The organism is Bartonella refiksaydamii (assembly GCF_902652675.1).
GTDB lineage: Bacteria > Pseudomonadota > Alphaproteobacteria > Rhizobiales > Rhizobiaceae > Bartonella > Bartonella refiksaydamii.
Genome location: NZ_LR736297.1, coordinates 1 through 53,090 on the forward strand (window position 1 = coordinate 1; position 53,090 = coordinate 53,090).

At 38.3% G+C, this 53,090-nt stretch carries 40 protein-coding genes and 4 pseudogenes; 11 read left to right on the forward strand and 33 right to left on the reverse strand.

What is annotated here, in order from left to right:
• Nucleotides 1-181: 181 nt before the first annotated feature.
• The 15 genes from GQO39_RS04220 to GQO39_RS04290 form a co-directional block, all read right to left on the reverse strand.
• Nucleotides 182-1,780 carry a BID domain-containing T4SS effector gene (locus GQO39_RS04220; protein ID WP_156851078.1) on the reverse strand — a complete coding sequence of 533 codons (1,599 nt, stop codon included), beginning with the start codon at nucleotides 1,778-1,780 and terminating at the stop codon, nucleotides 182-184.
• Between the two features lie 108 nt (nucleotides 1,781-1,888).
• Entirely contained in the window at nucleotides 1,889-2,290 is a 402-nt protein-coding gene (locus GQO39_RS04225; RefSeq protein ID WP_156851079.1) for a hypothetical protein, read from the reverse strand.
• A 104-nt stretch (nucleotides 2,291-2,394) separates the two neighbouring features.
• Nucleotides 2,395-4,314, reverse strand: a complete 1,920-nt coding sequence (gene traG / locus GQO39_RS04230; RefSeq protein WP_156851080.1) for a Ti-type conjugative transfer system protein TraG — start codon at nucleotides 4,312-4,314, stop codon at nucleotides 2,395-2,397.
• Between the two features lie 161 nt (nucleotides 4,315-4,475).
• Nucleotides 4,476-6,104 (reverse strand): BID domain-containing T4SS effector, encoded by a 1,629-nt coding sequence (locus GQO39_RS04235; protein WP_156851081.1) that lies wholly within the window; start codon nucleotides 6,102-6,104, stop codon nucleotides 4,476-4,478.
• A 10-nt stretch (nucleotides 6,105-6,114) separates the two neighbouring features.
• A complete protein-coding gene (locus GQO39_RS04240; RefSeq protein WP_007553626.1) occupies nucleotides 6,115-6,321 on the reverse strand; it encodes an antitoxin VbhA family protein in 207 nt (68 codons plus the stop codon).
• A gap of 66 nt (nucleotides 6,322-6,387) precedes the next feature.
• Entirely contained in the window at nucleotides 6,388-7,458 is a 1,071-nt protein-coding gene (virB11, locus tag GQO39_RS04245) for a P-type DNA transfer ATPase VirB11 (protein ID WP_156851082.1), read from the reverse strand.
• Complete coding sequence (gene virB10 / locus GQO39_RS04250) at nucleotides 7,455-8,624, reverse strand: type IV secretion system protein VirB10 (protein ID WP_156851083.1); 1,170 nt, start codon at nucleotides 8,622-8,624, stop codon at nucleotides 7,455-7,457. The genes virB11 (GQO39_RS04245) and virB10 (GQO39_RS04250) overlap by 4 nt, the downstream gene beginning before the upstream one ends.
• Nucleotides 8,621-9,484, reverse strand: a complete 864-nt coding sequence (virB9, locus tag GQO39_RS04255; RefSeq protein WP_156851084.1) for a P-type conjugative transfer protein VirB9 — start codon at nucleotides 9,482-9,484, stop codon at nucleotides 8,621-8,623. The genes virB10 (GQO39_RS04250) and virB9 (GQO39_RS04255) overlap by 4 nt, the downstream gene beginning before the upstream one ends.
• On the reverse strand, nucleotides 9,481-10,185 hold the full coding sequence (locus tag GQO39_RS04260; RefSeq protein ID WP_198039411.1) for a VirB8 family type IV secretion system protein: 705 nt from the start codon (nucleotides 10,183-10,185) through the stop codon (nucleotides 9,481-9,483). Before GQO39_RS04260 ends, virB9 (GQO39_RS04255) begins: the two co-directional genes overlap by 4 nt.
• The gene (locus GQO39_RS04265) at nucleotides 10,139-10,453 is read right to left on the reverse strand and encodes a type IV secretion system protein VirB7 (protein WP_156851085.1); all 315 of its coding nucleotides are present in this window, start codon (nucleotides 10,451-10,453) and stop codon (nucleotides 10,139-10,141) included. The genes GQO39_RS04260 and GQO39_RS04265 overlap by 47 nt, the downstream gene beginning before the upstream one ends.
• Nucleotides 10,454-10,660: 207 nt before the next feature.
• Nucleotides 10,661-11,626, reverse strand: coding sequence for a TrbL/VirB6 family protein (locus GQO39_RS04270; protein WP_156851086.1), 966 nt, complete (start codon nucleotides 11,624-11,626; stop codon nucleotides 10,661-10,663).
• Complete coding sequence (locus GQO39_RS04275; protein ID WP_156851087.1) at nucleotides 11,613-12,050, reverse strand: TrbJ/VirB5 family protein; 438 nt, start codon at nucleotides 12,048-12,050, stop codon at nucleotides 11,613-11,615. Before GQO39_RS04275 ends, GQO39_RS04270 begins: the two co-directional genes overlap by 14 nt.
• Nucleotides 12,047-14,401, reverse strand: coding sequence for a VirB4 family type IV secretion/conjugal transfer ATPase (locus GQO39_RS04280; RefSeq protein ID WP_156851107.1), 2,355 nt, complete (start codon nucleotides 14,399-14,401; stop codon nucleotides 12,047-12,049). Before GQO39_RS04280 ends, GQO39_RS04275 begins: the two co-directional genes overlap by 4 nt.
• A gap of 5 nt (nucleotides 14,402-14,406) precedes the next feature.
• Nucleotides 14,407-14,718 (reverse strand): VirB3 family type IV secretion system protein, encoded by a 312-nt coding sequence (locus GQO39_RS04285; protein ID WP_040299062.1) that lies wholly within the window; start codon nucleotides 14,716-14,718, stop codon nucleotides 14,407-14,409.
• Nucleotides 14,719-15,045, reverse strand: a complete 327-nt coding sequence (locus GQO39_RS04290; RefSeq protein ID WP_156851088.1) for a TrbC/VirB2 family protein — start codon at nucleotides 15,043-15,045, stop codon at nucleotides 14,719-14,721. It lies immediately after the preceding gene.
• Between the two features lie 361 nt (nucleotides 15,046-15,406).
• Here GQO39_RS04290 and GQO39_RS04295 point away from each other — a divergent pair, with 361 nt between their 5' ends.
• Nucleotides 15,407-16,150, forward strand: a complete 744-nt coding sequence (locus GQO39_RS04295; RefSeq protein ID WP_156851089.1) for a thermonuclease family protein — start codon at nucleotides 15,407-15,409, stop codon at nucleotides 16,148-16,150.
• Nucleotides 16,151-17,030: 880 nt separating this feature from the next.
• Here the strand turns inward: GQO39_RS04295 and virB11 (GQO39_RS04300) are convergent.
• From virB11 (GQO39_RS04300) to GQO39_RS04345, 10 genes and pseudogenes are all read right to left on the reverse strand, one after another.
• A pseudogene (virB11, locus tag GQO39_RS04300) lies at nucleotides 17,031-18,084 on the reverse strand (P-type DNA transfer ATPase VirB11).
• Nucleotides 18,085-18,087: 3 nt separating this feature from the next.
• On the reverse strand, nucleotides 18,088-19,302 hold the full coding sequence (gene virB10 / locus GQO39_RS04305) for a type IV secretion system protein VirB10 (RefSeq protein ID WP_156851090.1): 1,215 nt from the start codon (nucleotides 19,300-19,302) through the stop codon (nucleotides 18,088-18,090).
• 28 nt (nucleotides 19,303-19,330) lie between these two features.
• Complete coding sequence (gene virB9, locus GQO39_RS04310; protein ID WP_156851091.1) at nucleotides 19,331-20,176, reverse strand: P-type conjugative transfer protein VirB9; 846 nt, start codon at nucleotides 20,174-20,176, stop codon at nucleotides 19,331-19,333.
• A gap of 2 nt (nucleotides 20,177-20,178) precedes the next feature.
• Nucleotides 20,179-20,850 carry a VirB8 family type IV secretion system protein gene (locus GQO39_RS04315; protein ID WP_156851092.1) on the reverse strand — a complete coding sequence of 224 codons (672 nt, stop codon included), beginning with the start codon at nucleotides 20,848-20,850 and terminating at the stop codon, nucleotides 20,179-20,181.
• Nucleotides 20,847-21,152: pseudogene (locus GQO39_RS09150) on the reverse strand (type IV secretion protein VblB7). The gene GQO39_RS04315 and the pseudogene GQO39_RS09150 overlap by 4 nt, the downstream one beginning before the upstream one ends.
• On the reverse strand, nucleotides 21,149-22,081 hold the full coding sequence (locus tag GQO39_RS04325) for a TrbL/VirB6 family protein (RefSeq protein WP_156851093.1): 933 nt from the start codon (nucleotides 22,079-22,081) through the stop codon (nucleotides 21,149-21,151). Before GQO39_RS04325 ends, GQO39_RS09150 begins: the two are co-directional and overlap by 4 nt.
• Nucleotides 22,082-22,145: 64 nt before the next feature.
• The gene (locus tag GQO39_RS04330; RefSeq protein WP_156851094.1) at nucleotides 22,146-22,847 is read right to left on the reverse strand and encodes a TrbJ/VirB5 family protein; all 702 of its coding nucleotides are present in this window, start codon (nucleotides 22,845-22,847) and stop codon (nucleotides 22,146-22,148) included.
• On the reverse strand, nucleotides 22,844-25,204 hold the full coding sequence (locus tag GQO39_RS04335) for a VirB4 family type IV secretion/conjugal transfer ATPase (protein WP_156851095.1): 2,361 nt from the start codon (nucleotides 25,202-25,204) through the stop codon (nucleotides 22,844-22,846). Before GQO39_RS04335 ends, GQO39_RS04330 begins: the two co-directional genes overlap by 4 nt.
• The gene (locus tag GQO39_RS04340) at nucleotides 25,201-25,527 is read right to left on the reverse strand and encodes a VirB3 family type IV secretion system protein (RefSeq protein ID WP_156851096.1); all 327 of its coding nucleotides are present in this window, start codon (nucleotides 25,525-25,527) and stop codon (nucleotides 25,201-25,203) included. The genes GQO39_RS04335 and GQO39_RS04340 overlap by 4 nt, the downstream gene beginning before the upstream one ends.
• Nucleotides 25,528-25,551: 24 nt before the next feature.
• Nucleotides 25,552-25,903: pseudogene (locus GQO39_RS04345) on the reverse strand (TrbC/VirB2 family type IV secretion system protein).
• 180 nt (nucleotides 25,904-26,083) lie between these two features.
• On the opposite strand from GQO39_RS04345, the gene GQO39_RS04350 reads away from it, so the two are divergent.
• The 3 genes from GQO39_RS04350 to GQO39_RS04360 all read left to right on the forward strand — a co-directional run bounded on the left by GQO39_RS04350 (nucleotide 26,084) and on the right by GQO39_RS04360 (nucleotide 29,469).
• Nucleotides 26,084-26,812, forward strand: coding sequence for a nuclease (locus GQO39_RS04350; protein WP_156851097.1), 729 nt, complete (start codon nucleotides 26,084-26,086; stop codon nucleotides 26,810-26,812).
• 789 nt (nucleotides 26,813-27,601) lie between these two features.
• A complete protein-coding gene (locus GQO39_RS04355; protein ID WP_156851098.1) occupies nucleotides 27,602-28,447 on the forward strand; it encodes a TIGR01459 family HAD-type hydrolase in 846 nt (281 codons plus the stop codon).
• Nucleotides 28,447-29,469: a bifunctional riboflavin kinase/FAD synthetase gene (locus tag GQO39_RS04360; protein WP_156851108.1), complete on the forward strand. Its 1,023-nt coding sequence runs from the start codon at nucleotides 28,447-28,449 to the stop codon at nucleotides 29,467-29,469. The genes GQO39_RS04355 and GQO39_RS04360 overlap by 1 nt, the downstream gene beginning before the upstream one ends.
• 221 nt (nucleotides 29,470-29,690) lie before the next feature.
• Here the strand turns inward: GQO39_RS04360 and GQO39_RS04365 are convergent, their stop codons facing one another.
• Nucleotides 29,691-30,020: a protein tyrosine phosphatase family protein gene (locus tag GQO39_RS04365; RefSeq protein WP_156851099.1), complete on the reverse strand. Its 330-nt coding sequence runs from the start codon at nucleotides 30,018-30,020 to the stop codon at nucleotides 29,691-29,693.
• Nucleotides 30,021-30,778: 758 nt separating this feature from the next.
• On the opposite strand from GQO39_RS04365, the gene parA reads away from it, so the two are divergent.
• From parA to GQO39_RS04385, 4 genes are all read left to right on the forward strand, one after another.
• Entirely contained in the window at nucleotides 30,779-31,408 is a 630-nt protein-coding gene (gene parA / locus GQO39_RS04370) for a ParA family partition ATPase (RefSeq protein WP_007553564.1), read from the forward strand.
• Entirely contained in the window at nucleotides 31,405-31,635 is a 231-nt protein-coding gene (locus GQO39_RS04375; RefSeq protein WP_156851100.1) for a hypothetical protein, read from the forward strand. Before parA ends, GQO39_RS04375 begins: the two co-directional genes overlap by 4 nt.
• A gap of 1,281 nt (nucleotides 31,636-32,916) precedes the next feature.
• Nucleotides 32,917-33,033, forward strand: a complete 117-nt coding sequence (locus GQO39_RS09155; RefSeq protein WP_246668519.1) for an EexN family lipoprotein — start codon at nucleotides 32,917-32,919, stop codon at nucleotides 33,031-33,033.
• A gap of 1,973 nt (nucleotides 33,034-35,006) precedes the next feature.
• Complete coding sequence (locus GQO39_RS04385; protein ID WP_156851101.1) at nucleotides 35,007-35,417, forward strand: flagellar protein FlgN; 411 nt, start codon at nucleotides 35,007-35,009, stop codon at nucleotides 35,415-35,417.
• A 194-nt stretch (nucleotides 35,418-35,611) separates the two neighbouring features.
• Here GQO39_RS04385 and GQO39_RS04390 read toward each other — a convergent pair whose 3' ends face one another.
• A complete protein-coding gene (locus GQO39_RS04390; RefSeq protein ID WP_246668520.1) occupies nucleotides 35,612-37,879 on the reverse strand; it encodes an autotransporter outer membrane beta-barrel domain-containing protein in 2,268 nt (755 codons plus the stop codon).
• 28 nt (nucleotides 37,880-37,907) lie between these two features.
• On the opposite strand from GQO39_RS04390, the gene GQO39_RS09160 reads away from it, so the two are divergent.
• On the forward strand, nucleotides 37,908-38,417 hold the full coding sequence (locus GQO39_RS09160) for a hypothetical protein (protein WP_246668521.1): 510 nt from the start codon (nucleotides 37,908-37,910) through the stop codon (nucleotides 38,415-38,417).
• 203 nt (nucleotides 38,418-38,620) lie between these two features.
• Here GQO39_RS09160 and GQO39_RS09165 read toward each other — a convergent pair whose 3' ends face one another.
• The 6 genes from GQO39_RS09165 to GQO39_RS04410 form a co-directional block, all read right to left on the reverse strand.
• Nucleotides 38,621-39,172: an autotransporter outer membrane beta-barrel domain-containing protein gene (locus GQO39_RS09165; protein WP_308418499.1), complete on the reverse strand. Its 552-nt coding sequence runs from the start codon at nucleotides 39,170-39,172 to the stop codon at nucleotides 38,621-38,623.
• Between the two features lie 74 nt (nucleotides 39,173-39,246).
• Nucleotides 39,247-39,453 (reverse strand): hypothetical protein, encoded by a 207-nt coding sequence (locus GQO39_RS09170; RefSeq protein ID WP_246668522.1) that lies wholly within the window; start codon nucleotides 39,451-39,453, stop codon nucleotides 39,247-39,249.
• A gap of 50 nt (nucleotides 39,454-39,503) precedes the next feature.
• Nucleotides 39,504-39,770 (reverse strand): hypothetical protein, encoded by a 267-nt coding sequence (locus tag GQO39_RS09175; protein ID WP_246668523.1) that lies wholly within the window; start codon nucleotides 39,768-39,770, stop codon nucleotides 39,504-39,506.
• Between the two features lie 235 nt (nucleotides 39,771-40,005).
• Complete coding sequence (locus tag GQO39_RS04400; protein ID WP_156851103.1) at nucleotides 40,006-42,357, reverse strand: autotransporter outer membrane beta-barrel domain-containing protein; 2,352 nt, start codon at nucleotides 42,355-42,357, stop codon at nucleotides 40,006-40,008.
• A gap of 554 nt (nucleotides 42,358-42,911) precedes the next feature.
• Nucleotides 42,912-45,398 carry an autotransporter outer membrane beta-barrel domain-containing protein gene (locus tag GQO39_RS04405; RefSeq protein ID WP_156851104.1) on the reverse strand — a complete coding sequence of 829 codons (2,487 nt, stop codon included), beginning with the start codon at nucleotides 45,396-45,398 and terminating at the stop codon, nucleotides 42,912-42,914.
• A 590-nt stretch (nucleotides 45,399-45,988) separates the two neighbouring features.
• Nucleotides 45,989-51,067, reverse strand: coding sequence for an autotransporter outer membrane beta-barrel domain-containing protein (locus tag GQO39_RS04410; protein ID WP_156851105.1), 5,079 nt, complete (start codon nucleotides 51,065-51,067; stop codon nucleotides 45,989-45,991).
• A 547-nt stretch (nucleotides 51,068-51,614) separates the two neighbouring features.
• Here GQO39_RS04410 and GQO39_RS04415 point away from each other — a divergent pair.
• Together GQO39_RS04415 and GQO39_RS04420 are read left to right on the forward strand one after the other, a co-directional pair.
• Nucleotides 51,615-52,745: a metallophosphoesterase family protein gene (locus GQO39_RS04415; RefSeq protein WP_156851106.1), complete on the forward strand. Its 1,131-nt coding sequence runs from the start codon at nucleotides 51,615-51,617 to the stop codon at nucleotides 52,743-52,745.
• 161 nt (nucleotides 52,746-52,906) lie between these two features.
• Nucleotides 52,907-53,090 (forward strand): annotated as a pseudogene (locus tag GQO39_RS04420) (hypothetical protein); the annotation flags it as partial.

Genomic DNA, 53,090 nt, shown 5'->3' on the forward strand with positions numbered 1-53,090 from the left:
TCGTAATCGATATTTATGTCTTTTATACAGTTTTTTTATGAAATTTTATCAATAAATTAAATAAAATTACGGGGGTTATTTTTATGATTTTTTTTTGACATTTCATAACAACTCTTGGCGCAATTAAAATACAATAATTGGCGCCAAGAGGTCAGATGAAAAGCTAAAATTATACCGGTCTTTAGCCGGTGAGGGAGAGCGATGAAGAACGACTAATTTTTAGAGCGCGCATTTGACAATGTGATTCTTTGGTGAGTTTCATGGTTTGAGTAATGTTTTTTGCTTTGCTTTCCGATATACCAAGCATGCAAGAAAGTCTTGTAGTATCGTTTTCTTGTATGGCTTTACACTCTTGTGATGATAAACGATTATATAATTGACGCCCGTAAACATGCAGTTCTTGTCGCAGAGCAGGGGAATGAGACAAGGCTTCTCTTTGTTGTTCCGGTGATAGAGAAAAAAGGTTTTGTAGGTTTTTCGTAGGCTTTTCGACAGATTGACTCAAGCGATTTTGTTCCCTTGTGTGTTGTTCTAGAATTTCATCCTTTATCTGTTGTACTGCTGTTGCATAATTTTTAAATGCTTCACCTAGCTGTGGAGCACTCTCTTCTGCATGTCTGCGAGACGGGCTTCTTATACCCAATATTTTCCTTCCCGCAAATTTACAGACGGATTTAGGATTTTGAGTTATTTGATCTGTAAATTGTTCGCTAAAGCTTGGATCTACATTTATTATGTCCATCTTTGTGCTTAAAGTTTGTAGATTGCCATAAACACGCTTTGACAAATGCTCAACTTTTTTTCGACATGCTGCGACAAAGGGATCATATTTAACTCTTTCGAATAGCTCTTCATTGGTGAGAGGTGCTAATGTTTCTTTTGGGATCAGCGGCTCTTTCAGGCTTTTAACATTGCTTTTCTGGAAAGATATGAGGGCGCCGTTCTGTAATGTTTTTACCTGCTCTGGTGAAAGGTCATCTTTATGGCCGACGACGAAAGTACCATCTATTTCCAGTACAAAACCTTCTGCGCTCATCCCTCTAAAGATGCCGTTGTAGGTTACACCTTCTTTTGCTGCGATAACAATACGATTGTTGATTTCATCAAGTCCAGCATTTCTCATTTGGGAGATGAATTCCTTTAAAATAAGTGCTTTTTGTGGATGTGTGATATCCTCAAACAAATCCTTCATTGGTTGTGGGTTGCCGTTTTGCATTGCTGCAATACTAGCCTTTGTCAGGCGTTCTTTTGTGATAACAGAAAAGTCGATTGGATGCCCTGCTGCTTGTCCAAGCTTTTCCATAAACATGCGTTGTGTGCGTCCATTGCCTTTTCTGAACGGATGGGCATGGTCGAGAGCTATAAATACCTCAGCGGCTTCTAGAGCAAATTCTTGCCGCGATAAACCTTGTAGATTACTCTTCGCGGTAAGTTTTTGCCCTAATTGTTTAAGTTCTCTTTGAATCTGTGAACCGACAGCAAAGGGAGCCTCATAACCTTTTGGTCGCATCGCTGGCATACGGGCTGTGGTGCCATCTGCAAATGTAAAGGATTGATCACGGGTCTGTCCGGCCCATTCAAAAGTGTTGTAGAAGAGGTTCCAGTGAATTGATTTCAGGTAGTCTGCATCAAATTTTCGTGGTAATGGTTCATGGCGAAAATTCACAGCTGCTCTAGCTGCTTCATGGGCACAGCGTTCATACAGTTTTTGTGGATTTTTGATGCCGTATTTATTTTTCAATGTTTTGCTTTTTTTATACAGATAATTTTGCTCTAACATAGGATATCTCCTTAGAGAATAGGGTGATTCATGAGAGTGTTAAACTCTTCGTTTGAAAAGTCCCCCCATCGCGTATTCTTCTGAAATTTCGAGTGTTTTAGGAGGGAGTTACATTCCCTCAAATGTGTGGGTGTTGATGGTGGTCTCAACGGCTTCGTGGTGTTTTTTAAATTCTTTTGAAGTGAGAAACGTAAAATGTTCCTTTGGGATGAGTGTCATGTACATTTCTTTTTTGAATGTGCTCTTAGTTCTTTTTGAAAATGCTGTTGGAAAGTCTTTTAGGTGTATTTTCTGCCATTGTTTAGCATTGTCACAAATGTGTGTGTTTCCTAGTGCTTTGCTTTTAACAAAGCCGTATTCAAAAGCTTTTTGATGGGTATGTAAAGTATGGTAATTGTGGTTATGGTCGCCATTAACTTTTTGGTTGTTTTGGGGTTCTTCATAAAGAGCGTCAGCATTGGTAAACACAGGCGCAAAAGCAACAATTAAGAATTTTTCTTGTTGGATCATGTGAAAATTCCTTTTTAATAGGTATTTGTAAGGTAAAATGCACGCTTTTTGCCTTTTATGCTGTTGTTGTTATTTTGTTGTTCAATCCATTAAGAGGATATTTTTTACTTTTTCTTTGCTTGTGGAGCAAAACGGTTTTTTTCAGAAGCTGCTAACATTTCTTTTCTCCTAAAATAGATCGCTCGACCACATCGTAAAGGTGGCTGTCCTTGCATAAGAATAATTTGTTCATCTTGACGCATATTTTGGATAATTTCGTGGGGTAAAATCAGGGCTCTTTGTTGATAATTGATGTTTTGAGAGCCTTTTGCTAAAGACAAACCTCTTGATTTACTTGTTCCGGTCACTTCAATGGTCATTTGACCACAACGTTCTGAAATGTCTTTGGCTGTTTGGAGGTCTTTGATGGCGGCATAACTCACAAATGAACAGCTTTCAAACCATGAGCGTGCTCCTGCTTCTCCAAAGTGATTGACCAACTGTCCAGAGGATTGATAAAAGAGCATTAAGGATGTGCCATATTTACGGCCGCGATCACGGGCTTCTTCTAAAATATTCATATAACCAAGAAGATCAACTTCATCCAAGACAAACAAAACACGTTTTTTGTAGTTCCCGTCAGCTGTGATCATTGCATTTAAAAAAGCACCAATAATGACCCGTCCAATTGCTGGATAACTATTTAAAATGCTTGCGGGAAGATTGAGAAAAACATCTGTATTCCCGTTTGTAATATCTGAGGATGCAAAATCACTCCCACAGACAAGATCAGCGTAATTGGATAAAGAAAGCCACTGGGTATCTTTTGATGCAGTTGTATAGACCCCTGAAAAGGTTTGATCCGCCATTTCTGTAAAAATACCAACCATTTCACGAATGAAAGGAGAAGGCGTTGTTTCTTGAATCATACGCAATTGATTCACGACTGCTGTTTCTGATTGAGACAAAATTCCACGCAGTGTTTTTAAATTACGTTCATGGTATTCATATTCATCAGAAAATATGACATGAGCAAGAAGAGCCGTTAAAAGGTTATGCGCTTGCGTCGAAAAATATTCTGCTGAAGAATTATCTGATTTTTTATCCGTGAGAAGCAATTTGGCAAAACCCACAATATTGGCTTCACGTTGTGTGCGTGGTACGCTGTCGTCTAAAAGCCAATCGAGCACATTAAAATTTCTTGTTAAGACCGAATTGGGATCTAGAACAATAACATTTCTGTTGCCCATCTTTTTCCGCGCAAATCTGACCATAGGTGCAACTTCGGTTGAAGGATCGAGGCAAACGATAGAGCCTGGGTATGTTAAACATGTTGGAACGACTGTACTTGTTGTTTTATATCCACCAGAACCGGCAAAAAAGATCATATGGGTTGAACCAAAATCAAGATTAAAGGTAAGCAAAGGTGCCGTCCCACCTTTACCCCATGTGGTTTTATTGCTAGGTGAAAAGGGAATATTGCACACGCTATCTTGATCAACACGGTATCTTTCACCAACAACAATTTGGCCATTAGCAGGAAAAATTTTTGCCGCTTCTTTTAAACTCATCCATGAGGCGTCACCAAAAATTCCTTTTTTTGCACGCTTGACTTTGTTGTTCCGTGGAGAGGTTGTCATGATTTGAATTGCTAAAAGAACAATGCCGATGATGACGCCAAAAACAACCATAGAATCCATGAACTTGAGAGCATAGTTCCAAGTTATTCCTTGTTGACCAACATAGGGGCTTAAGCGCTTTATTTCACCTCCAATATAGTAAAGGGCAGTGATCCCAAAAAAGACAGCTGAAACAAGCGTGATTTTTTTGCGCAGGTATAGTTTTTGCGATAGGGTATAAAGCAATGAGACAGCAACAACCAGCACCAACACTAATAAAGGTTTTGAACGAAGATACCAATAAATTTGATTGTCGTCTAATCCATTTGTGATAAACAACAACAAATGAGGAACAAGGAATATCGTTAAACTTCCTAAAACGATTGGCATTAAAATGAGCGCCAATTGTGTCTTTGTGTATTTCATTGCTTCTTACCTTCGATTTTTTCTGACTATGCCACAAAACGATGCTTTCAAAATTAGTGCTAGGATGTGAGATATCTCCCCCCCTTTTTTATGGGTGGGGGAGGGTATCAAAACTCTCCCAGCCATGGATGTTTTAATAAAGGAACAAGATTTCAAATTTTCTAGCTGGCCATAGCGAGCGCATTCGAGCGATTTAGTGTGGATGTGTAGGCTCGATTATGTGTTTCTTTGGCCTTCTGAACAGTGTTGGTAATTTTTCGTGCTTTTTGTTCTGATACACCAATACTTTTCGCGAGTGTTTCATAATCATTGTTTTTTATCGCTCTATACTCGTCTGGTGAGAGACGATGCTCTAAATTGCGTACAAACGTGCGGAGTTCTTTGTACAACAGAGGAAATTGAGACAAGACTTCTCTTTGTGTTTCTGGTGATAAGCAAAGGAGATTTTGCAAGTCTTTGCTCGGTTTCTCTATTGCTTTTCCGCGGCGTTCTTGTTCGATTTTATGTTCTTGAGTGATTACATGACGCGTATATTTTACAGCATGTGCATAATTCATCACTGCAGTACAGAGCATATCAACATGTTCTTCAGCATTTACACGCGCTTGATTTTTAAAGCAAAGGAGATTAATCCCTGTGAGACTGGAAACAGAGCTAGGTGTCCTTTCAATCTGATTGGCGAGCTGTTGCCCAAAGCTTGGATTTTTAATAATCTCCACCATCTGTTCGTTTAATGCTTTTGAGTTGCCATAAACAATTTTTGACAAAAGCTGGATTTGATCTCGACAGGCGTGGACACGAGCATCTTCTGCAATCTTTTCGGAAAGCTCACTTTTTGTCAAAGGGGCTAGTTGTTCTTTTGGGATGAGCACTTTTTCAAATTCTTCGGCTTTTGGGGCTGTAAAGGTAAATTTGTCACCAACCTTTAATGTTTTCAGTTGTTCTAGTGTGAGGTGCTCTTTATTGCCGATGATATAAGTACCTTGCGCATCGAGCACAAAGCTGTCAAAACCGGCACCTTTATAGATCCCTGTGTAGATCTCCTCTTCTTTTGCAGCCATAACAAGACGATCATTAACATCGCGCCCAAGTTCTTTCATGTTGTTCATGAATTCCTGTAAAATACATATTTTTTCTGGATTGGAGATATCTTCAAAAAGATCTCTCATCGGTTGTATGTTGCCATATTGTGCTGCTTGGGTATAGGCAGCCATCATGCGTTCTTTTGTTGCAAGCGAAAAGTCAAGCTGATGTCCTGCTGCTTTGGCGAGATTTTCAAAAAAGAATTGTTCTGTGTGTTCATTGCCATCTATGAATGGGTGTATATTTTTGAGAAAGATAAACATTCTTACTGCTTCAGAGTTAAATTCTTTGCGCGTTAAGCCTTGCAAATTGTCTTTTTCGGCAAGCGTTTTCTCTAATTTTTGTAAGTTTTCGAGAATTTCCTCATCGCTTACAAAAGCATTGTCCCATTCTGCTCTTTTCATTTCTGGCATGGCGGCAACGCTACCGTCTGCAAATGTGAAGGGAACAGTGCGGATCTTCCCAGCCCATTCAAATGTTTTCTTAAACAACTGGTGATGGATATGGCATAGATAAGCGGAATCAAAATGCTCTGGAAGAGATTCTTCACGCAGAATCTTTGTTGCCTCTGCTGTGTCATACGAACATTTTTCCAGAAAGAGTTTTAAATCTGTTTCTCCATATTTATTTTTGAGTATGTTGGTACCAGGATAGACATAATGATGGGGTGAGGGGATTCCTCTTGTTTTTGATTTTGCTTTTGGCATGATGACCTCCTTATAATATAGCGCTGTCCATGAGAGTGTTAAATTCTTCTAGTGAAATATTCCCCCTTGCGTATTCTTCTAAAATTTTGAGTGTTGTAGGATGAAGTGTTATTCCTTCAAGCGCATGGCTGCTGATGGCTGCATTAACTGCTTCGCGGCGCTTTTTTAATTCTTCTAGCGTTATTGATAAGAAATTTTCTGTCGTTTTTGTTTCCATTTATTTTTCCTTGTCTGTTTTTCAACAGTTGCATTAAATAAGCCTTTTAGTGCAGGGGAGAATTTTTTAGTTTCCCCCAAAGATGTTTCGTTGTTTGAACGGGTCATAATACATTTCTGTGACTTTGAATTTTCCTTCAACCCGTTTGCACTGGATGATGATATCAATCATTGAAATCAATAGACCCCGAATATCATCACGCTCTAAATCGCCTCCACCTTCACTTTCTTTTACTAAAAGGGTCATTTGTTCAAAGGCAGCAAGCGCTGTTGACGCATGAACTGTTGTAATCGAACCTGGGTGGCCTGAATTGACATTGCGGATATAATAAAAAGCTGTACCATCTCGAAGTTCTTGTAAAAGAATACGGTCTGGACGCATGCGTAAAGCAGATTCAAGCAATTCTTTGGGGCCAACAGAGGCTAAACCTTGTCCATCTTTTGAATAGATCATAGAAACATGATTGGGTTGTGACACAACCAGTTCTTGTGTATCTTCAATGGTAATAACACGCTCATCCTTGGGAATTTTAGCGATTAATGCTTTTGACAACGTTGTTTTACCAGAGCCGGTTTTCCCTGAAATCAAAATATTTTTTTGACACTGTACAGCTTGATTTAAGAAAGAGACAAAATCCTTATTACAGTAAGCGGTTACCAAGTCATGCTCAGTGCTTTTGAGTTCGCTAAAACGCGCTTGATAATCATTTAAGGGTGTAAATGATACTTGCTCACACAGCGAAAAAAGACCTTTGTTTGCAAGATCTTCGAGGGAGAAACTCTGCGAAGATGGTTTGCGAATTGTCATACTGATCGTGCCTTTTTCCACTGCCGGAGGAATGACAATTTGAATACGTTCATTCCCTGGCAGGGTAGCCGATAATATGGGATTTTTGTCTGATATGTTTTGCTTAGAATAGGAAGCGATAACTTTAGCAATTCCCATAAGCTCATTAAATGAGAGGGCTGGCACTTCTATTGTTTTCCATCCTTCAAGTCCTTCCGTCATCACTTGATAAGGACGATTGATAACAATTTCAAAAAGACTTTCATCTTTTAGAAAAGCACTGATCGGTTCAAGTTTTGTTAGAACAATTGCGACGGTTTCATCGTTCAGCGGATGTACGTTTTGGTTCATTTCAAAGTCACTGTAGGGTTTTTATAAAAGCTTCTTGAAAGAGCCCGATTAACAATTTGTTTTTTGTTTTCGACGATTTTCAATTTATAAACACTGGAAAAATCTAAATCGCGGGCAACAAAAACATTAACCATTTCTCCTTGGTTTTTGGACAATGTTGGAGGAATATTGGCATAATTTTCGGTGATAATATTTGCAATATTTTGTCCCGAAGAGACTGTTTCAGAGTCTTTTGTTTCAGAGTTTTTTTTGTCTGAGCTTTTTAAAAAACGCTCTCTCGCATAATTTGTTGCATCTTTGACAATGGATACAAGAAGCGCAGATCCAATTCGTTCGAACCAATGATTATCAATATCTCCATCCATACCAGAACGTCCTAAGGAATCTGTTGCTGGTGAAGCTAATGTTATGATGACGCCACTTGGTGTTTTGGCTCTATTCCATAGTACAAAAAGGCGATTTTGCCCTCTTTTTAATCCAGCGCGATATTCGCCAATAATTTGTGTGCCTTTATCAAGAAGGACAACCCGCCCATTGTCTGACAAAATATCTCTGGAGACGATACAACTGGTAAATCCTTGTTGGTCACTGTTGATTGCTGTCTCTAAGATACAGGGAATGGAAGTACCCATCGCGATAATGTAGTTTCGATTGCCAAGTGTTGAAGCGCGAACACCTTCAAGGGTTGTTGGCTTGAGAAGATGGTTAAAACGTTGTGCTGTTTCGTCGGGTTTAGTTTCTAGTTGAAGCGCAGCGATATTATTGATTGCTGTATTTGTTTTGCTTTTTTGTGTGTTTGCATAAGCTAATACGGGAGCACGTTGTGCTGCTTCCAAGAGTGAATCATCGGGCTTTGATTGATTTATTGTGGGCGTTGGTAGCTCAACTTTTGGCAACAGAGCGTTATTTTTCTCGGTTACTTCAGGGGATATAGGCTTTAGCTGTGCAGGTCGGAAAAGTTCTATTTGTTTAATAACTCCTTCTTTCGGTAGTTCAACAGATTGTTTTTTGTCTGTAACAAGCGTTGAATATGCTAAATAAAGACAGACACTGAAAAGAATAAAAAGAGCAGCCACTTTGCCTACATTGGTCTGTTGTTTTTTCCCTTGAGTGTCCTTTATCGTATCGCGATCATTGATGTTTTTTTCATCCATTGTGTCGTTCATGGCTGGTTTCCTATGTTCACTTTACGTTGTACAGAGAGTGATGTTGTTCCAGTTTCAGGATTAATTCCTTCAGGTGAGAACCTTTTATTGAAAATACACAGCACGTCATTGCCGCGGCGCAAAGTAAATTGCGCAGCTGTAGCATGCACAATAACCTTGTTGCCCTTAATCGATTTTGGAACGAGAGATTCTTGCCCATCAAGTGAGACAAGGTAAATGGCTGGGATTTCAGTATTGCCCAAAAATGTAAAGGTTGTGGTTTTACCGTTGTCATAGACAGAGCTTGGTTCAATGAGAGTTGAACCTTGCGCTTCATAAGCCCAATTGCGTGGTCCAAAATCTTCATGAGTGTTTAAAATATCATTGACAAAGTTTTCTTCGCGCTGTGCGGCTTTTTCTGCTTCGGCTAATTTTTTTCGCAAGGCTTCATCTTCTGGATAACGAAACTTAACCAGAAAATATGTATCATTGCCCGCTGAAACATCGCCTTCACGCACTTGAAGTTCAAATTGATAAGAGCGTTTTGTTCCATCTTGGCGGCTTGTTACGATTTGTAAATTGGTAATGGGTTGAATTTCGCGCGGTTTTAGAAAGACAAAGTGGCCAGCTGGGGCTACTTGCCAAGCAACGGAATTGCCAATCCCTACATAGGACACTTCTTCATCATCGGCAAATTCAATCTGGACTGAAGAACGAATAGAGCCAATCACTTGTACGACATTATAGGGGTCATAATTGACAAATCTAATGCGATTGTCTTTGCGTGCACTCACAGGGGCTGTTTCCGCAAATGATGGAACTGTACGACAGCTTATTGCTACAATAAAAGCAAAAAAGATTATTTTTAGAAATTGGATCATTTTATCACCTCTGGGTCGGATCTATATTCCGATACTTGGAAGCCAAGGGGATTGATTAAGCGGTCCGTTGTTGAAATCTGTGCATTAATGTAGGAAAAGTTTAAAATAGAAACCCAATGGGAAATGTTTTCTTTTCCATTGGGATCTCTGACCGTTTTATAGTAACGCACTTGAACAAGATTTTTGCTTAAAAAGGAGATTGATTTGATTGTAACTGTAGCAGTTGTGTTTTGATAGATATTTTGCGGACTTTCTGGATTATTTCCCGCATACCATTGTGCAAAACGGCTCTGTTCTTTTGGAGAAGATAAAAGAGAAATTAAGCGAAAATTGTTTTCTGCCTCTGATGCTTGAAATCCTTCACGCGCACGAACATATTTGCCAGAAAAATAGCGTGTTATTGCTTCATCATAGTCGTTGGGAGTTTCTTTTAGAGCACTCACCGTTTCAACAATACCTGTTGAATTATCAACACGGATAACAAAGGGTTCTACGGTTTTTAAGGGCGTTAATGCTGCTACAGCTAAAGCTAGAGCGATTGTTATTAAGCCCAAAAGCACGGTCAGTGCCATGGTAATTTTCATCCGCACGCGCATACCATGCATGCGATCAATATCGAATGAGCGTGCTTCTTTTACATATTCATCAAATGCGTCACTTTTCACGCGTGGCCTCCACAGTTTTATCAAAGAGTGTTTTATGGTTTATGGGATTTAATGGAGCTTCCTTAAGAATCACGTCCGCTGTTGCTTTTTCACTTTCCAATGTGTTGAGGATGACAGGTGTCGTAACAGGCCTTACGATTTTTTCTTGTAGGATGAAGTTTTTATTGTCCCAATCCCATTTATCTCTATTTAAAATGCGGGTATGTTTGCCATTACATCGTGGTGGTTTTTTGGGGCCATTCAGGGAGGCACAGCCGGTAAGGGCAATTGTAAGAAACACAAAAAAGGTTAATTTTCGTTTCATTTTTTGAACTCACAAATATATTATTGAATATAATGCGTGGTTTTTTTTGCTTTGAACAATTTTACAAAAGCAAACGATGAAAAATTTTAACTGATCTTGTGGAACCAAGAATATCAAATATTTCATGCAATACATGTGTGGGGCGTGCACTCTTTAGCACACGCGCCACAAAAACAAGATCTCTGTTTTTTTTAGAGGTGTCTGACATTAAAATCGACCACGACTTCGTGCTCCTGTTTTGGCAACTTTGGCTGCCGTACTTGCAGTACCAGAGAGTCTTGAAATTGTATTTTTTGCCGCATTTCCACCTGCTTTAGCGCCACCGGTAAGCATGGTGAAAATCTGTCCGCCTGAAGATACTCCTGCGTTAAAGTATGGTCCACCAGAGGACAGCGCAGAGGCAATGCCAGGAAGGGCACGGAAGAGAATAGCTCCTACCATCGAAATGACAACGACAGGGGGGAAAAGGACATAAATCGAATCATATGAACCTCTAAGAACGTATATAATAATTTTGCACATAATCGTTCCCAGCATGATCACTAGAACTTGCAAAATGGTAAAATTAGCCAATGTCGCAATCCATGCATCAGTGAATTTTCTGGTTGTATTGAATAAATAGAAGCTAATAAAGAGTGGTCCTAGACCTATAATCATTATAAGTGCAACTTGTGCAAACATTTGGACAACAAAACCAGCTATACAAAAGATGATAACAGCCAGCATCATTAGAGAGCCAAGAAGGCCAACCACGATTTTTTCAAGAAACCAAGCGTTATATAAGACTTCTTGATAACACCTATTTGCCTGTAACAAAATATAATCAAAGACATTAGATTTAGTGGGATTGCTGTTGAGCGCATTCCCAATAGCGTTCACTAAATCATTGAAAAAAACGTCTTTAACATAGATATTAAATACGCTCGCATTCGTTGCCATTGTCGTTACAACAACGATTTTAACAACATTATTGAGAAGACTATGCATGGAAAGGGCGACGCGACCAGTCATAACATTATAGCCATACAAAAAGATAAAAATGATCGAGGCAAGATTGAGTGGTTTCGCAATAGCAGAAGACAAACCACTCACAGTTGCATTCATCGCCTCATCGAGAGGTTGAAAAATATACGCAGAAATGCTTAGAAATGGAGAAAAACTAGAATTGTACATCAGACTTCGCAATTGCTTCTTTTAATTTTTCTTTAAACTCGTTGTTTTTTTTCTTTGCTTCTTCTTCATATACTTCTTCTTTTGTTTTTATATCTTTTGTTTGAATCATAGACAGAGATTGAAGTTTTAAAGCATCCGTTTGAAGATTTGCTTGAATAAGAGACAACTTTATTTGAAGATTTTGCAACTCTTCGGGTTTAAGATTTTCTTTTGATGCCAATGCATCACTTATTTCCTTGATTTTTGCTTCAGTTTTTGTTGTATTTTCGTAAATGGTTTCAGCTGCGCTTGATTGTTGGGTATCTAGTCTTTGGATGCTTGCTAACGCATTTTGATAATATTCATCTGCATTTGAGGTCGTTTGTGACGTTGCATGAGAGATAAAAGATAAAGATAACAGTGTGATTAAGCCATATTTTTTCATTGTTTTTCTCTCCTTTGATGGAATATGGGCAACCACTTTTCTGGGTCTGCTCCATATTCGTCGATAATTTGATTCATGAGTTCAATATTCTTGGTTGTGCCACTTAAGACAGCGATCTCATCGTTCATTCCGCGTAAATTAAGTTCTGCAACGACGGAATTGTTTCCCTGCTTAATGAGAAAACGTCGAGATTCTCTGCTTAATTCTGACTGTATGAGTTCAAATTCACGTTCAGTCAGTTTGAAGTCTTCAACATAATCGTGGTAATTTGCTTTTTGATTTGGAAAAAATATTTGAGTAGGGCATTGCTCAATAATCGTGTGTGCGATTGTTGAGTTTAAAGCATCCTTGGGGCTTTGTGTTGCAAATAGCATCATGCCATTTTGTTTACGGATCGTTTTGAGGCGATCTTGCGCAAAAGCTTTGAATGAATCGTCTTCAAGCGCTTTCCAGAATTCATCAACGACAATAATAATGCGCCGCCCATCAATAAGATCAAGAATGCGGTGAAACAGATACATCATCAAGGGGCGCCGAATTTCTTCATTGTCTAAGAAATCCGTCATGTCATAACCAATAAATTGGGAATCTAAATTGAGATCATCTTGATCATTATCAAAAACCCAACCTAAGTCATTGCCTTTGATCCAGCGTTGTAACCGTATAGCAATGCCTTCTTTTGATGTGTTATCAAAAAACAGTTGAAGAGCGCCAAGAGAGCGTTGCGCGTGGGGAAAGCTTTCCAAGGCATCGATAGCTTTAGCGATATCTTGTCGCTCTTGTTCTGTTACCATTTGTCCTTCAGTGGTGACAAGCTTCAAGATCCAATTGCGAAGAAAGATTTTGTTTTTTTCCGTATATTTTATGCCCTTTAAAGGCGCAATCCCTGTGGGCTTCCCATTTTTCAAAGGTTTATATTTTCCGCCTCCAGCCCGTACAAAAATCTCTGCACCCTGATCCTTGTCAAAAAAGACCATTGTTGGATTGTGTTTTTGCAATTGTGCGAGAAGGAAATTAACAATAACAGTTTTGCCAGATCCAGATGGGCCGCACACAAAGGTGTTGCCAAGATCACCGTAATGAAAATTAAAATAATAAGGTGAACAAGCTTGTGTCTTTAGCAATGCTACAGCAGTTCCCCAAACATTGCCTTCGAGTTTGCCAACGGGAAAGGAATGGAAAGGCGATAAAGCTGCAAAATTTCTGCTGGTAATAGCTCCAGAGCGCGCACGATAACTGAAGTTTCCAGGCAGTTGTGCCCACCATGCTGCCTCCAATCCTAGATCTTCTCTGGCGATAACTGCTCCACCATTGGTTAAATGGGAACGTGCTTTTGAGAGATTTTCAGCCAATATTTTTGGATGATCAGCAAAAACTGTTAGGGAGAGATGATGCTCACCTAAAACAAAACGATTTGACTCTAAATCATCCAGCGCTTCATCTAGCGCTTCAATTTGTGAGCTGGCACGATCAGCCACATTAATCATTTGATTTTGTTTGCGGCCCATAATGGCGCCGGCAGCTGCTTTACTTTTAAAGACAAAAGATTGTGTTAAAATAAATTCAAACGGTGTTGTAAGCAAACCATCTGTCATACCTGGACGTGTTTTAGAGGGATATTCTTTCCACCCAAACATGCCAGCAAAGCGCTCATTACTTTCATGACGAATTTCAATAATTTCTTTGCCAAAAATAACACGATCTGAGTAAATCGTTGAGGCAATAGTACCAAATGTGAGAGGAATGCGTTCACGTCTTCCTCCCACCAATTGGTGTAGAAATTCACTTTGTTCAGAAAATAAAATGCCATCATGTTCATAAATTGACAAGAGACGCGCTCCATATTCCTCCAAACCTTGCATGAAATCTTGGCTTAACTCTTCGAGTTTACGAATAGCTTCTATATCTGGTTCAGATTGTGTTTTCTTCGCCTTTGCTAATCGCTGGAAAAATGAGGCAAGTTGTTCCGTTTTATCGGATGCCGGATTCCAGAGAAGTGAAATGAAGAGATCGTTTCTATAAAGCTCTTGAGAAACCATCTTATTTTTGTATTTTTCATCTAATGTTGCTGCAAAAGATGAAGAAAAACGACTCTCTGGATAAATCATTTCACGTCGACGGATGATATGAGAATATAAAGCAACACGTTCATCCGCTATATTTTTCAAGAGAGTGTTTAGTTGGTTATGCAAGGAATTTAATTGATCGATATCTGCAGTGTCAAAATTTATACCCTCAACAGTCATCACAGTCATCAAGCAGCGCGAGTTTAACGCAATGACGTGTTGATTGACATGGCGTATGTAAGGAATATAATCTTCAGACTGAGCATCCCGTTTCATGACGGACATCTGATTCACTTGCTTAGCTCCTTATAAGTACGGATAAGACGCAATGGGGACACAGATGCACCTCCCCATCTGCTAAGATTTTTTTGTTTTCCTCGGGTGTTAAGCCAAGCAAATAATACGCGGAATTGGTTGTGGTCGTATTTTGTTACTTCACGCAAAACAAAGTGCATACCAACACCAAGACCAATCATTGTAAAACCGCTTGTCACAACAAAGAGAATGGTTGTTGCCATAATATTAAGCGCCATCGCTTCCATTGTGACACCGGCAAACATAGCCGGCCTTGTACAAGCAAGGAAAAGAGGATCTTCGTTCATTTATGTTGTACTACTACTCACTAATTTCCCAACGAGAGCGGGAGCCCCAAAAACAATACCAATGCCAATAATGCAGTAAGCTGCCTTGCGTAAATCAATAAAGCCATACATCCAGCCAATACCCACGGCAGCAACACATATAATCGCAATGAGCCTTGCCGTTGTCCCTGTCATCATATCAACAATATTCTTTAAAACAGCATCAATATTTCCCAGCCCATTAGCACCCACAGTAGAAGCAGCGTAAGAAGGATTTGATACAACGAGTGCAGTTAAAAGCAGCATAATAACGATAAACATGATGTTCTTCGATACAGTGTTTGTCATTTTACCTCTCTAAAAAAGAATTGTCTTTTGACATCTTCTTGTCTCTAAACAACCAAAGAACGCCCTTGCTTTAATCTTACAGCCTTAATCATCCCTCAATTGTGTTCTAAAAGCTTTGATAGTGGTCTTGCTTTCAAAATGTTCTTCTCAAGAGACAGAAGAATTTCGTTTTAAAATTGTGCCACATAAAAATGGCAATTTTAAGTTGTATCTCTTTCCTGAGATGACAATATCCACCACCGTAAAGAAATAATATTTTTCTTTACAAAATGTACTTAATGCTCAACTCATCCTGCGGAGAGTTTTCCTTTCAAGAGCAAGGAGAGTTGTTGGTAAAAATGTAAAAAATGGTAGAGAAACAATGAACTTTTTGAGAGAATGTATGAAACGAGTGCGATTTAAATTTATCGTTATTGTTTACATTATGGGGTCTATTGTGTGGGGAGTGAGCCAATATAAAGATAAAATAGATTTGGGTGTTCTCAAGACGTTTACAATGCGAGATATTCAAGACATTGTTGATATGCATTTAGAAGAGGGAAAGTTAACGCAACCTATCACTGAACAGCATTTAGCAAAATCTGATCCAGTTTTTCATTTACAGAAGAATGTTTCACTAAGTGATGCTGCTGTTTTTCAAGGTATGGCGTCGGTTACTAGTGGTGTTACATTTAAATTGGTTACTCCTGTTGCGCAATCTTGGCGTAAACATATTGTCCGTGATATTCATTTATATGGTGTGGATACTTGTGCACCGCGTCAAAAAGCGAAATTAAACGATCAAGAATGGCCCTGTGGTGCTGTTGCGACAGCTTGGCTTGTCACCAAAACACTGGGTCAAAATTTATCCTGTAAGCAGACTCTTACGCATAAGGGTGTTTATTATGCTCAATGTTTTGTTCAAGGGGTTGATTTAGCTGAAGCAGGTCTTGCAGAGGGTATGTTAGTGCTTTCAAAAGAGAGTAAAAACCCTATTCCAGTACAGTATCGTCATGCTGAAAAAACAGCACGCAGCAATAAAATTGGTCTTTGGTCAAGCGGTTTCACTGAACCTTCACAATGGCGAAGGGATAATGGATCTTATAATCCTTTTGCACCTTCGTAATTGGCTTTGACTGACATAGTTACTTGCTATTTATCTCGAGAATTTTGCAAAGCGAATTGAAATGTATCATAGGGAAAATAAAATAAGCTACGAGAATCTTTATGTATATTGTGTATAGAGGGACTGATTGGCATTATTTTTACCGATATGTCTTGTAAAAGGGGTGTAATTGTCGGTGGTAAAAGATTTTTCATCGTTTATGCTTGGAAGAAATATATATTATTATTTTATAGAATAATAGCTTGAAGGTATGGTTCAATGGACATTCCAAGAACAATATATTTCAGAATATTATCAGTGGGTAGCAAAAAGCTGGGAAATATCAAATATAATGAAGTTGAATTGATTGATTTTGATCATTTGAAAGGGGTAAAGTTTTCTGGAAATTATTTTAGATATCCTATCAGGACAACTGAAATATGAGCATCTCTAGGTTTGTGGTGTTTGATTGCATACGAATTGTTTTAACTGAAATTGTTCATGAAAAGGGCTGCTGTTTGATATCTATGTCTTTCATGCAAAGATCTTTGAAACTTTTAAGAAAGCTTACAAGGGTGAAGATATTTTTTATGCAAAAGATGTAGAGGATTTGTTTAAGCAGCTAGATATTTCATTGTGCATTCAGTTAGTACTTCTTGTGAGTCTAAAAAGGGCTTTAAAAGCGGCGGTTAGGAATATGCAGAAATTAATGGCGATTCTGTAACTTATTGATCAATAAAAAGAAATTATCGTCTGTATTAAACCAAGTGTGTATTATAGGGAAATTGGAAGCTATACTGTGATCTTCCTACAGAATCGGACTGCTGTTAATTTATGTTAGTGGTGCACATATCCATTTTTATAGAACAGAGATGTATGTGGATTTGTTGGATTATTTGCTTTAAAAAGCATCACGGCGCTTAAAGGGGTCGTAGTAAATTTCTGTGACACGGAACTTTCCTTCAAGACGTTTACATTGAATGATGACATCAATCATCGAAATTAATAAGCCACGAATATCGTCTCGTGCTAAATTGCCACCACCGTCACTTTCTTTTACAAGTAGAGTCATTTGTTCAAAGGCTGCAAGTGCTGTTGAGGCGTGGACGGTGGTAATGGAGCCGGGGTGACCAGAATTAACATTGCGGATATAAGTAAAAGGCTGGACCATCACGCAATTCTTGCAAAAGTATTCTATCGGGGCGCATGCGTAAGCTAGATTCAAGCAGTTCTTTTGCGCCTACTTTTGCTAGTCCTTGATTATCTTTTGAGTAAAAGAGTTGCACTTTGTTTGAATGGGGAGCAACAAGCTCAGGTGTGTCTTCGATGGTGAGAATCCGTTCATATTCTGGGATTTTTGCAATTAAAGCTTTAGAGAGTGTTGTTTTACCCGAACCGGTTTTTCCCGATACTAAAATATTTTGTTGTGTAATAACAGCTCTTTCTAAAAAGGTGCAAAAGTCTTTGGCCATAAACAAATCTGTTAGCTCTTTATCGGTATCAGAGAGTTCAGATAACCGTTCAGTCATTTGTTTTGTGGGTGTGAAACTGGTGTTTTGGGTGACAGAAAATAGATTGTTTTTGTGTAAACTTTCAAGAGAAAAGGTGCGTGATGAAGGTTTACGAATTGTCATACTGATCGTATTTGGTGCGACTGCTGGAGGCATAACAATTTGTATGCGTTCATTATTGGGCAGTGTTGCGGAGAGGACTGGATTTTCTATGCTAATCTTCTGTGTTGTATAAGCCGCGACAACTTTTGCAATTCCTTCTAACTCACCATATGTTAATTCTTTAAGGATATGGGTTTGCTAACCCGTGGGACCTTCAACGATAACTTCGTTAGGGCGATTGATAACAATTTCAAATAAATTGTCGTCATTGAGATATTTATCTAATATTTTTAATTTCGTTAAGACGATGGAGGCTCGTTCTGAATTTTTTGTTGTTGTCATAATTTATTTTTGCCGAATTTGAGAGTGGTGAAAGAAATTTCTTTGGATAGAGCGTGGGAAAATTTTGTTTCTTCTTTCTTTGACTGCGAGTTTGTAGACGGATGAAAAATCCAAATCTCTTGCTACAAAAATATTGACGAGTTCCCCTTGAAATTTTTCTAAGGTAGGAGGAATGTTGATTTGATTTTCAAGGGCAATACTGGCGGTATCTTTTCCTATGTTGTTTGCTTCGCCAAGATCTCCACCCCCGAAACCTCCGCCTCCAGAGTTGTTGCCGCCTGCGTTGGAGTTGCCTTTCATTTTATTTGTTAGAGCTGTTGTGGCGCCGTCAATAACGGTGAGTAAAAGGGAAGAGCCAAAGCGTTTCCACCAATGTGTGTTGATGTTGCCATCAAAACCGTCTCTGCCTAAACTATCGGTTGCTGGTGAGGCAAGGGGAATGATGACACCGTTTGGTGTTTTTGCTCTTGTCCAAAGGACAAAGAGGCGGGATTGTCCTTGTTTTATACCTCCTCGGTATTCACCAACAACTTGTGTTCCCTTATCAAGTAAAACAACGCGCCCATTGTCTGAGAGGATATCACGGTTAATCACGCAACTTGCAAAGCCAGGTTGATCACTGTTTAATGCTGTTTCTAATGTGCAGGGGATAGATGTTCCCATGGCGATGATAAAGTTTCTATTGCCTATGAAACTTGCTTTTGTCTCTTCTGTTTTTGTGGGTTTTAAAAGAGCAGTAAAGTTTTGTGTGTTTTGAAGAGCAGGAAAATTTTGCGTATTGGCAAGATTTTCAAGTGCATTAAATTTGTCAAGTGCGTTAGTAAAACCATTGTTTACGAGGTCTTTTAGCTGAGATTGAGAGTCTTTAGCAAAAGCTAAAACTGGTGCACGTCTTGCAGCATCAAGTAAGGGATCATTTTTAGGAGCTTCTACGATAGGGGGTGGTGGCGGTAAAAGAATTTTACCAATTTTTGCGTGAGGGTTAGAGGGTGCTAATTCTAAAGGTGCGAGTGAGTTGTTAAAGCTTTTTGTTTGTTTTTTATGAGGTTTTGCCGTTTCTTTTGTTGTTGTAGGGGTTGCGAGGATATTCCAGAGTACATAAGCGCAAAATCCTATACAGGCGATAATGACAAATATTTTTGTTCCAAGTGTTTTTGCTACGTTATTGCTGCCATCTCCAATAGCACCGCGGTCTTCTGTAACTGTTTTATCACTCATATGTGAATCCCCCTTCATTCCCGCTTATTTAAAGATCTGATGCGATTTTGCGCTCAACAGATGGTGAGGTTGTTCCCGTGTTTGGATTTATGCCTTGTTGTTGATAGGCTTCATTGAAAATGCATAAAACATTTCTTCCATGTCTTAGAGTGAATTTCGAGCTAATGGCATGGACAATGACCATATTGCCCTTTGTGGTTTTCGGAACCAGCGATTCTGTACCGTCACTGCTTACAATGTAAATGGCTGGAATTTCTTGATTATTAGGAAAAGTAAATGTTGCTGTTTTTCCATTGTCATACACGGATGATGGTTCAAGAGTTACAGAATCTTGAGCGGTATAAGCCCAATTGCGTGGTCCGTAGGTTTCATAAGTATCAAAGACACCATCAATACGTTGTGCTTGTTTTTTTGTTTGCCTTAGGAGTGCTTCAAGCCTTCTTTGTTCTGCTTCGTCTTGTGGATAGCGAAATTTCACAAGGAAATATGTTTCTTGTCCCGTTGAGATGTCTCCATCTTTCACTGTTAGTTCGAATTGATAAGAGCGCTTTGAGCCATCACGGCGCGTGGTGACAATTTGGAGATTGGTAACAGGTTGAACTTCTCGTGCTTTGAGGAAAAGAATATTGCCCGCAGGAGCAACTTCCCATGCTACGCTGTTTCCAATGGCAACGCGGGCAATTTCTTCATTGGCAGAAAATTCTATTTGTACTGATGAACGTATTGAGCCAATAATTTTTGTGACATTATAAGCATCATAATTGACAAAGCGAGTGCGGCTATCACTGGGAGCGCGGGTGGGAAAAACACTCGCATAACTCAAAGGCGCTGAAGAAAAGGCGATAGCACTCAGAAAAAGAAAAATTTTTCTCATGATCAGTTGACCACTTCTGGATCTGTTCTATACTCACTAACAATAAACCAAAGAGGATTTACCAAACGATTTTGTACAGAGATGGGGGCGTTGATATATTCAAAGGTAAGTGTTGAGACCCAGTGTGTGATAAATTCTTTGTTATTATCGTTGTCACGAACGGTTCTGTAGTAACGTACCTGTGCTACATCTTGATTGATAAAGGAGATTGATTTTATCGTGACCGTAACAGTGGCGTTTTTGTATAAAATTTGTGGGCTTTGCGGATTTCGCGCTCCATACCAGCTTGCAAATCTCTCTTGCTCTTCAGAAGAGGAGAGAAGAGAGGCAGTTTGGAAATTATTTTGTATTTCTTCGGCTTCAAAGCCTTCACGGGAGCGGACGTATTTCGCGGCAAAGTAGTGGGTGATTGCTTCGTCGACATTTGTCGGACCTTCTTTTAAGGCTTCGACAACTTCGACAATGCCTGTTGAATTGTCAGCGCGGATGACAAAAGGTTCAACGGTTTTAAGCGGGGTGAGCGTTATGACAGCTAAGGATGAGAGGATAGCCTCTGTGACGGCTGTGCCAGCGATGACCAGAGAAGCGCGGGTGATGCGGCGTGAGGCTATCATGCGGTCTTGATCAAACAGACGCGCTTCAGCGATGTATTGTTCTACGTCTTTTTCTTTCATGCTTTTTGCCCGCAATCTTTGTAGGATTTCATTTCTTCATCAGTTAATTTTTGCGCGAGAAGCGTTTCGAATTTTCCTTCTTTGACTGATGCTTTTATGTCTTTATTGTTACTGATAATGATGGGAGTGGGAGAGGGCGTTTTCCCTTCCCAATTCTACATTGATTTGTTTAATGGTCGCTTAGAATATCCATTGCATTTTGGTAATGACTTCAAGGTGTTTGGTGAAGACATACAACCACTCAAGAGGATAAGCGATAAAATTATCCCAATTTTTTTTAACACTCTCCTATTTCCTTTCATTTTAGTAGAGATAATATTGCTAGAGCTTTCTGTTCCATCTTTTCTCTACGCTCTTCCGCACGCTGTTTTGCCTTTTGATATGCTTTGAAAGGAGCTTTGACTGCATCAACACCTACTTTGGTTGAGCCTGTGAGGGAAGCTCCACCAGAAGCTAAAGCCGATGCTATTTCAGGTAGTTTGAGGAAAACCAAAATGCCGCAACTGGCAATAGAGAAGAATTGGACTAAGGCAATTATCATATCAAGAACGCTTTTTGAAAGGATGGTCGTTGAAAGATTAACATATAGACCACCAAGTATGACTACTGATACCTGCAAAATGATGAAGTTTGCTGTTTGATTTAACCATGCTTCTGTGAAACGCCTTGTTGATGAAAACATATAAAGGCTTATAAAGAGGGGACCCACTGGTATAACGAGAAATAAACCAATTTTAGCAAATATTGAGACAAAAAAAACAACAGCACAAAAGAAAGCAGAAATTACTAAGCAGATAAGGCCAGCAAGCCAATAGACAGCAAATGTAAATGCATGTTCTTTGTTTGCTGCGTCAAAAACATGTCCAGCAGCACTTTGCAACAAATTATCCCATACATTTTTATCTGAGTGTGCTCCTTGTGTGATATTTGAAATAGCATTCGGCAGATCATTGAAAAATATATCTTTAACCCAAGTATTATAGTGGGCGGAGTTTGTGGCGAGTGCAACAATGATGCCAAGTTTGAAAGTTATCGCTATAAATTCCCATAAGGGCATGGAAGAACGCCCATAAATGATATTGTAACCCATAAATATAATGTAAATTGTACAAGATGCTTTAAGCGGAGCAGCTAAAGCCGATGAGAGGTTTGTAATTGTGTCATCCATTATCCTTGTAAGGGGATCCATCAATCCTGTGTCTATCTTGGTAAATATATCATACGCTGCCATTGTCTCTCCTCCGCTCCTTATCATATGGGTTTCGTGTTCCATACGAAGTCAAATTTTTAACAATTTAATTACTGTCCTCTTTCTTTTCAGATTGTTCTTTAGCTTTGTCTTCTGCTTGTTGGATCATCGCGGCGGCTTGTAATTGTAGTATTTTTGTTTGAAGGTCTGCTTGTACCGCTGCTAATTGTGCTTGAATGCCTTGAATTTCACCAGCATCTTCAGTACTTCCAAGTTTTTCAATGAGCTTGTTAATGTTTTTTTGTGTTTCACTCGCTTCTTCGTAAACGTTTTGGCCTTTTGCCGCTTGTCCTACTATGCGCTGTTCTGCTTTTTTGACTTCCTGTTCGTAAAAAGCATCAACGGCAGCTTTTGAACCTGCTCCGCCTGAGGGCTCTTTGTATACGAGCTCTTCTCGCCATTTTTGCGTGTTTTTGCTGCCGCCACCGCCGCCACCACCCATCGATTGTTGAAAATGGTTAAAATCAGAGGGGAGGGCGCCATTGCTCCCTTGCTTGTTAAACATTTCTTTCAATCCTGAGATGTCAGGCTTGACATTTAAAGAGTTATAAAGATTCTTTATTTGATCAAGCTGACCTTTTAATTGATTGAGTTGCTCTGCACCTTGTTGGAATTGTTTTAATGCTTGTTGATATTGCTGGGTCAATTTTGCAGCAGCTGTAGGATCAAATACCACAATGGCGAAGGTATTTGTTGTTAAGCCAAAAGAAATTGCGCAAAGGGCTGTTGCCAATAAAAGTTTTTTCATTGTTTTGACCTTTCTTGAAAAAGAGGAAGCCATTTTTCTGGAGATTCACCAACTTCATCCATAATGGTCTCTAAAAGTTCAATATTCTTGGTGGTGCCGCTTAAAATGGCTATTTCATCATCAAAACCACGTAGGTTCAGTTCTGCTACAACAGAACTTTGACCTTGTTTGACAAGAAAACGCCGTGACTCTCGGCTTAATTCTGTTTGTATCAGGTTAAATTCTCTGTCTGATAATTTAAAACCCTCTACATAATCCCCATGATTGCCCTTTTGATTGGGAAAATAAATCTGTGTTGGGCATTGTTCTATAATGGTGTGGGCAATTGTCGAGTTGATCGCATCTTTGGGGCTTTGCGTAGCAAAGAGCATCAAACCATTTTGTTTACGAATTGTTTTCAGCCTATCTTGTGCAAAGGCTTTAAAGGAATCGTCTTCTAAGGCTTTCCAGAATTCATCAATGACAATGATAATGCGACGCCCGTCAATGAGAGAAAGAATTCTATGAAAGAGATACATCATTAAGGGGGGACGAATTTCGTCATTGTCCAAAAAGTCCGTCATATCATAACCGATAAATTTTGCATCAATGCCAATATCATCATCAGGATTGTCAAAAACCCACCCCAAAGCATTGCCTTTACACCATCTCTCTAAACGCCCAGAGATGCCTTCTCTATGGGTGGTATCAAAAAACATTTGCAAGGCAGAAATTGTCCGTTGTTCCTTGGGTAATAAGGCAAGTTGGTCAACTGCCGCAGCAATATCTTGCCTTTCTGATTCACTAATTTTTTGTCCTTCAGCAGAAACAAGTTTGGTAATCCATTGCCATAAAAACACTCTATCTGCTGGATTGTTATAGTCTAAGCCTTTTAGCGGTGCTATCCCTGTCGGCTTACCATTCTTTAGCGGCATATAGGTGCCACCGCCCGCTCTGACAAAAAGTTCTGCCCCCCGATCTTTGTCAAAAAAGACCATATTGGGATCATGTTTTTGAAGTTGTGCTAAGAGAAAATTGACAATAACCGTTTTTCCAGAACCCGACGGTCCACAAACAAAAGTATTGCCTAAATCACCAAAGTGAAAGTTAAAATAAAAGGGTGAGCCGGCAGAGGTTTTCATCAAGGCTACCGCTGGTCCCCACACATTGCCATCTATTTTCCCAACCGGAAAAGAACGAAAAGGAAAAAGGGCTGCGTAGTTGCGGCTTGTAATGGCATCAGAGCGTATGCGATAAGCATAATTTCCAGGCAGCTGTGCCCACCAAGCAGCGGCAAGACCTAGATCTTCCCGTGCAATAACTGCACCACCATTTGTAAGACGAGAACGGGCTTTGGCAAGATTATCAGCAAGCTCTTGCGGCGTATCGGCAAAGACCGCCAATGATAAGTGATGTTCACCTAAAACAAAACGATTGGATTCAAGATCATCGAGCGCATCATCCAGTTCCATAATTTGTGAGCCTGCACGGTCTCCAGCATTGACCATTTGGTTTTGTTTGCGCCCCATAATCTGCTTGGCAATGTTTTTACTTTTGAAAATAAAAGATTGCGTGAAAATAAATTCAAAGGGGAGGGTGAGCAGACCATCTGTCATGCCTGTTTTGGTTTTTGCTGGATATTCTTTCCAGCCAAACATTCCAGCAAACCGCCGTCCCGACTCATAGCGTATTTCTATGATTTCTTTCCCGAAAATAAGACGGTCTGAATAAACAGAAGATGCTATCGTGCCCCAAGTGAGAGGAACACGTTCACGACGCCCTCCCACCAATTGGTGAATAAATTCACTTTGTTGCGAAAAAATATTGCCTTCATGTTCATAAAGTCCAAGCCTTTTTGCACCATAGCGCTCTAAATTTTGAATAATGTCTGTGGTGATATCTTCAAGCTTGCGAATGGACTCTGCATCAACTTCTGTTTTTGTTTCCTTAGCTTTTCCCAGACGCTTAAAAAAATCAACCAATTTATCCGTTTGATCAACATGGGGATTCCACAAGATGGAAAGATAAAGATCATTGCGATAAAGCTCCTGTGAAACCATCCGTTCACGGTATTTGTCATCCAACTGCTTGGCAAATTCTGACCTAAAAGTCCCATCCGGATAAACAGTTTCACGCTTTCTGATAATATGGCTATAAAGCGCTATCCGTTCATCCGCAATGTTTTTAAACAGATTGTTGAGCTGTTCGTGAAGAACATTCAGATCAATAATATCCGCTGTCTCAAAGTTAATACCTTCAAGTTTGATAACCATCATGAGCGCGCGGGAATCCAGTGCGATGACATGTTTGTTGACATGGCGCACATAGGGAATAATAGATTCCGGCTGCTTCTCACGCTTGCGCTCTAGTGTTTTCATTTCAATTCCTCATAATTACGAATTAATCGTAATGGAGAAAGACTGCCCCCACCCCATAAACTAGAATTGCGGGCAAAAATATATGTTTTTTGCCATGTCAGAAGAATACGGAATTTGTTATGGTCATGCTTTAGGATTTCCTTGAATATGAAATGCCCAATAACACCAAAGGTTATGAGAAAAATATTGCCTGTCATAATAAACAATATCAGCGTTCCCATCGCATTTAACCCCATAGCTTCCACTGTCACTCCCGCAATCATTGCAGGGCGTGTACAAGCGAGAAACAACGTATCTTCCTTCAGCCTATCATGCTCTTTCATGACTTTTAAAATGCTGGAGTCAAATCAATTAGAAAGCATTGTAACAATTTGCGATGCACCCATAACAATGCCGATGCCAACACAAACGAAGAAAGCTTTGCGCATTTCGACACAACCAGCAATCCACGCAAGCTCAATACCAGCAACAGCAATAGTTGCAATTGATTTTGCAATGGGGCCTGTTAAAGCGCTGATTAATTTATTTAAGAGCCCCTTCAATTTTTCCGAAGTCACCTGCTGCAAATGCTGGCTCACTAAGTGTTATGAAGGCAATGAATAACATAAGTATTGTTGTTAACCATTTCTTTTGTGTAGTTGAAAAGGTTAATTTTTGTAAAGTACGACTGTTGTTAAATTGATTGTTTATTTTTAGCATGGAAATGTCCCCGCGTTTAATCAAATAAAAATACTTCCCGATATCTTCTATTTATTTATGAAATAAATAAATAGAAGATAAAGATGGTACATAACTCAAAAAAATAACAAGCAGTACTGTTTAATTTATAGTATTTTATTTATATTAGTGAAATAAACAAAAATATTTATAATATTCAAAATGATACTTTTTAAAAAATCTCTTCGATCATCATTTAAATATTTGATTTTCATTTATATTATTATTGCTTGTATTTTTTATTTTAGTCAAAATTCTGAAAATTTTATCCAAAATTCTTTTGTGCAAAAAGTAAAAAAGACAGTGGAAAAACAGTTTCAAGAACTGGATTTAAAATTGACGGATCAAGCTAACCAAGGTGAAGTGCCTTCGCATTCAGAATCATTATCTACGCAATTTTATGAAGAAAACGTGCCAGTTTATTCAGGTGCTATACAGGTGACAAGCGGTGTCACTTTTAAAATGATCACGCCCATAGATGAGGGGTGGAGAAAAAGAATTATTCGCAATATCCGATTATATGGTGTTGAAACCTGTGAAACACGGCAATTTGCTTCACGAAATGGAATCAAGTGGCCATGCGGTGCTTTTGTTACGGCATGGCTTGTGACAAAAACAATCGATAAAAATGTTACTTGTCGGCAAGCGCGTGTGATAAAACAAGTCCATTATGCTCAGTGTTTTGTTGATGGGGTTGATCTGGCGCGCGCGGGGCTTGCAGAGGGTGTAATGGTTTTGACAAAAGATCAGCATCATTTTCCTTCACCAGCAGATTACAAAAATTTACAATTTGCAGCGCAAAAAGCACAAATGGGATTGTGGTCTAGCGAATTTGAACAACCAGAAGAATGGAGAAGAGATAATGGCAGTTATAATCCCATTGATCCTTAAAAAATTTTATAAAAACTGAAAAAGTAAGTAAAGCATCAATGTAGTTAAACAGTTTTCTAGCTTTTTAGCTTTGCTTTACACAAACTCTGTAGTGATAGTGTGCTTTCTTGTGTAACATTAATCAAAGTGTAAGCTTAATATCAGGTGGTATGAGATGCAATAAGAGTATGTCAATCAATTAATCGAGATATGTGCTGCTAAAAGTCATAATAACTGCAAAGTTTGCGGTTGATACTCCAGCTTCTTCTTTTAGTGGTTTTCCCATTTTCTTTTTCTTCATCAGAAGATTCGAGAAGAGAAATAGCGCTTACAATCTAATGGCTGATTGTTAAGATTTAAAGCCAATGCATTGTATAGACAATGACGTATACTGTGTGTTCTGTATATTTTTCGTTTGCATTTAAGCTAATTTTCTCTCAGAAAAGTGAGACTTTTTCTTTTGAATTGTCTTTATTAAAAGATTTATTTTCGTGTGTTTTCAAAATAAGAACTTGAGTATTTCAGGTAAGAAACTGTATCAATACAGTAGTGTTTAAAATTAAAATTTTTATGGGGTGAAGGAACATTGTAGAATTGTAAACTTTTGATATGAGGCGTTTCAGAATTTTGCACCCCTTAACGATAGCTTTTTGTTTTATCATTTCTCATGATCTCTATACGTGATGCAAAGCGATTAAGGAGAGGAAACATAGGGTTGGGAAAGCAGATGACAGAAAAAGACTCTTTCGATTAAGTAATTTTGAAGTAAAGACAGTTTTATAAAATGGCAAAGATATAAACAGGTGCAACATGAATGAACTTACCCATATTGATACTGTTATAGCGCATTATGATGCTGTTTTTTGCGATGTTTGGGGTGTTGTGCACAACGGTGTGCATGCATTTGAACCCGCATTGAATGTTTTGCACAAAATTCGACAGATGGGAAAAAATGTCATTTTTTTGACCAATTCACCTCGACCACGTGAAGATGTCATTGTTCAATTACAAAGTATGAATGTTCATAGCGATTATTATGATGCACTTATTACTTCAGGGGATGTGACGCGCGATCTTATTCGCGCTGCTTCGCGTAAAGTTTTTTTCATTGGCCCGCAACGTGATTTGATATTGTTTGAAGGGTTAGATTGTGAACTGGTTGAAGAATGGGAAGCCTCTGTCGTGGTTTGTAGTGGTTTTCTTGAAGATCTTGATGAAAAACCATCTGCTTATGAGGAAATGTTCCTTCGTATGCGAGCGCGCAATTTGCCTTTTATTTGTGCTAATCCCGATGTGACTGTACATTATGGAAATCAAGAGTTTTGGTGCGCGGGTGCATTGGCTCGATTTTACCAACAATTGGGAGGTGAGGTGCGCATTGCCGGAAAACCTCATGCACCCATTTATGAGTGTGCCTTTGAAAAACTTCAAAAAATTCGTGGGAAAGTGGAAAAAAGTCAAGTTTTAGCTATTGGTGACGGTCTTTTGACAGATATCAAAGGTGCATCTCATTTTGGACTTGATGCGCTTTATATCATGGGGGGCATTCATCGTTATGATTATATGCAAAATGGTGTGGTGGATAAGCAAGCGTTGCACTCTTTTCTTGAACGTCATGGCTATAAGCCACAAGCGGTAATGTGGGCTCTGCAGTGATGTCTGATTTTTTGCGTCTTCAGGGGACAGATATGCTTCCTTTGGCTTGGCGGGGAGCGGTGTTGGCACTTGGAAACTTTGATGGTGTTCATTGCGGGCATCAAGCGGTGCTCCAAAAAGCACTTGATTTAGCGCGCATAAAAAATAAGCCAGCTATTGTTTTAACCTTTGAACCCCATCCAAGGAGTTTTTTTTGCTCCTCAGTCCCTGTTGATCGCTTGACAGAAGCAGCTGAAAAAGCAGAAATTTTTAAAATTCTCGGGTTTAATGGGGTGATTGAACAGCCGTTTGATGTGCATTTTGCGGCTCTTTCAGCGGATGAATTTATCCACGTGATTTTAAAACAAACTTTTGATGTTTCCGTTGTGGTAACAGGTGAAAATTTTCAATTTGGTCATCAGAGAAGTGGAAATCTACACCTTCTTTGTCAAAGGGGACAAGAGTATGGATTTGAGGTTGTGCAAGTTCCTTGCGTCTCTAATACACAAAATCTCCAGCCATTGGTCATTTCCTCTAGTTCCATTCGTAAGTTTCTTTCACAAGGTCGGGTGGGAACAGCGGCTCATTTATTGGGGTATCATTATCGGGTTCGCTCAAATGTTATCCAAGGCGAAAAACTCGGCCGCCTTTTAGGGTTTCCTACTGCTAATCAGATATTATCTCCTCAAGCTAGTTTGGCGCATGGGGTTTATGCAGTACGATTGCGTCGTGCTAACGGTGTTTTGCATGATGGAGTTGCAAGTTTTGGTTGTCGTCCAACGGTTGTTAAAGATGGCGCCCCGCTTCTGGAAACTTATTTGTTTAATTTTAACGATGACCTTTATGGAGAAAGTTGCACCGTTTCTTTCTTACAGTTTTTACGAGGGCAAGAAAAATTTGATGGTCTTGAGCCTTTGATTGCACAAATGCAACGCGATGAAGAAGCAGCAAAAGCAATTTTGGACGCAGTACAGCCATTGTCGCAGTTAGATCGACTGCTTACTTTTAAAAATATGCCTTCAATTGATCTGAAAAAGATATAAGAGCGGCAATAATAGCACTTAAACTGATTATAATCACGAAAATATACTCTAAGACATCATGGAAGATGTGTGTTTTTCTTTGTTTTGAGGGGGAAACAAATGTCTGGAGATCTGATTTAAGCATGATCTTTATCTTTTTCAGAAACTTATGGAATTCTGTGGCTTTTATTATAGTTTTAAAATTTACCCTTTATTGCTTTCTGATCGGTTAAGATAAGTGATTAAAGACAGGCTAAACGATAAAGATGCATTGAACGTGTTCCATGGTGACAATAAGCAAGAAGAGGTACAGATGCTGCTTTTAAAATTGTTTTCATGGTTTCAATATCTGATTTTTTTATGGTAGGTGGTACGATAGGAATATGATGTGCTTTTATGCCATATTCGTGTGCTGCTGCTTTAATGGTGGAAAAATCAGGTTGGTGAGGATCTTCTTGATCAGGGCGGTTACAGATAATCGTTTTAAAGCCAGCTTGTGCTAATGTTTTGATATTTTCGAGGTTGATTTGGGCGCTGATAAAAATATCATGGTCAATTTGTTGTAAGTTCATCTTTATTTATCCCTGTAGCTATAGCTGCATGATGCTTTCTGCTATGCTATATTATGAAGGTGAAACCCCTTGATGATAACAAAAATGTTCTATTTGTCGAGAAAAATAGATCTCATTGAGGAAAAATGAACTACAGTTATTAAGATATTTTATCTCCCTTATATCAATAAAAAACTCTTTACTTGCTACGTAAAAAAGAGATGTGTACGTGAACAAAAACCATTTTAAAAGCATTCCATATGCTTCTTGGTGAATTGTTTTAATGCAAAGGAGGTACAACATGCAGGGTAGCTAATATAAAGATGCTTTTTCGTATCTGGTTATGTTGGCATTATTTTTTGTACTGTGTGGTGGTATTTCTGCCGGAGATTGTTAGGGAAGGATTGATTTTTTTGATGAGGATGCTGAAACAAAAGAGATTGTTCGGCTCTAAACGATTTTTCTCAATTTTTACGGTGTGTCATGTAGCTGCAGATTTTTTAACAAAAGTGTTTTGCGCAGGATGCACAATTGTGGATTTAAATTCACAAAATCCGGTTAATGTACTCGTGCCTAAAAAATGTGATTTTTCTTAATTGTATAAGCTGTGTGCGAAGGGGAAGGGTGCTTCAAGCATTCCATGGATGCTGTATTATAGTACGTGGTTGTAGCTTTTCTCGTGAAAAAAGAGTGGTGATTATTTTGCGTGTGTTAGATGCTTGCCTCCTTTGATATTTTCTGTATTATCGTAAAAACGATAAAACTGAAAGGCGTAATTAATGATAATTGGAGTCCTGAATCAAAAGGGTGGTGTAGGGAAAACTACGTTGAGCGTGAATCTTGCCGCTAGCTTCGCACGTACCGGAGCACGTGTGTTGCTTATTGATGTTGATCCGCAGGGGAGTGCATTGGATTGGGCAGCTGCTCGTAAAGATGCTCCTTTGTTTTCAGTTGTTGGTTTGCCGCGTGCAACGGTTCACAGAGAGATTACACAGATTGGTCATAATTATGATCATATTGTTATTGATGGCCCTCCACGCGTGACGGATCTTGCTCGTAGTGCTCTTATGGCTTCGGATTTGGTGCTTATTCCTGTGCAGCCTAGCCCATACGATATTTGGGCAGCTGATGGGATTGTAAAGCTTATTGCTGAAGCGCGTGTTTATAAAGAAAATCTAAAATCTGCTTTTGTTATTAATCGTAAAATAGTCAATACAGCGATAGGGCGTGATGTGGGCGAGGCTCTTGGAGTATATCCAGTACATGTTCTTTCTGCCAGCGTTGCGCAGCGCGTGATTTTTGCGGAAGCTGTAGCACAAGGAAAGGCTGTTTATGAAGTTGATAAGCAAGGACCAGCAGCAGCAGAGATTGAAGCTGTTGCAGCGGAAATTAAGGAGTTAGAACTATGAATAAAAAAATTAAGATTGGTACGAAGCCAACCAATAAATCAATTCCTTTAACAGCTGATGCATGGGTAGGAAGCCGCAAAGGAAGCATGGATGGAGCTATGAAGCGGCTCACCATTGATGTACCGGAAAGTTTGCATCGTTTAATTAAGATGAGTTGCGCAAGTCGTGGAACAAAAATAGCAGATGAAGTGCGCGAATTGCTTTCACAGAAATACGGAAAAGTGTAAAAAATGATATACGATAATAAGTTTTCATTGATTTGGCCTCCTCCTAGAGAGCAGATATCATAAATATAAAATTCTGGTAGGATATATTATGACCATGCATTGTGCCGAATTTTCTCTGTTTATTTGCATCTTTTCAAAAAGTTGAGTTCAGTAAATCTAGTGTTGGCTAGTCATTTTTAGGTTGGATAAGAACTATCATATAATCCTATTGTTGTGAGAGGATAAATAGTGAGTGGTGTAAATGAACGTAGATATTGTTGTATGATATATTTTCGTAAAAATGAAAAAGAAAGGGGCAGTAAGTGGGACATACTTGAGAGAAATCAATCTGATTACAAATTGGGGAGGGGAAGAATTTTCTTCTTATGGAGCGAGGAGAGGACAAAATATCTGCTATCGTATTTCTGCTGGTGAGGAAAAGGGGTGTTGACTTTTTGCCAAGATTATTATGCTTTCTGCAAGTTTCAAGTGTACAAGATGAATTTCATCAACAAAACATTGCGTATAATTAAAGTACTTTCATGATATGTATTTGCCTAAAAGTAATATCGATTGTTATTTGTATAGAGCTGGGTTTTATTTTATTAAATTATACTCATGTTGAAAGGGGGGAGCTAAAAATAAATCGCGCGCTTACTGATATTGGTGCTTTATAAAATTTACTCTTTTGCAAGTGAGTAGAAGGAATCCTTTATTATTCCATTGATATTGCTTCTTTCTTTTGTGCTGTTTTATGCTCTCACATTATTTGATGTAATTGTGGTCATTCTTAAGAGGGCTGTCCCCATTTTTTTTGCTGGGATGTGAAGAGTTGTTTTTTGAGTATTTCTATCGGCATTGTTTTAAGTGTACGGCAAATTATATCAAAGTTTTTTTCATTTTTCTGGTGATTTAAGAATGATGAGAGTGCAATTCGTTCATTGAATGTGTGTTGTTTTTGTTTGCTGGCAAATTGCAATGATTACAGGCATTACAAGTGCTTATAATTACATATACGTGTTGCTTCATATCTCATTACGAAGTGGTTTATGAAAGAAATGAAGTGCTTAAAAAGCTCTTTGAAAAGTGCCAAAATGTCAAAATTGTTGCTGAATTTCAAGAACTTCAAACACAATGAGCAGCTGTGTAGGCAATGTTACAAACGCAAGTTACTATCATGCTTCAACATGTTTGTGTTGAAGCTGTAAATATTCGTCAAAAGAAAATGTTTCAAGCGTAATATAGAGATCACGTGACACACATTATTATTACTAAATTGAAAGACAGAAGGGGAGTTTAATCATGAATAAAGTCATTATAACAGCATTGCTTCTTTGTACTGGACTTGTCGTTGTTTGTTGTGAAAAAACCTATAGCGTGGCAGAGTTTAAGAAAGATGAAAAGTTATTCGAAGAATAGGCAAAAAAATGTGACAAGGAAGATTCACCTATAAAGTCATCTCAAAATTGTAAAAACGTTCGGCAAGCTTATATGGAACTTTTTATGGGGCGCTAAAAAACAGTGTTTAAAATCTTCTGAATCTGAAAAAGTGTAGTATAGCAGTGAAGTTATAAACAAAAGTAATCATGACCATATTGTTTTTTGTTCTCTTTCAAGAAGAAGAAACCGTGAATTTTATCTTGCACATCAAAGATATAGACTTCAGTAAATGAGAAATCTCCTATTTTGGGAGGTTTTCTTTTTTTTAGATGCAAGGAGCTCTCCTTATGAAAACAATAGCCTTGCGTTTAAAATAGTATAAGCACAAGCTGTACTACATTCATCTATTTCATTAAAAGCCAATGAGGGTTAGGCTTTGTTGTTTTCTGTTTTTCAATAGAAGGAGGATGAAAAAATCATTCTGAGGAATATTATGATTCAAGGTATGAATAAAAATATTAAGCCTGATTGTTAAAAGTATATATAAAAATCAAAGATTAAAACGAAAATAGTTGGAAGTAACAGTTGCAACTGGCACGTGATTTATCGGCAGCCTTGAAATCTTTCTTTGATTTTATAAAAGTTTGAAGATTTTATAAGAATTTTTGGCGCTCATTTGCAAAGATCACGAAAAAGCTGGGAGAGTATATCTAATATGTCTCTATTATGAGAGCTAAGGTAACGATAAAAGCATAGATGATGACAATCAATGTGGAATAAAACAGAGCGGTTTTTATTATATCAGCCATAAGAACCTCTTTCTGTTCTTTGTGGTATCAATTTTGTGAATAATAATATGTTACAGTTTGTAATATACGCTGATACAATATACGCAGCAAGCATAAAGTCTTTCTTTTTTCTTATGGAGAGTTGAGGTGTTTTAGTATTGTCGGGCAGGGGAAAAAGTGAAGCTTTTTTTGTATAGGTTTTCTGATTGATTTTATCCATAACGAGATCGACTAAAGCTGTTTATGAAAAAATATCAAATATGATCCTTGAAAGAAAAGAGCAACAGTACAGCTTCTTCCAGAAGGTTTGGTATAAAAATGACATTTACAACAAAAGTTTTCTTTGTGAAGAAGAAATTATTGTTTCTATAATTTTTCTTTTACGTATGAAATGAGTGTACAGATAGAGTGATATTAATAGTGGACTAACGGTGCGTTATTTAATGAAATGATCTGTGAGAAGATTATGTTGTACAGAAAAGGTTGAAAACATCAGTGGGGATAGCTTTAAAGGCGTATGATCTTGAAAGATTATAGGATTGTATGTTTTGGGGATAACTCTTGAAAGGATTTTAAAAATCCTATATAGTCTCTCATTGCAAAGAAAAGCGAATGATAATTAAAAAAGGAGATCTATAGCCTTTTTAAGTTGTCTTTTGAATATTATAGCATGGCTATATTCAGAAAATGTTCTTCTTGTTTTGTGTGCAGAAGGTAGCATGTGAAAAGAGGGGTTTTTTGAAGTGGTGCGGGTTGATCCTGTGTAGTGCCAAATGTCATGCAAAATTCAGGCGCGTAAAAAGCCAAATGCTATGGAGGATAACATGCTGAAATCTTTAAAGAATTTGAATCTTTATATGTTACGAGTTTTTGTTGGCATATGTTATTGTCAATACATTATGGTTTCTGGTCGAAGATAGGCAAAACAAATTTGGAAATTTTGATATTTGCTCTGTATTATTCCATTGCGCATTAGCTTGAGAGTTTGCGGTGTTTTGGCGAATTGGAATTGGTATTATGCCAATGGTGATTTTGGAGCAAAAAAATCTTCCATATAATGTGTTGAAAGTGAACAGGTATACGCTTTTAAGTATTGTCGTGCTGTTGTCGGAGCAATATTCGCACAATAAGCTCAATTGAGTGTATCAGCATTGAAGAGAAGCTGTTTAATCTCCCTTATTTGATTTGAGAGCAAGATTGAACAATACCGTTGAAGGGGAAAAAATGTCTGTAGTGTCATATGGTGATGATAGTTTTGCATCAAAAGCAAAAATTCTTGATAACAATCTTATTGATCGTGATTGGGCGATGACGAAGTTTGTAGCTGCTGTTAAAGGGTTGGCGCAGGTAGTTGATTATGAAAGCAATATGCTAGAAAGCAGTAGTATTCCAGATTATGAAGAAATCAATTTATGTAAAATACGTGGCTTACGTGACCTTAATAAATCTGTGAGCGACGTAAAGCGCTACATGAATGAAGATATTGAAAATGAGGTTGAAAGCTTATTATCAGATTTACAAAAAAAATTACAGCGTAATAGTGAATTGCTTCAAACGCATTTAAGTGCAGTAAATGATCTTTCGCAAGCTGTTCAAATTGCTGAGCGGACAAAAGAAACAGAGGGAAATTGGTGATGTAATTTCAGTCCACATTGGACGTCTAAGTGATTAAACAATTATCCTAGTATAGTGTTTTTTTAGCGAGGGTGCGCGTTTTCACCTCTTCTGGGTGTTGTAACATTTTGTGTGGTAATTTTTTGAAAATAGAGATTTAATTAATAAAGGCAGCATTTTAGGCTGCCTTTATTAAAATCGACACTGCTTCTATTTTAAAAATGATAACGTATTCCACCAGAAAAATTGGTTCCTGATATACCGGCTCTTTGAAGTTTTTTCTGATAGCTAATATCGCCATGGAGTGCGATATTCTGAGAGAGATAAGCATTAACACCAATGCCGCCCTCAATTGAAGATCCGGTAGGATCAAGATAAAATGTGTCACCAATTTTTATTGTTCCGCCATCACCAAAAGTTTTGAGTACATTTAGTTTACCGTAAAAGGAAACAACATTGTTTTCTTCCGTGGTGGTGAAAGTTTGTGTCAAACGTCCACCAATACGCATTAGCCATTGATGTGGATTGCCCATATCAACTTCCAAATTATTAGCATCTGAGAAAACATTGAATAAGAGATTTTGATAAATCAATTGCGCTTGTGGTTCAAACATTAGCCCCTTAGAACTGGTTACTACTTTTTGACCAATGGTAGCAGATACACTTAGTGTCTCAGTACCATCCAGTTTTGCAACATCTCCAATGAGGGCTGTGGTGATATCTCCCTTCAGTTGTCCGTAGGAAAGAAGTGTGTTTACGTATAGACCACTGCTATGTTGAATGCCGCTATAAGCTGTGAGTGACCATTTATCAAGTGTTGTCTTTTCAGCATCTTCCATATCCTTTGGAGTAAAAGCAAGCTTTCCGTAGGTTCCTAAAAGACCAAAATGTGTGCTGATATCTTTATTTTCTAGAGACGCTAATATCACACCTAGTTGCAAAGCAGTATAGTTCACATCAGCACCATAGCCGTAATGCAGCGGGTCACGGTTGGAAAATAAAGTGGCTTTTTCACCATAGGAAGAGAAGAAAATACCTTTCTTTTTATTACTCTGTGTTCCAAACACTGTCGCACTCATATTGTCTAACAGTACGTTTTGATTGTTCACATCAGAAAAGCCAGCAGATAACAAAGCATTGGGCATGACTAAATAATTTGCTACCTGTGGTAAAAGGGCTCTGATCTTCTTATTTCTATCAACGTAGGCATTTTGCAACCGGAAGTCCCAGAAATTTTTATCATTCTTACCAAAGAGATTTTGGCTAGCATGGGATGTCCCTGGTGCATAAGCCGTGAGTACATACTTATAAGGCAAACCACCCATTGTCATATACTTGCCTGCTAAGTTGAAGGAGTTTTCGTTAGCTTTCCCAGAAACTTGAATGATTGAAATTCCATGTGTCTCTGAAGGGCGTGAAGCCATGTGCTCTCCCCAACCAGAACTGTTATCGGTTATTTTTTGATCTTTTTCTAAGAGATTGATGTGGACAACGGTGTTCCCTGATACATCGCCATCGATTACGACACGATCGGTTTCTTGTTTCTTCACCGGAGAATGACTGCTCCATTTAGTGTTTAAATGAATCTCCGCTGTACCTGTTGCACTATAAGTCACATATGCATTGGAATCTTCAACTCTTTGCTGCGGTTTAGATCCTACAAACAAAGTTTGATAATGTCCCTCTGTGGGTTTTTCAAACACTACAATACTGTCTGTGAGGCTCAGTGCAGAAAGGTTAGAGTATGATTTTTCATCGACACCAAGCCGCGCATTATCAGACAGATCTTTATCATTATTAGCTACGTTTTTATTGGTTTTTAAAAACCATTTTGTGTTATTTTTCAGATCAAGAGCTGTTCTATTTTCTCCTAATGTTCTTACCCGTCCTTCTAGTAGAGAATGCTCTGTCGTCAATGTAAGATTGTGGGAAAGAACTTCCTCATTCTTTAATAAAAGATCGGCGTGGATTTCTGAATCTTTGAGAACAACTTCAGCGTTCGCAGATCCTCCATAAACACCAATACCAACACCACGTTCAACAAAAAGTTTTGTATCAGTTAACACCACATTATTGGGAACAGCTTTTAGAGAGGCAAAATTACTTCTTTCTTCGGCATTGCGTGCATTTCGATTCATGGCGATGTTGTGCATAGGTGTACTGAGGGTGTTTCGGAAAACGATACCATGCGTTTGACTCCCACCCGCGACATTTACAGTCGAATTTTTAAGGTTAATTGTACCACCATCTGTGCCCAGTAAGCCAACCGATGATGCTGTTACAGTTATATCTGTGCCATTAACAATTCCACCTTTCGACGCACTTAAAGCAATGAATTCTGATGAAACTGTTCCTCCTATTATCTTTATTATCGAGTTTTTTCCTTGCGCATCTACAGTAACAAACTTGTCGTAAACTTTAACATTATGTTGCGTTACAGTATCGCCGTTCTCAACTTCTATTGCAGAGTGTAGATCTTCCATTTGTACTGGTTTTGAAGATAATGGCTGTGTGGATATTGGTTTTACAGGCTCTGATTGTATCTTCATTGATGGTGTTTGTGGTGCTGGTTTTGCAGGTATTGATGGCGCTGATACAGCAAAATTAGGTAGATTTTCTTTGTTTAAAGGGGTTGTCGAAGAGGATTTTTCTGTACCTTGTCTTCTTCTCGATTTGCCTCTTGTTTCTGTCGCTGTAGGTTCTATATCTGCTCGAGTAAATTGCAGCGATTCTCCAGAGGAAGAAAGCATATCTATAGTTGCATTTTCGTCAGGCTTTGAAGCACTAGAATTTTCTTGCTTAGATGTAGAACTTTCAGAAGTTTGCTTTGTAAGAACTGCAGGTTTTGCAGGTGTTTTAGATTTAGGGGTTACAGTTGGAGGGGGTACAGTTGGAGAAGGGCTTGTCGGATTGCTTAGCTCTGTAGTTGTTGCGATTGTAGATGCAGGATTCGCAGGTCTAGATTGTGGAGATGAAGAGTTTACAGCTGTTGGTAGAGTAGTCGCTGCATCATGGGCATAAGACAGGCTGGAATAAGAGCACAATAGAACTCCAGAAACTGTACATAATAATAAACTTTTTTTCATATAGATATATTCCTAAACACTTATTCTCGCTCTTTAATAAAAAAATTATATACTTTTAATGCAGTACGTACTTTTTATAAAATGCAAAACGAAATATATATAGCGCTGGTTGCATTTCAAGATGTGAATCAAAGTTTTTTAAAAGCGGTAGCGTATTCCGCCGGAAGCATGCATTCTAAGTATGTCGGTTTTTTTGAGTTTATGTTGGTAGCTGATATCGCCATGAAGCGCGATATTTTGTGATAAATGCGCGTTAACACCAAAACCACCTTCGACAGAGGTTCTCATAGAAGCAAGCTTAAAATTTTGACCAATCTGTATAGTTTTCTTTTTATCAAAAGTTTTGATAAAGTTCAGTTTGCCATAGAAAGAAACAGCATGCCCTTTATTTTGTGTAAAACGTCTGCCAATACGGAGCAACCATTGGTAAGAATTGCCTAGGTTCACTTTAAAATTATTGCTATCCGAGAGAGTGCCAAGCGGCAGGCATTGATAAACAAGTTGTGCTTGGGGTTCAAGTGTTATGCCTTCAACACCCGTTGGCAATTTCTGGCCGATGGCAGCAAAATCCCCTAATGTTTTTATATTATTTACTTTTTTAGTGTTTTTGATAAGAGCGGTTGTGAGATTTCCTTTGAAAATTCCGTAAGAGAGGAATGTACTTGCGTAGATACCACTGTCATGCTGAATGTTTCTGTATGCGGTGAGTAACTATTTATCAAGCATATTCTTTTCAGCGCCTTCTATGTTCTTTGGGGTGAAAGCTAATTTCCCATATGTCCCCAAAAGACGAAATCTGTGCTGACATTCTGATCTTCTAGTGCTATTAATGTAAGGTCTGTTTGCAATGCAGCATAGCGAATATCTGCATTAGCACCATCTTGTGATGGTTTAGAGCTGGAAAATAGTAGGCATCTGTTGCCATAAGTAGAAAAAATCCCCCTTTCTTTATTATTTTTTGGTTCAAACATTGTTATTTGTACGTTGTCTAACAATGCATTTTGATTGCTATATCAGCAAGTCAAATGGTGAACATTGCAGGAAATATTGCCAAATAGCTTGTTACTTGTAGCGTGAGAGTTTTGGTTTTTGCTTTAAGCTCAAGAGAGGCATGAGATAAAGTTGCAATCTCTTTATCATCTACAAGCTTAGATGGTTTCTCAGTATCTGCAGCAGGTTTGGCGGTAGCATCAACCTTTGAGGGCAAGTTCACATGAGCTTCCGGTGACGCATCAAAAGTGGCTTTCAGTGTTGAGGAAGTGGCTTTATCTACTGATAAAAATACCACCAGAGGCATTACTTATATAAGTTAAATTAAAATAAGAAAAACACAAAGCACAAACAGCTGTACGTAATAATAAACGCTTCTTATACATAAAGATGCTCTTGATATATTTTTCTTCTTTTTGATAAAAACAGAATAACTTTTTGATGCATGACACTTTTTCATAACATTTAAAATTCATGCAACGCTGCTTACATTTCAGCGTTGCATCTGTTTCAGAAATAGAAATCAAAGATTTTCAAAACCGATATTGCATTCCACCAGAAAAACTCACTCCAGATATGCCAGCTTTTTGCAATTTATGTTGATAATTAACATCAGCATGAAGGGCGATACTTTCAGAGAGGTGCGCATTAACACCAAGTCCACCTTCAATCAAATATCCCATAGAATCAAATTGGAAAGTATCACCAATCTGTATTGTCCTATTATTACCAAAAGCTTTCATCACATTCAATTTGCCGTAGAAAGAAATAGCACACCCTTTTTCAGTAGGCATCGTCGTTTGCGTTAAACGCCCACCAATGCGTACCAACAATTGATGAGGGCTGCCCATATTCACGTCAAAACCATCAACATCTGAGAGAGTACCAAGAGTAAGATGCTGATAAACAAGCTGTGCTTGGGGTTCAAAAACCAATCCTTCAACACCAGTTGCTAATTTTTGTCCGACAGTAGACGATGTATTCATTATGTCAGTGTTATGCAATTCTGCAGTATTTCCAATGAGAGCTGTGGTGATATTTCCTCTCAGAATTCCATAGGAGAAAAGCACATTGACGTAGACGCCATTGTTATGATGGAGGCTACCATATGCAGCGAGAGACCACTTATCCAGTGTACTCTTGTCAGCGCCGTCTATATCCTTTGGGGTAAAAGCCAGTTTTCCGTACGTACCTAAAAGACCAAAGCTCGTGATCATGTCTTTATCTTCTAGCGATTTTAACATAATGCCTGCTTGTAATGCAGCATAGTGAACATCAGCACCATAGCCGTATTGCAATGGACTGCGGCTAGAAAATAATTTGCTTTTATTTCCATAAGTAGACAGGAAAATACCTTTCTTTTTACTCTCCTTTACTCCAATTGCTGCTGTTCGCATATTGTCTAACAACGTGTTTTGATTGTTTACATCAGCTAATTCAGAGGAGAATACAGCATTAGGCATTACCAAATAGCTTGCTACTTGAGGAACAAGAGCTCTGATTTTTGCGTCACTATCAAGAGTGGCACTTTGCAGGCGGAAATCCCAAAAATTCTTATTCTCTCCCAAGAAGCTTTGTTCTCCATTAGCTTTGTCATGACTTGATGTTGGTCCGTAAGCATTCAGCGTATATTTATAAGGTAAACGGCCCATCGTGATGTAGTTATTTGATAGTCTGAAAGAATTTTCATCTGCTTTTCCATAAACTTGCACGAGCGAAAGACCACGTGTATTCGAGGGAATAGAGTTGTCTGGAACAGAAATTTCTGCTTCTGATGTCTTATTCTTCGAAAGGCTGTTGAAATGAATTGTTGTAGTGCCTGTTACATCACCATAAACAAGAAGACGGTCTGTTTTTTGTTGTTCTTTTACAGCACCATCACTCCACTCAGTATTGAGATAAATTTTTGCATCACCCGTTGCATTGTAAACTGCCCCTACATTAGAGCGTCTATTTTGTTGGGGTTCAGATACATCAGCTGCTCGTCCTACATAGAGGGTTTGATACTGTCCCTTTACCAGTGTGTGTGGAGCATTAAAAGCGATAGAGCTATCATTAAGATTTAGTACTGAAACAATAGAAAGCGCTTTTTGATTAATATTAGAGAGCTTGTTTGCATAATATAGTTCATGCTCTTTCCCCACATCTACTTCAAATTTACTAATATTTAAGTACCATTTGCTGTTATTGTTCAGAGTAAAAACTGCTGTATTTTTGGGAAAAGCTTTTACTCTTCCTTCTATAATTGAATTATCAGTGGTTAATGTAATAGTACCAGGCTTATCACCCTCTGTTTCGGTTTTATTTTTTAATAACATATCGGTACGAAGCTCTGAATCTTTAAGATAAACTTCAGCAACAGCGCCTGAATAGTACGGCCCTACAATTCCAATACCATCTTTTACAAGAAGTTTTGTATTGGTAAGGGTTGCTTTATTGATAACTTTTTCACCCTCTTTGAGATTGGAACTTATGATATGATCAAAAAGGATACCATAGCTTTTATGTTGTTCAGAGACGGTTATGATGGAATCATCAACATGGATTGTACCATTTGCAACTAATAAACCCCGAGTACCTGCTTTTCCAACAATTTTTTTAGCATAAATGCGTCCACCTGTTGATGCAGAAAGTAAAGCCGAATCTGAGCGCATTGTTGAGTTTTTAATGATAATAAAGGCTTCGTCATCAGCAACCCCTGTAGTATAGTTAGAGCGGACAAAAACATTATCAAAAATCTTTTCTTCTCCTCTCTTATCCGCACGAAGCATAATCATTTCAGAAGGTGGTGTATCTGCATGGGTTGGACGGAAATGAGAGAAAACCAAAGTTCCCGCAATTGTAAATAACAAAAAACTTTTCTTATAGATAGATTTCTTACACATGGATATGCCTTTATTATTGGTATGTCTTGGATGCTTACTTCATTCCCCTGATAGTGCAAGTACCGAGACAGTTTTATATCATTATGTTTTTATTGTAAAGAACAAAGCGAATTATTAAGCATTGCTCTCTGTAGCTAGACTGTTCGCTTCAAAAAACCATTTTAAAACGGTTATAGTAATCAGTGAAAAATGAATTCCGGAAAATTTACCTAGTAAATTTATACGCAAAAAACCCTATGAAATAGGGTATTTAGAATATACCTCATTAACTAAAGTTTGTTGTCATGAAAGTTTTTGCAGCTAAGGCAAAAGATATTTATATACTCTTCAAAAGCTTTCAACCAATTCTTTCGCGCAACGAAGAAGAGAAGAAATATGCATTATGTATTCTATATTTTAGACGTAAAATGAAAAAGTCGAAATATTTTATATTTTTTACTTAATCAAAGGGAAAGAGAGACTGTAATAAAATAATTCCAATTTTTATAAATCGAAAAAAAGCACAATATACACTTTAATATAAAAAGGTATATTGCGCTTTTATTTGCTTTATTTTAGAAGCGATAGCGCATTCCACCGGAAAGATACATCCCAGACAGACCATCTTTTTGGAGTTTTTGTTGATAATTAACATCAGCATGAAGCACGATATTTTGAGATAGTTGTGCATTCACACCAAGTCCACCTTCAATCGAACTTTTCATATAATTAAGGTGGAAAGTATCGCCGATCTGTATTGTACCCTTATCACCAAATGCTCTGATAAAATTCAATTTTCCGTGGAGAGAAACAGTACTTCCTTCTTTCGTTGTAGATATATCTTGTGTTAAACGACCCCCAACGCGAACTAACCATTGGTGAGGGGTGCCTATGTTCACGTTAAAGCCATCAACATCTGAGAGGGTGCCAAGCATGAGACGTTGATAGATGAGCTGTGCCTGTGGTTCGAAGACTAATCCTTTAGCACTGGTTGTGAGTTTTTGCCCGATGATGGCTGATACATTCAATGTATTTGTATTATTCAATTCTGCAGTATTTCCTCTGGGGATCGTGGTGATGTTTCCCTTCAGAGCTCCGTAGGAGAAGAGGGCATTGACATAGAAGCCATAGTTATGGCGGATACTCCCATATGCAGTAAGCAACCATTTATCTAGAGTGCTTTTGTCAGCACCTTCTATATCCTTTGGAGTGAAAGCCAGCTTTCCGTATGTGCCTAAAAGACCAAAATTTGTGGTAATATCTTGATCTTCTAGCGCTGCTAATGTAATACCTGCTTGTAGGGCAGCATAGTTTACGTCAGCACCATAGCCATATTGTAATGGACTACGGCTGGAAGATAGTGTAACTCTGTTGCCATAAGTAGATACAAAGATCCCATTGTTTTTATTATCTTTTATCTCAAGGGTTTTGGTTTGCATTGTATCTAGCAGAGTGTTTTGATTATTTACATCAGAAAGTCCAGCAGAGAATAGAGCTTGGGGCATTACCAAATAGCTCGCCACTTGAGGCACAAGAGCTTTGACCTTTTCTTCACCATCGAGAGTAGCACTTTGCAAACGGAAATCCCAGAAATTATCATCTTTTTTCAAATGGCTTTGAATGCTGCCTTTTTCCCCGTGATTTGGCGCTGATTCACCTTTGTCATTTTTTGAAATTCCCTCAATAGTGTTCCCTTTTATAACATAGCTCGTGTAGTCTTTGAGAGTATTTTCTTCTGATTCTTGAGAGATTTCTCCCAAGTAGCTTTGCTGCCCATTGGCTTTTCCACGACTCGATGTTGGTCCATAAGCATTCAGTGTATATTTATAAGGCAATCCATCCATTGTGATGTAACCATGTGCTAATTTGAAAGCGGTTTCATCCGTTTTTCCAGAGACTTGAATGAGTGAAATACCACGCATATTTAACGCAACGGAATCTGCTGAGTTTATTTTCTCATTCTTCGAAAGACTATTGAAATAGATTGTTGTGGTACCTGATACATTCCCATGAACAAGAAGGCGGTCTGTTTTTTGTTGTTCTTTGGTTAGGCCATCACTCCATTCAGTATTGAAATAAATTTTTGCATCGCCTGTTGCATGGTAAGCAGTTGCTACAGTAGGGACCATATTGTCTCTTGATTTATAAACCTCAGCGGTTCGTCCTACACTCAAAGTTTGATATTGGTTCTTTGCTAGAGCAGGTGGTACATTAAATACGATAGAGCTATTATCAAGGTTCAGTACTGAAACGGTAGAAAGTGCTCGTTGTTTAATGTCACTGAGATCGAAATTAAAGGTACTAAAATCAGTATCTACATCTTCTTGACTGACCTTTAAGTACCACTTGCTATTATTACTTAGAGTAAGAACTGTTGTATTTACTTTTAATGTTCTTGCTCTTCCTTCTAGAATCGAATTTTTAGCAGTTAATGTAAGAGAAACGGGAAGGGTATCTTCATCATGATATACACGCCTTGTTTTATTTCTCAATAACATATCGGCACGAATTTCTGAATTTTTAAGATGAACTTCTGCAATAGCCTTTGAACCGTAAGGTCCCCGAATACCGACGCCATCTTCTACAATAAGCTTTGTATTAGTAAGATTTACTCGGTTTACAACGTGTTCTCCCTCTTTTATTTTATTTTTTGGGGTTTCATAAAAAACAATACCACCGCTTCCTCCTTTTTTGACAATTATATTCGAATCTTCGACGTTGATTATACCATTTTTAGTTTCTAAACCTATGTACCTTGTATTTGCTTCAAGTCTTTTAGCATCGATGCGCCCACTTGTTGATACAGAAAGTGCAGCTAATTCTGTTTGTATTGTTGAGTTTTTAATTGTGAGAACTGATTTATCATGGGCAGACACTCCAGGACCCCTATGACGGATAAGAATATTATCAAAAGTTTCATTTTCTCCATTATTCAAATTAAGCTGATTAACAACTTCAGGAGGTAGTGTATCTGCATGAGTCGGACAGAAATTAGGGAAAAGCAAAGTTCCAGCAATTGTATATAACAAAAAACTTTTCTTATAAATAGATTTCTTACACATAGATATGCCTTTATTATTGGTATGCCTTTGATGCTTACTTCATTCCCCTGATGGCGCAAGTTCCGAGGTACTTTTATATCACTATGTTTTTCTTGTAAAGAACAAAGCGTATTATATGGTGGTATTCTCTATAGTTTGAAGATTTGCTTCAGAAAATCTTTTAAAATAGTAATGCAAATCAGTGGAAAAACAGATTCCAAAAAATTATCTTGGTAAATCTCTATCCATAAATTGAGTCTCTATGAAGCGCGATATGTTGAAATATTGCGCCCTGATCAAAGCTTGTTATTATTAAAGCTTTATAGAGTTGAGATAGAAGAAATTTTTTCATGAGCATTGCCAAAAGTTTTTAGCAAATTTTCCATAGCATAGAACAAAGAGGGAGGACGATCATGTGCTTTTAAAAATAAATTAAGAAAGCAAAAATATTTTGCATGCTTTGCAAAAATATTTTGCATGCTTTATTGATAAAGGCGAAGGAGGTTTTGATGAGGCAATTCGGGTTTATAAACTGAAAAGGCAGCACAATGTGCTGCCTTTTATGTTAAAACGAATAAAATAACATTACCGCTTTTTTATAGCCTTGTGTTTTAAAACTGATAACGTATTCCGCCTGAAAAACTTGCTCCAGTTATACCGGTTTTTTGAAGTTTTTGTTGAGCGCTGACATCCCCATGAAGAGAGATGTTTGGTGACAGTTGCGCACTGATACCAAGCCCACCTTCAATAAAAGAGCCTACAGAATCACGTTGATAATTTTTATCAATATGGATTGCTTCATTGTCTCCAAGAGTTTTGACTGCATTTACTTTTCCATAGAAGGAAATAGAACGACCATTTTCAGCTGTGACGACAGTTTTTGTTAAACGACCACCGACACGGATTAACCATTGATGAGGATTGTTCATATCAATGGTAAGATTATCGGTATCTGAAATGGTATCAAACATCAAATGTTGATAAGCAAGTTGTGCTTGGGGTTCGAAGGTTAAGCCTTCCATTCCTGTTGCAAACTGTTTGCCAACAGTGGTGGAGATGCTTAACATTTTGGCATTTTTCAATTTTGCAGTTTTGCCAATGATGGCATTGGTAATATCTCCCTTTATTATCCCATAGGACAAAAGTGTATCGATGTAGAAACCATTGTCATGCTGTACGCTGCCATAGGCTGCAAGTGACCATTTATCCAATGAGGTTTTACTCGCATCTTGCATATCTTTTGGGGTGAAAGACATCTGCCCATAGGTTCCTACAAAACCGAAATGTGTTGTGGTATTTTGCCTTTCCAGTGCAGGTAATGCAAGACCGGCTTGGATAGCAGCATAGCGGATATCAGCACCATAACCATATTCGAGAGGACCGCGTTCAGAGGATAAGGTTCCTGTACTTCCATAGGTGTATAAGAAGAAGCCGTTATTCTTTTTATTTCCCAAGATTGATGTTCTCATATTGGCTAAAAGCGCGTTTTGCTTAGCCATATCGGTTAAGCCCGTAGTGAAGAGAACATTCGGCATGACCAAATAGCTTGCCATTTGTGGTACAACAGCTCCCACTTTTGAATCTGGGTCAAGAAGTGCCTTGTGTAAGCGGAAATCCCAGAATTTTTCGTTCTTTTCATCAAAGAGGTTTTGCGCAATATCGGCTTCACCATGGCTTGATGTTGGTCCATAGGCAGTTAGCGTGTATTTATAAGGACTTCCCCCTATTGTGGTATAGCCCTTGGCTAATTTGAAAGAATCCTCTTTTGCTTCTCCAGAAACTTGGATGAGTGAAAGACCACTCATATTCGAAGGATCAGAAGCATTTACTACACTATTTTTATCTCCTAAATCGCTTTTGATATAAACTGTTGTGTTGCCTGAGACATCACCATGGATTAGCAGTCTATCGGTTTTTTGATCAGCTATGGAAACGCCATCACTCCATGTAGTGTTGAAATAAATTTTTGCGTCACCAGAGGCGTTGTAGACGGCTGTGGTATCTGGTTTTCCAGATCCTATATGCAATGTATGATAATGCTCTTCTGTTGGTCCGTTAAAAGAAATAGTGCTGTCATTGAGGTTGAGCACAGAAATATCAGAACGTGATCTTTGAGCAATATCAAGCAGATTACCTTCATCATCTTTTTCTTTTGTGCTGGTCTTTAATGTCCATGTTGTCTTATTTTTTAGATCAAAGAGTACATTTCTCTCTTGTGCAATTTTTGCTCTGCCCTCTAAAGTGGAATGATCTGCGTTTAATGTGAAGGTACCGTTGGATATTTCCTTAACTTCTCTACCACCCCACCAATTTTTATCCTCCTCCCAAATTTTGTTCCACAAAATACCGTTATCTAATAAAACATCGGCATGGATCTTTGAATTTTTAAGATTAGCTGTACCGATTGATGGAGTAGCATTATTTTCAATGTTTTTTTCAACAATAGCTCCAACGAAAATTCCAGCGCCATTTTCAATGTGAATATCTGCATTGGTTAGATTGATTTCATTGTTTTGATCTTTTTGTAGATCATCTGTAGAGAGAGACATGAATTGCAAACCAGCTACTCCCGCTGTTACAGAAGCATTCGCAAGATCAATATGTCCGTTAGATTCTACTGTTAGTGCAACTTTTTTTGCTTCTATCTTGTTTGTATCAATAGCACCATTGATCATCCTAATTGTGCTATTATTGGCTGCAGCAAGACCAACATCAAAGTTTCGAAGGATTGTCTTACCATTTAATTCAATTGAAGTGTTAAGTTCATAGGCGCCCACACCGGTGTTTTTTTCGGACTCACTACCGGTTATCGTTAAATCTCCACTAACAATTTTGCTCCCACCGTCTGCATAGAGACCTTCATCAACATTTTGAATGGTTGTTTTGCCCGTTAAGTGAATCTCACTACCAGCATCCTTTGTCCATACACCAGTGCGTTCTTTATCGGGGTCTGAATTGATTGCTTCACCACCGATTACTGTTAAATCTTCACTGGTAATTTTGCCCCCAGCAATCGCTCCAAGACCGTTGAAAGTATTGTTAATTGTTGTATGTCCCTGCAATTTTATTATGCTCTTAGGGCCCAATGCAACTGCACCATCTCCTTTACCGTCTGTTGTTAGGGTAACAGCTGTGGCATCAATCTGTCCACGGTCTTTTGCATACAATGCAGCATATTTATTCTTTGCTGTTGCTGTTCCTCCTAGCATTATGATCTTAGATCCTGAACCTTCTGCAACGAGTCCATCACCATCGGATGATGCAATTTTAGCATTGTCCGTTAAGGTGACTGTGCTGCCGTTTTGAGCAAATATTGTTGTACCTTGTGCATCAAATGATCCTCCGGAGACTGTTATTGTCGAGTGATCATCTGCAGAGATACCAGTCTCTGCTTGCGTGACGGTTACATTTTTTAAAACGACGGTACTTTTTTCTGCTGCTATTCCAATCCCCAGTAACGAATCGTCTTCACTACTCGATATTTTTACATCTTCTAGATTGTTTTCATTGCTGTTACTGTTTAAGAAGCTAGCACCAACCATAGAAGTTTTAATGGTTCCTCCTGTCATCTTGATTGCGCCACTGTCGTTTGTTGCAAGCCCGATTTCGCTATCATTAATTGTTGTCTTTCCAAGCAATTCAACCACACTGCTCGCGCCAACAGAAACTACAACGGATCTAACTGCCGTCACGTCGCCTGTTGCTTTTAGAGCAACATCTTTGACCGTAACATGGCCACCGTCGCTAGCAGCTAATGCACTATTTTTTCCCGTGACGGTTCCCCCAGTCATGTTGATGGTAGATTTTGAACCGTTTGCATAGAGTCCAACGTCATTAGATGATGTAACGTTTACACTGTCGGTTAAAGTGATGGTACTGCTGTTGTAAGCAGATATTGCCGCCATTTGTGCATTAAATGATCCTCCTGAGGCTGTTATTGTCGAGTGATCATCTGCAACTAAGGCATTGGTTGCTTGCGTGACGGTTACATCTTTTAAAATGATTGTACTGTTTTTGTTTGCTATTGCCCCCAAGCTTTGCTGTGCATCGCCTTTACCATTTAATATCGGCACATCTTCAGGTTTGTTTTTATTTCTGTTACTGTTTGAAGAGTTAGCACCAACTATAAAAGTTGTAATGGTTCCCCCAGTCATCTTGATCGTACCACCGTTGTTTGTTGTAAGCCCGATGGTACTGTCACTAATATTTGTTTTTTCCCCAAGCAATTCAACTACACTGCCTTCGCCACTAGAAAGTACACCAAACGATTTATCACTATCTGTTGTTTTTAGAGACACATTTTCGACAACAATATGCCCACTGTCTTGAGCAATCAATGCACCATTTTTTCCCGTGACGGTTCCCCCAGTCATGTTGATGGTAGATTTTGAACCGTTTGCGTAGAGTCCAACGTCATTAGATGATGTAACGTTTACACTGTCGGATAAAGTGATGGTGCTGCTGTTGTAAGCAGATATTGCCGCCATTTGTGCATTAAATGACCCTTCTGAGACTGTTATTTTCGAACTATTATCTGCAACTATACCGGTAGCTGCTTGAGTCACTTCTACATTATCTAAAATGACGGTACTTTTGTCTGCTCTTATTCCAAATTTCAGTAACTCATCGTCTTTACCACTCGATATCTTTACATCTTTCAGCTGATTTGGGGTGTTTTCGCTGCTACTGTTTAAGAAGCCGGCACCGACTAGAGAAGCTTTAATGGTTCCCCCAGTCATCTTGATCGTACCACCGTTGTTTGTTGTAAGCCCGATGGTACTGTCACTAATATTTGTTTTTTCCCCAAGCAATTCAACTACACTGCCTTCGCCACTAGAAAGTACACCAAACGATTTATCACTATCTGTTGTTTTTAGAGACACATTTTCGACAACAATATGCCCACTGTCTTGAGCAATCAATGCACCATTTTTTCCCGTGACGGTTCCCCCAGTCATGTTGATGGTAGATTTTGAACCGTTTGCATAGAGTCCAACGTCACTAGATGATGTAATGTTTGCACTGTTGGTTAAAGTAACAGTCCCGCCGTTTTGAGCAAATATTGTTGCTTGTTCTGCTTCAAATGATCCTCCCGAGACTGTTATTTTTGAATCACGATGTGCAATTATAGCACTGGTTGCTTGTTTGATAATTACATCTTTTAAAGCGACGGTACTGTTAGAGACTATTATTGCATTGATTAGCGGCGCATCATCTTTACCGCTCGATATTGTCATATCTTCCAGCTTGTTTTCATTGTTTTTGCTGTTAGATTTGCTGTTAGAGAAGACAGCACCACCCCCAGAAACCGTAATGGTTCCTCCAGTCATTTGAAGTGTAGCGCCGTCTTTTGCCATAATACCTAGGGAAATGACAGAATCAGAGCCTTGAATGGTCGTGTTATTTAATTTAATCGTACTGTTATTGCCTTCAGCGGTTACAGCAAAAGCGCTTTCATTTATATTTTGGTTTGGGGCTATGCTTTGGTTTGTATCTTTATTTCCAACCACAGTTAAATGGTCGCCGATAATTTGACCGCCGTCTTTTGCATGAATAATTTCATAGGTTTCGTTGGCAACTTTTTTCTCTCCTTGAGAAACTTCAAGGGTTTCGGCATGTGCATTGAATTGGATGTTAAACAGTATGATAGCTGCTGCTGTTGTATATAATAAAAGGGATTTTTTATACACTAGTACTCTCCTTATAAAAGTCCCCAATATTCATTCCCCCGCGAACTTCATAAGAAGAGTAGAAAATGGATAATTGTCTTGAACCTATTAGTATTGATAATTTGTAACTTTAAGTAATGTATTTTAACTTTTTTGTCAAAATTAAAAATAAGCGATATTAAAACAGTATATGTATTTATGTTTACAACATAATGTACTTACGGTAAAATATATTTGATAATGTAAGTATTATAAAATAATAATAGTTTTTGTAATATTTATTGTTTTATTTTAATTTGGGGCATTTTATAGCACACTAATATCTTCTGATTTCTGATAAAGATTCGCTTTTTGATAAGCTGTTTTCATATTGGTGATTTGGGTGTATCCAAAGCTAATAAGTCTTAACTAATTAAAGTGCTTTAAGAGGAAAGATTGAAATATATTATTAAAATCATACTTTCATTATTTTGAATTTTTGACACATTCTTAACAAAAAAGTCTGAAAAATTGTTTTTCAGATTTTTATAACACAATAAAATACGTAACGTTTGTTGGTGATGTGTTTATGAGATATAAAATTGGATATATAGTAATCACCATGATTGCTTTTGCTCTTTCTGCTTGTTTTAATCTCGCTTCTGAAAAAATAAAAAAAGACGAGAGGTTCCATACTGCTTTCATGGATTGGTCCATGAAAGAAAAGTCCCTTGCCAAAAATTATACTGCGATCATCATGGCTGATCCGCAACCATGGCGCTTAAATTCTGGTGATCCTAATGGTGTGTCGAACAGGGAACCATGGTTGAAGATAAACGAGCAGGTTGCTGGTGCCATAAAAGCGCAAAAGGCTGCATTCTACATTGTTAATGGTGATTTGACAGAGTTTGGCCAACAAAAAAATTATGACGATTATAAAAATATCTATAAAAGTTTTGGTTCTCCAGTCTATGAGGGGTTAGGCAATCACGATTATGCCAATAATGTTGGAAATTGTACAATTCCTGAAGCATTCAATTTTTATAAAGATGCGTGTGCTCTTAGTGCTGTTTCAAGAATGGTGTCGGAAATCAAAAAATATCGTAGCCAGTTATCTTATTTCAATGCAGATGTTGCTGAAAGTTTCCTTCCCATTTCGGGTGGCAATATTCACGTAATCAAGGGGAGTTTGAGTTATTCGTGGGATTATGGGGATGTTCACTATGTGCAGCTTCATAATTATCCAAGTTATACGGTGCGTTTGAAAGGACAGTCTATGGAGGTGCAAATCAATAAGTCTTTTGATTGGCTTAAAAAAGATTTAGTTGCTGCTGATGCTAGAGGTAAAATTACAATCATCAATTTTCATGATGCTCGCCCAGTTTCCATTGATGGTGAATCCTTTTTTATTCGTAATAAAAATGTTAAAGATTTGTCGATATTTAAGTCGATCATCACTTCTCATAATGTCAAAGCAATATTTGTGGGGCACACACATTATCAATTTTATTGCCGTGCAAAAAATGATAAAGTCTTTGGCAATGTTCCTGTCTATACAGCTGGTGCGCTTTTCAATGGAGATTATTACCTTATAGATGTGAAAGGGAAGGCTATTCACGTTAAAGCCTATAATGGAGAGATAGGAAAACCTCTTTTAATCAAAGATCTCGGCATTATAGGAGAAGATACCCAGTTTTCCGCAAGTTGTAGTCAGTTATAGTGATATTTTTTCTCACTTTAAAAGTATAAGAGGAAAAGTGTGCTGTATTACAAATTTTAAAAGTGAGGGGGATGTTTCAGAAAGTTTCAGAAATGCATTAAAAGTGTTGGATACTTTGTCGTGCGTATCTTGTTATAAAGCTGCCATATTTTTCTTCTCTTATGTTAGTGATGGATGATCGCTTAACGGCTTTTGTCATTAAAACCGATGATGCTGATCATTCTGTCTCCTTAGCAAAACTTGGAGATTTTGATGCAGAACATCAGAGAGTTGTCTCGAGCCACCCTTACGTGACCGGTCCACGTTTTTCTTCAGTTAACGCGCAAAGCTGGACCGCCCATCAAA

Excerpts from the sequence above, each read along its gene's own strand:
- GQO39_RS04220 (WP_156851078.1), bottom strand. The coding sequence starts at position 1,780 with ATGTTAGAGCAAAATTATCTGTATAAAAAAAGCAAAACATTGAAAAAT.
- GQO39_RS04225 (WP_156851079.1), bottom strand. The coding sequence starts at position 2,290 with ATGATCCAACAAGAAAAATTCTTAATTGTTGCTTTTGCGCCTGTGTTT.
- traG (WP_156851080.1), bottom strand. The coding sequence starts at position 4,314 with ATGAAATACACAAAGACACAATTGGCGCTCATTTTAATGCCAATCGTT.
- GQO39_RS04235 (WP_156851081.1), bottom strand. The coding sequence starts at position 6,104 with ATGCCAAAAGCAAAATCAAAAACAAGAGGAATCCCCTCACCCCATCAT.
- GQO39_RS04240 (WP_007553626.1), bottom strand. The coding sequence starts at position 6,321 with ATGGAAACAAAAACGACAGAAAATTTCTTATCAATAACGCTAGAAGAA.
- virB11 (WP_156851082.1), bottom strand. The coding sequence starts at position 7,458 with ATGAACCAAAACGTACATCCGCTGAACGATGAAACCGTCGCAATTGTT.
- virB10 (WP_156851083.1), bottom strand. The coding sequence starts at position 8,624 with ATGAACGACACAATGGATGAAAAAAACATCAATGATCGCGATACGATA.
- virB9 (WP_156851084.1), bottom strand. The coding sequence starts at position 9,484 with ATGATCCAATTTCTAAAAATAATCTTTTTTGCTTTTATTGTAGCAATA.
- GQO39_RS04265 (WP_156851085.1), bottom strand. The coding sequence starts at position 10,453 with ATGAAACGAAAATTAACCTTTTTTGTGTTTCTTACAATTGCCCTTACC.
- GQO39_RS04270 (WP_156851086.1), bottom strand. The coding sequence starts at position 11,626 with ATGTACAATTCTAGTTTTTCTCCATTTCTAAGCATTTCTGCGTATATT.
- GQO39_RS04275 (WP_156851087.1), bottom strand. The coding sequence starts at position 12,050 with ATGAAAAAATATGGCTTAATCACACTGTTATCTTTATCTTTTATCTCT.
- GQO39_RS04280 (WP_156851107.1), bottom strand. The coding sequence starts at position 14,401 with ATGTCCGTCATGAAACGGGATGCTCAGTCTGAAGATTATATTCCTTAC.
- GQO39_RS04285 (WP_040299062.1), bottom strand. The coding sequence starts at position 14,718 with ATGAACGAAGATCCTCTTTTCCTTGCTTGTACAAGGCCGGCTATGTTT.
- GQO39_RS04290 (WP_156851088.1), bottom strand. The coding sequence starts at position 15,045 with ATGACAAACACTGTATCGAAGAACATCATGTTTATCGTTATTATGCTG.
- GQO39_RS04295 (WP_156851089.1), top strand. The coding sequence starts at position 15,407 with ATGAACTTTTTGAGAGAATGTATGAAACGAGTGCGATTTAAATTTATC.
- virB10 (WP_156851090.1), bottom strand. The coding sequence starts at position 19,302 with ATGAGTGATAAAACAGTTACAGAAGACCGCGGTGCTATTGGAGATGGC.
- virB9 (WP_156851091.1), bottom strand. The coding sequence starts at position 20,176 with ATGAGAAAAATTTTTCTTTTTCTGAGTGCTATCGCCTTTTCTTCAGCG.
- GQO39_RS04315 (WP_156851092.1), bottom strand. The coding sequence starts at position 20,850 with ATGAAAGAAAAAGACGTAGAACAATACATCGCTGAAGCGCGTCTGTTT.
- GQO39_RS04325 (WP_156851093.1), bottom strand. The coding sequence starts at position 22,081 with ATGGCAGCGTATGATATATTTACCAAGATAGACACAGGATTGATGGAT.
- GQO39_RS04330 (WP_156851094.1), bottom strand. The coding sequence starts at position 22,847 with ATGAAAAAACTTTTATTGGCAACAGCCCTTTGCGCAATTTCTTTTGGC.
- GQO39_RS04335 (WP_156851095.1), bottom strand. The coding sequence starts at position 25,204 with ATGAAAACACTAGAGCGCAAGCGTGAGAAGCAGCCGGAATCTATTATT.
- GQO39_RS04340 (WP_156851096.1), bottom strand. The coding sequence starts at position 25,527 with ATGAAAGAGCATGATAGGCTGAAGGAAGATACGTTGTTTCTCGCTTGT.
- GQO39_RS04350 (WP_156851097.1), top strand. The coding sequence starts at position 26,084 with ATGATACTTTTTAAAAAATCTCTTCGATCATCATTTAAATATTTGATT.
- GQO39_RS04355 (WP_156851098.1), top strand. The coding sequence starts at position 27,602 with ATGAATGAACTTACCCATATTGATACTGTTATAGCGCATTATGATGCT.
- GQO39_RS04360 (WP_156851108.1), top strand. The coding sequence starts at position 28,447 with ATGTCTGATTTTTTGCGTCTTCAGGGGACAGATATGCTTCCTTTGGCT.
- GQO39_RS04365 (WP_156851099.1), bottom strand. The coding sequence starts at position 30,020 with ATGAACTTACAACAAATTGACCATGATATTTTTATCAGCGCCCAAATC.
- parA (WP_007553564.1), top strand. The coding sequence starts at position 30,779 with ATGATAATTGGAGTCCTGAATCAAAAGGGTGGTGTAGGGAAAACTACG.
- GQO39_RS04375 (WP_156851100.1), top strand. The coding sequence starts at position 31,405 with ATGAATAAAAAAATTAAGATTGGTACGAAGCCAACCAATAAATCAATT.
- GQO39_RS09155 (WP_246668519.1), top strand. The coding sequence starts at position 32,917 with ATGAATAAAGTCATTATAACAGCATTGCTTCTTTGTACTGGACTTGTC.
- GQO39_RS04385 (WP_156851101.1), top strand. The coding sequence starts at position 35,007 with ATGTCTGTAGTGTCATATGGTGATGATAGTTTTGCATCAAAAGCAAAA.
- GQO39_RS04390 (WP_246668520.1), bottom strand. The coding sequence starts at position 37,879 with ATGGAAGATCTACACTCTGCAATAGAAGTTGAGAACGGCGATACTGTA.
- GQO39_RS09170 (WP_246668522.1), bottom strand. The coding sequence starts at position 39,453 with ATGTTTGAACCAAAAAATAATAAAGAAAGGGGGATTTTTTCTACTTAT.
- GQO39_RS04400 (WP_156851103.1), bottom strand. The coding sequence starts at position 42,357 with ATGTGTAAGAAATCTATCTATAAGAAAAGTTTTTTGTTATTTACAATT.
- GQO39_RS04405 (WP_156851104.1), bottom strand. The coding sequence starts at position 45,398 with ATGTGTAAGAAATCTATTTATAAGAAAAGTTTTTTGTTATATACAATT.
- GQO39_RS04415 (WP_156851106.1), top strand. The coding sequence starts at position 51,615 with ATGAGATATAAAATTGGATATATAGTAATCACCATGATTGCTTTTGCT.